The 57189-nt window shown below is 62.9% G+C and carries 53 protein-coding genes and 1 tRNA gene (2 of these 54 running past the window's edge); 36 read left to right on the forward strand and 18 right to left on the reverse strand.

Going from position 1 to position 57189, the window contains the following annotated elements:
* Both lpdA and ACWIKC_RS06940 read left to right on the forward strand, forming a co-directional pair.
* Positions 1 to 1032 carry the 3' portion of a dihydrolipoyl dehydrogenase gene (lpdA, locus tag ACWIKC_RS06935; protein ID WP_454599379.1) on the forward strand. It extends 378 nt beyond the left edge of the window, so only the last 1032 of its 1410 coding nucleotides appear in the window; the start codon falls outside the window, past its left edge; the stop codon is at positions 1030 to 1032.
* 95 nt (positions 1033 to 1127) lie between these two features.
* Positions 1128 to 1301: a hypothetical protein gene (locus ACWIKC_RS06940; protein ID WP_454599380.1), complete on the forward strand. Its 174-nt coding sequence runs from the start codon at positions 1128 to 1130 to the stop codon at positions 1299 to 1301.
* Positions 1302 to 1328: 27 nt separating this feature from the next.
* Here the strand turns inward: ACWIKC_RS06940 and ACWIKC_RS06945 are convergent.
* Positions 1329 to 1416: transfer RNA gene (locus ACWIKC_RS06945), tRNA-Ser, on the reverse strand.
* A gap of 163 nt (positions 1417 to 1579) precedes the next feature.
* Between ACWIKC_RS06945 and ACWIKC_RS06950 the strand changes: the two genes are divergently transcribed.
* The 10 genes from ACWIKC_RS06950 (at position 1580) to mazG (ending at position 10440) form a co-directional block, all read left to right on the forward strand.
* Positions 1580 to 2596 (forward strand): lytic murein transglycosylase, encoded by a 1017-nt coding sequence (locus ACWIKC_RS06950; RefSeq protein ID WP_454599459.1) that lies wholly within the window; start codon positions 1580 to 1582, stop codon positions 2594 to 2596.
* Positions 2580 to 3587, forward strand: coding sequence for a septal ring lytic transglycosylase RlpA family protein (locus ACWIKC_RS06955; protein WP_454599381.1), 1008 nt, complete (start codon positions 2580 to 2582; stop codon positions 3585 to 3587). Before ACWIKC_RS06950 ends, ACWIKC_RS06955 begins: the two co-directional genes overlap by 17 nt.
* A 68-nt stretch (positions 3588 to 3655) precedes the next feature.
* Positions 3656 to 4774 carry a D-alanyl-D-alanine carboxypeptidase family protein gene (locus tag ACWIKC_RS06960; protein WP_454599382.1) on the forward strand — a complete coding sequence of 373 codons (1119 nt, stop codon included), beginning with the start codon at positions 3656 to 3658 and terminating at the stop codon, positions 4772 to 4774.
* Positions 4771 to 5415, forward strand: a complete 645-nt coding sequence (gene tmk / locus ACWIKC_RS06965; RefSeq protein WP_454599383.1) for a dTMP kinase — start codon at positions 4771 to 4773, stop codon at positions 5413 to 5415. The genes ACWIKC_RS06960 and tmk overlap by 4 nt, the downstream gene beginning before the upstream one ends.
* Positions 5412 to 6359, forward strand: coding sequence for a DNA polymerase III subunit delta' (locus ACWIKC_RS06970; RefSeq protein ID WP_454599384.1), 948 nt, complete (start codon positions 5412 to 5414; stop codon positions 6357 to 6359). The genes tmk and ACWIKC_RS06970 overlap by 4 nt, the downstream gene beginning before the upstream one ends.
* Complete coding sequence (gene metG / locus ACWIKC_RS06975; RefSeq protein ID WP_454599385.1) at positions 6352 to 7908, forward strand: methionine--tRNA ligase; 1557 nt, start codon at positions 6352 to 6354, stop codon at positions 7906 to 7908. The genes ACWIKC_RS06970 and metG overlap by 8 nt, the downstream gene beginning before the upstream one ends.
* Complete coding sequence (locus ACWIKC_RS06980) at positions 7908 to 8684, forward strand: TatD family hydrolase (RefSeq protein WP_454599386.1); 777 nt, start codon at positions 7908 to 7910, stop codon at positions 8682 to 8684. Before metG ends, ACWIKC_RS06980 begins: the two co-directional genes overlap by 1 nt.
* Positions 8681 to 9448, forward strand: a complete 768-nt coding sequence (locus tag ACWIKC_RS06985; RefSeq protein WP_454599387.1) for an MBL fold metallo-hydrolase — start codon at positions 8681 to 8683, stop codon at positions 9446 to 9448. Before ACWIKC_RS06980 ends, ACWIKC_RS06985 begins: the two co-directional genes overlap by 4 nt.
* Complete coding sequence (locus ACWIKC_RS06990) at positions 9445 to 9615, forward strand: hypothetical protein (RefSeq protein ID WP_454599388.1); 171 nt, start codon at positions 9445 to 9447, stop codon at positions 9613 to 9615. The genes ACWIKC_RS06985 and ACWIKC_RS06990 overlap by 4 nt, the downstream gene beginning before the upstream one ends.
* Positions 9616 to 9669: 54 nt before the next feature.
* Entirely contained in the window at positions 9670 to 10440 is a 771-nt protein-coding gene (mazG, locus tag ACWIKC_RS06995) for a nucleoside triphosphate pyrophosphohydrolase (RefSeq protein ID WP_454599389.1), read from the forward strand.
* Here the strand turns inward: mazG and hflX are convergent.
* The 7 genes from hflX to dusB form a co-directional block, all read right to left on the reverse strand.
* Complete coding sequence (gene hflX, locus ACWIKC_RS07000) at positions 10437 to 11735, reverse strand: GTPase HflX (RefSeq protein ID WP_454599460.1); 1299 nt, start codon at positions 11733 to 11735, stop codon at positions 10437 to 10439. The two genes, mazG and hflX, sit on opposite strands and share 4 nt — an antisense overlap.
* Positions 11736 to 11752: 17 nt before the next feature.
* Positions 11753 to 12313 carry an RNA chaperone Hfq gene (hfq, locus tag ACWIKC_RS07005; protein ID WP_454599390.1) on the reverse strand — a complete coding sequence of 187 codons (561 nt, stop codon included), beginning with the start codon at positions 12311 to 12313 and terminating at the stop codon, positions 11753 to 11755.
* A 169-nt stretch (positions 12314 to 12482) separates the two neighbouring features.
* On the reverse strand, positions 12483 to 13868 hold the full coding sequence (ntrX, locus tag ACWIKC_RS07010) for a nitrogen assimilation response regulator NtrX (protein ID WP_454599391.1): 1386 nt from the start codon (positions 13866 to 13868) through the stop codon (positions 12483 to 12485).
* Between the two features lie 11 nt (positions 13869 to 13879).
* Positions 13880 to 16123, reverse strand: coding sequence for a sensor histidine kinase (locus tag ACWIKC_RS07015; RefSeq protein WP_454599392.1), 2244 nt, complete (start codon positions 16121 to 16123; stop codon positions 13880 to 13882).
* Positions 16124 to 16184: 61 nt separating this feature from the next.
* Complete coding sequence (locus ACWIKC_RS07020; protein WP_454599393.1) at positions 16185 to 17594, reverse strand: sigma-54-dependent transcriptional regulator; 1410 nt, start codon at positions 17592 to 17594, stop codon at positions 16185 to 16187.
* Entirely contained in the window at positions 17591 to 18664 is a 1074-nt protein-coding gene (locus ACWIKC_RS07025; protein WP_454599394.1) for a two-component system sensor histidine kinase NtrB, read from the reverse strand. Before ACWIKC_RS07025 ends, ACWIKC_RS07020 begins: the two co-directional genes overlap by 4 nt.
* Entirely contained in the window at positions 18661 to 19680 is a 1020-nt protein-coding gene (gene dusB, locus ACWIKC_RS07030; protein WP_454599395.1) for a tRNA dihydrouridine synthase DusB, read from the reverse strand. Before dusB ends, ACWIKC_RS07025 begins: the two co-directional genes overlap by 4 nt.
* Positions 19681 to 19758: 78 nt before the next feature.
* Between dusB and ACWIKC_RS07035 the strand changes: the two genes are divergently transcribed.
* Together ACWIKC_RS07035 and ACWIKC_RS07040 are read left to right on the forward strand one after the other, a co-directional pair.
* Positions 19759 to 20907 carry a bifunctional 2-C-methyl-D-erythritol 4-phosphate cytidylyltransferase/2-C-methyl-D-erythritol 2,4-cyclodiphosphate synthase gene (locus ACWIKC_RS07035; RefSeq protein ID WP_454599396.1) on the forward strand — a complete coding sequence of 383 codons (1149 nt, stop codon included), beginning with the start codon at positions 19759 to 19761 and terminating at the stop codon, positions 20905 to 20907.
* A gap of 37 nt (positions 20908 to 20944) precedes the next feature.
* On the forward strand, positions 20945 to 21445 hold the full coding sequence (locus ACWIKC_RS07040) for a CinA family protein (protein ID WP_454599397.1): 501 nt from the start codon (positions 20945 to 20947) through the stop codon (positions 21443 to 21445).
* Here ACWIKC_RS07040 and ACWIKC_RS07045 read toward each other — a convergent pair.
* On the reverse strand, positions 21442 to 21897 hold the full coding sequence (locus ACWIKC_RS07045) for a type II toxin-antitoxin system RatA family toxin (protein ID WP_454599398.1): 456 nt from the start codon (positions 21895 to 21897) through the stop codon (positions 21442 to 21444). The genes ACWIKC_RS07040 and ACWIKC_RS07045 overlap by 4 nt on opposite strands.
* Positions 21897 to 22850 carry a lipoyl synthase gene (lipA, locus tag ACWIKC_RS07050; RefSeq protein WP_454599399.1) on the reverse strand — a complete coding sequence of 318 codons (954 nt, stop codon included), beginning with the start codon at positions 22848 to 22850 and terminating at the stop codon, positions 21897 to 21899. Before lipA ends, ACWIKC_RS07045 begins: the two co-directional genes overlap by 1 nt.
* Before the next feature lie 62 nt (positions 22851 to 22912).
* Here lipA and ACWIKC_RS07055 point away from each other — a divergent pair, with 62 nt between their 5' ends.
* Positions 22913 to 23551 (forward strand): carbonic anhydrase, encoded by a 639-nt coding sequence (locus ACWIKC_RS07055; RefSeq protein WP_454599400.1) that lies wholly within the window; start codon positions 22913 to 22915, stop codon positions 23549 to 23551.
* Between the two features lie 37 nt (positions 23552 to 23588).
* Positions 23589 to 24299 (forward strand): NYN domain-containing protein, encoded by a 711-nt coding sequence (locus ACWIKC_RS07060; RefSeq protein ID WP_454599401.1) that lies wholly within the window; start codon positions 23589 to 23591, stop codon positions 24297 to 24299.
* Between the two features lie 81 nt (positions 24300 to 24380).
* On the opposite strand, the gene ACWIKC_RS07065 is transcribed toward ACWIKC_RS07060, so the two are convergent.
* A complete protein-coding gene (locus ACWIKC_RS07065) occupies positions 24381 to 25700 on the reverse strand; it encodes a hypothetical protein (RefSeq protein WP_454599402.1) in 1320 nt (439 codons plus the stop codon).
* A gap of 304 nt (positions 25701 to 26004) precedes the next feature.
* Between ACWIKC_RS07065 and gyrA the strand changes: the two genes are divergently transcribed.
* Positions 26005 to 28851: a DNA gyrase subunit A gene (gyrA, locus tag ACWIKC_RS07070; protein WP_454599403.1), complete on the forward strand. Its 2847-nt coding sequence runs from the start codon at positions 26005 to 26007 to the stop codon at positions 28849 to 28851.
* Between the two features lie 82 nt (positions 28852 to 28933).
* Here the strand turns inward: gyrA and ACWIKC_RS07075 are convergent, their stop codons facing one another.
* The gene (locus ACWIKC_RS07075; protein ID WP_454599404.1) at positions 28934 to 29596 is read right to left on the reverse strand and encodes a lysoplasmalogenase family protein; all 663 of its coding nucleotides are present in this window, start codon (positions 29594 to 29596) and stop codon (positions 28934 to 28936) included.
* 65 nt (positions 29597 to 29661) lie between these two features.
* Here ACWIKC_RS07075 and trmFO point away from each other — a divergent pair, with 65 nt between their 5' ends.
* Positions 29662 to 31029 carry a methylenetetrahydrofolate--tRNA-(uracil(54)-C(5))-methyltransferase (FADH(2)-oxidizing) TrmFO gene (gene trmFO / locus ACWIKC_RS07080; RefSeq protein WP_454599405.1) on the forward strand — a complete coding sequence of 456 codons (1368 nt, stop codon included), beginning with the start codon at positions 29662 to 29664 and terminating at the stop codon, positions 31027 to 31029.
* Here trmFO and ACWIKC_RS07085 read toward each other — a convergent pair.
* Positions 31026 to 31490, reverse strand: a complete 465-nt coding sequence (locus tag ACWIKC_RS07085; RefSeq protein WP_454599406.1) for a hypothetical protein — start codon at positions 31488 to 31490, stop codon at positions 31026 to 31028. The two genes, trmFO and ACWIKC_RS07085, sit on opposite strands and share 4 nt — an antisense overlap.
* A gap of 28 nt (positions 31491 to 31518) precedes the next feature.
* A complete protein-coding gene (locus tag ACWIKC_RS07090) occupies positions 31519 to 32178 on the reverse strand; it encodes a hypothetical protein (RefSeq protein WP_454599407.1) in 660 nt (219 codons plus the stop codon).
* 100 nt (positions 32179 to 32278) lie between these two features.
* Between ACWIKC_RS07090 and ACWIKC_RS07095 the strand changes: the two genes are divergently transcribed.
* From ACWIKC_RS07095 to ACWIKC_RS07105, 3 genes are read left to right on the forward strand one after another with little or no spacing between them, the layout of a single operon-like run.
* On the forward strand, positions 32279 to 34084 hold the full coding sequence (locus tag ACWIKC_RS07095; protein WP_454599408.1) for a pilus assembly protein TadG-related protein: 1806 nt from the start codon (positions 32279 to 32281) through the stop codon (positions 34082 to 34084).
* On the forward strand, positions 34081 to 34710 hold the full coding sequence (locus ACWIKC_RS07100) for a TadE/TadG family type IV pilus assembly protein (RefSeq protein ID WP_454599409.1): 630 nt from the start codon (positions 34081 to 34083) through the stop codon (positions 34708 to 34710). The genes ACWIKC_RS07095 and ACWIKC_RS07100 overlap by 4 nt, the downstream gene beginning before the upstream one ends.
* Positions 34707 to 35369: a TadE/TadG family type IV pilus assembly protein gene (locus ACWIKC_RS07105; RefSeq protein ID WP_454599410.1), complete on the forward strand. Its 663-nt coding sequence runs from the start codon at positions 34707 to 34709 to the stop codon at positions 35367 to 35369. Before ACWIKC_RS07100 ends, ACWIKC_RS07105 begins: the two co-directional genes overlap by 4 nt.
* Before the next feature lie 7 nt (positions 35370 to 35376).
* On the opposite strand, the gene ACWIKC_RS07110 is transcribed toward ACWIKC_RS07105, so the two are convergent.
* The 3 genes from ACWIKC_RS07110 to ACWIKC_RS07120 form a co-directional block, all read right to left on the reverse strand.
* Entirely contained in the window at positions 35377 to 36762 is a 1386-nt protein-coding gene (locus ACWIKC_RS07110) for a pyruvate dehydrogenase complex E1 component subunit beta (RefSeq protein ID WP_454599411.1), read from the reverse strand.
* Positions 36763 to 36765: 3 nt separating this feature from the next.
* Positions 36766 to 37857 (reverse strand): pyruvate dehydrogenase (acetyl-transferring) E1 component subunit alpha, encoded by a 1092-nt coding sequence (gene pdhA, locus ACWIKC_RS07115; RefSeq protein ID WP_454599412.1) that lies wholly within the window; start codon positions 37855 to 37857, stop codon positions 36766 to 36768.
* A gap of 150 nt (positions 37858 to 38007) precedes the next feature.
* Positions 38008 to 38334, reverse strand: a complete 327-nt coding sequence (locus ACWIKC_RS07120) for an FtsB family cell division protein (RefSeq protein ID WP_454599413.1) — start codon at positions 38332 to 38334, stop codon at positions 38008 to 38010.
* Between the two features lie 185 nt (positions 38335 to 38519).
* Between ACWIKC_RS07120 and hppD the strand changes: the two genes are divergently transcribed.
* The 11 genes from hppD to ACWIKC_RS07175 all read left to right on the forward strand — a co-directional run bounded on the left by hppD (position 38520) and on the right by ACWIKC_RS07175 (position 49886).
* Positions 38520 to 39632, forward strand: a complete 1113-nt coding sequence (gene hppD / locus ACWIKC_RS07125; protein WP_454599414.1) for a 4-hydroxyphenylpyruvate dioxygenase — start codon at positions 38520 to 38522, stop codon at positions 39630 to 39632.
* A 48-nt stretch (positions 39633 to 39680) separates the two neighbouring features.
* The gene (locus tag ACWIKC_RS07130; protein WP_454599415.1) at positions 39681 to 40253 is read left to right on the forward strand and encodes a VOC family protein; all 573 of its coding nucleotides are present in this window, start codon (positions 39681 to 39683) and stop codon (positions 40251 to 40253) included.
* A 90-nt stretch (positions 40254 to 40343) separates the two neighbouring features.
* Complete coding sequence (locus ACWIKC_RS07135) at positions 40344 to 41213, forward strand: mechanosensitive ion channel family protein (protein WP_454599416.1); 870 nt, start codon at positions 40344 to 40346, stop codon at positions 41211 to 41213.
* Positions 41214 to 41285: 72 nt separating this feature from the next.
* Positions 41286 to 42476: an MFS transporter gene (locus ACWIKC_RS07140; protein WP_454599417.1), complete on the forward strand. Its 1191-nt coding sequence runs from the start codon at positions 41286 to 41288 to the stop codon at positions 42474 to 42476.
* 106 nt (positions 42477 to 42582) lie between these two features.
* Entirely contained in the window at positions 42583 to 42852 is a 270-nt protein-coding gene (locus tag ACWIKC_RS07145; RefSeq protein WP_454599418.1) for a hypothetical protein, read from the forward strand.
* Positions 42853 to 43969: 1117 nt separating this feature from the next.
* The gene (locus ACWIKC_RS07150; protein ID WP_454596827.1) at positions 43970 to 45472 is read left to right on the forward strand and encodes a CoA-acylating methylmalonate-semialdehyde dehydrogenase; all 1503 of its coding nucleotides are present in this window, start codon (positions 43970 to 43972) and stop codon (positions 45470 to 45472) included.
* A 297-nt stretch (positions 45473 to 45769) separates the two neighbouring features.
* Positions 45770 to 46966 carry an alpha-hydroxy acid oxidase gene (locus ACWIKC_RS07155; protein WP_454596828.1) on the forward strand — a complete coding sequence of 399 codons (1197 nt, stop codon included), beginning with the start codon at positions 45770 to 45772 and terminating at the stop codon, positions 46964 to 46966.
* Between the two features lie 313 nt (positions 46967 to 47279).
* A complete protein-coding gene (locus tag ACWIKC_RS07160; RefSeq protein WP_454596829.1) occupies positions 47280 to 47750 on the forward strand; it encodes a MaoC family dehydratase in 471 nt (156 codons plus the stop codon).
* Positions 47750 to 48283, forward strand: coding sequence for a MaoC family dehydratase (locus ACWIKC_RS07165; protein WP_454596830.1), 534 nt, complete (start codon positions 47750 to 47752; stop codon positions 48281 to 48283). The genes ACWIKC_RS07160 and ACWIKC_RS07165 overlap by 1 nt, the downstream gene beginning before the upstream one ends.
* Entirely contained in the window at positions 48280 to 48696 is a 417-nt protein-coding gene (locus ACWIKC_RS07170; protein WP_454596831.1) for a Zn-ribbon domain-containing OB-fold protein, read from the forward strand. Before ACWIKC_RS07165 ends, ACWIKC_RS07170 begins: the two co-directional genes overlap by 4 nt.
* Positions 48696 to 49886, forward strand: coding sequence for a lipid-transfer protein (locus ACWIKC_RS07175; protein WP_454596832.1), 1191 nt, complete (start codon positions 48696 to 48698; stop codon positions 49884 to 49886). The genes ACWIKC_RS07170 and ACWIKC_RS07175 overlap by 1 nt, the downstream gene beginning before the upstream one ends.
* A gap of 45 nt (positions 49887 to 49931) precedes the next feature.
* On the opposite strand, the gene ACWIKC_RS07180 is transcribed toward ACWIKC_RS07175, so the two are convergent.
* Positions 49932 to 51560: a flavin-containing monooxygenase gene (locus ACWIKC_RS07180; protein WP_454596833.1), complete on the reverse strand. Its 1629-nt coding sequence runs from the start codon at positions 51558 to 51560 to the stop codon at positions 49932 to 49934.
* 207 nt (positions 51561 to 51767) lie between these two features.
* Here ACWIKC_RS07180 and ACWIKC_RS07185 point away from each other — a divergent pair, with 207 nt between their 5' ends.
* The 4 genes from ACWIKC_RS07185 to ACWIKC_RS07200 form a co-directional block, all read left to right on the forward strand.
* Positions 51768 to 53474, forward strand: coding sequence for an AMP-binding protein (locus tag ACWIKC_RS07185; protein WP_454596834.1), 1707 nt, complete (start codon positions 51768 to 51770; stop codon positions 53472 to 53474).
* Positions 53471 to 54223 (forward strand): SDR family NAD(P)-dependent oxidoreductase, encoded by a 753-nt coding sequence (locus ACWIKC_RS07190; RefSeq protein WP_454596835.1) that lies wholly within the window; start codon positions 53471 to 53473, stop codon positions 54221 to 54223. Before ACWIKC_RS07185 ends, ACWIKC_RS07190 begins: the two co-directional genes overlap by 4 nt.
* Positions 54224 to 54299: 76 nt before the next feature.
* The gene (locus tag ACWIKC_RS07195) at positions 54300 to 54986 is read left to right on the forward strand and encodes a TetR/AcrR family transcriptional regulator (protein WP_454596836.1); all 687 of its coding nucleotides are present in this window, start codon (positions 54300 to 54302) and stop codon (positions 54984 to 54986) included.
* Positions 54987 to 55128: 142 nt separating this feature from the next.
* Positions 55129 to 57189: the 5' portion of a TonB-dependent receptor gene (locus ACWIKC_RS07200; RefSeq protein WP_454596837.1), read on the forward strand. The gene runs 441 nt beyond the window's last position; 2061 of the gene's 2502 nt are visible here — the first part of the coding sequence; it begins with the start codon at positions 55129 to 55131; its stop codon lies off the right edge, out of view.

Genomic DNA, 57189 nt, shown 5'->3' on the forward strand with positions numbered 1-57189 from the left:
GACAAGGGCGAGCAGAAGCTCGAGGCGAAGCATGTCATCGTCGCCACCGGAGCGCGGGCGCGCGAGCTGCCCTTCGCCAAATCGGACGGCAAACGCGTCTGGACGTATCGCCACGCGATGACGCCCAAGGAAATGCCGGGCAAGCTGCTGGTCATCGGCTCGGGTGCGATCGGGATCGAATTCGCCAGCTTCTATAACGACATGGGCGCCGAAGTAACCGTGGTCGAAATGCTCGACCGCGTTGTCCCGGTCGAGGACGAGGAGGTTTCCGCCTTCCTCGCAAAATCGCTGACTAAACAGGGCATTGCGATCAAGACCGGTGCCGGTGTCGAGGATCTGAAGGTCGCAGCCAAGGGCGTCACCGCGAAGATCAAGGGCAAGGATGGCAAGGTCGAGACCACCGAATTCAGCCATGTGATCGTCGCCGTGGGCATCGTCCCCAACACCGAGGATATCGGCCTCGAAAAGCTTGCCGAGATCGATCGCGGCTTCGTCCAGATCGATCCCTACGGCCGGACCAAGAGCAAGGGGCTGTGGGCGATCGGCGATTGCACACCGGGGCCCTGGCTGGCGCACAAGGCCAGCCACGAAGGCGTCACCGCCGCCGAAGCGATCGCGCAGGAACTCGGCAACGACGAGGTCCACCCCCACGCGCTCGACCGAGCCAACATTCCCGGCTGCACCTATTGCCACCCGCAGATCGCCAGCGTCGGGCTGACCGAGGCCAAGGCCAGGGAAGCGGGGCACGAGGTCCGGGTCGGCAGCTTCCCCTTCATCGGTAATGGCAAGGCGATCGCGCTCGGCGAGGCCGAGGGCTTCGTCAAGACGGTGTTCGACGCCAAGACCGGTGAGCTGCTCGGTGCCCACATGATCGGCGCCGAGGTGACCGAACTGATCCAGGGCTACACCGTCGGCAAGCAGCTCGAGACCACCGAGGCCGAGCTGATGCAGACCATCTTCCCGCATCCGACGCTGTCCGAGATGATGCACGAGAGCGTGCTCGCCGCCTACGACCGCGCGGTGCATATCTGACACGCGCAGCCATCCGGCGCGCCAGACCATCGTCTCGTCGCCCGCCGCCGGACCACCTTGCCTCCTCGATGGTTGAGCTATCGAGGAGACGACATATGGAATATGAAATCGACGACGACCCGCAGGGCGAAAAGGACGAGAACCTCGGCAAGCGCGACGGCGGGATTATCGAGGACCACCGCGCACTCAAGAACCAGTCCAGCGTCAAGGCGGAGGACTATCCGGTCAAGGATCGCCTCGCCCAATCTCTGGTCGGCAAAAAGCGCTGAAGGTCAGGGCTGACGGGCTGGCAAATGTGGCGGACAGGGTGGGATTCGAACCCACGGATGCTTGCGCATCGGCGGTTTTCAAGACCGCTGCATTCGACCACTCTGCCACCTGTCCGCTCGGTGCCAGCCGTTAATAGGCGGGCGCGGGATTGTCACGCCCTGACGCGCGGCAATCTGTCATGCCCCGGAACAAGCCGGAGCGTGGTGGATAGGAGACGCAAGACATATCGCGTTCATTGGCGATGTGCGAGGGAGCGCCCATGATATTCAAACGTCCGATGCTCAAGCGCTTGAGCAAGACCATCGCCATCGCCGCGGCGATCTTCGCCGCCCAGCCTGCCTATGCGCAGGACATGCCCTTCGATTCCTATGTCCAACTGCTCATGGCCAAGGCCCGGGCGCAAGGGGTCAGCGAGGGCACGATCGCGCGGATGACCGCAGGGCTTCAGCCCAATCGACGCGTGATCGAGCTCGACCAGGCGCAGCCCGGCTCACCGACGCGCTCGGGATTCCCGCCGCTGTCCGACTACATCGCCCGCCATGTTGATCAGGCGCGGATCGGCCCCGGACGTCGCGAATATGCCAATGCTCGCAGCACGCTCAGCGCGATCGAAGGCGAGTATGGCGTGCCCGGTGAAATCCTGGTCGCGATCTGGGGCCATGAGACGGCCTATGGCAACGTCCGGGGCGGGTTCGATCTGTCGCAGGCGCTGGCCACGCTGGCATGGGAAGGCCGCCGTCGTGAGCTGTTCGAAAACGAGTTCCTCGCCCTGCTCAAGGTCGCCGATCGCGGCTTTTCGCGTTCCGAGCTCCAGGGTAGCTGGGCGGGTGCCTTCGGCAATCCGCAGTTCCTGCCGAGCGTTTACCTGCGCCTCGCCACCGACGGCGACGGTGACGGGGTCGCCAATATCTTCACCAACCGCGCCGACACACTGGCCTCGATCGCCAACTACTTCCGCGACGCAGGCTGGCGGACCGGCCAGCCCTGGGGCGTGAGCGCATCGGTACCGCGCGGTTTCGATACCGCCTCCGTCAGCACCGAGCTCGTCGCGCCGGTCTGCGCACGGGTGCACGAGCGCCACAGCCAGTTCAAGACGGTCGCCGAATGGCGCGAACTCGGGGTTCAGCCGCTGCGCCCGATGGGAGAAACCACGATGGCCTCGCTGTTCCAGCCCGATGGGCCGGGCACACCGGCCTGGCTGTTAACGTCAAATTATCGGGTTATCCTCGAATATAACTGCTCCAATTACTACGCGATGAGTGTGGGTTTGCTGGCAGATGAGATTTCCCGTTAAGAACCTGACGCGTCTGGGCCCGGTCGCACTGGGCTTTGCGCTCGCATCCTGCATTCCGGGCGCAACCGCGGTCGAGAGCGCGCCGATGGCGTCCGACGCGATGATCGATCGCGGGGTGCAGACAGGTCCGCAGGCCGATTATCCGGTCGTGGTCGGCGAACCCTTCACCATCGACGGCATCACCCACACCCCCGTCGATGTGCTCAATTACGACGAGGTCGGTTATGCGACCTTCGACGAGCCGGGCGCGAGCGGGATCAGCGCCGCACACCGCACGCTGCCGCTGCCCAGCTATGTCGAGGTCACTTCGCTCGAGAGTGGGCAGACGATCCTGGTGCGCGTCGAGCGACGCGGGCCGATGACCAATGCCCGGCTGATCGCACTCTCGCCCGATGCCCGCGCGCAGCTTGGCGTGGGCGAGGGCACACCTGTCCGCGTTCGCCGCGTCAATCCGCCCGAAGAAGACCGCGCCGAACTGCGCGCCGACCGCACCGCAGGCCTGCGCATGGAAACGCCCCCGGGCCTGCTCGAAGTGCTCAAGCGCAAGCTTCCCGCGGTGGGCTCGGCCTCGCTGACCCGCGCGGAAGGCGAGGAGGCTGCTGCGCTTGCCAACGCCGCACCCTCGGCCATCCGCTCGGTCGATCCCAACACCGGTGCGCCCTCGACCCGGGTTCCGCTCGAGGACGAGGTCACGAGCGGCACGGTCCGGGCGACCGGCGGTGCACCGGCAGCCGCTCCTGCACCCGTCGCCACCCCCGACCCGGCGCCAAAACCGTCGGGCGATGGCAATTACGTAGTGCAGGCCGGAGCTTACTCGTCAAAGGCCGCCGCTGAGCGGGTTGCCAGCAGCATCGACGGCTATCTCGAACCCGTCGGCAGGCTGTGGCGGGTGCGAACCGGTCCCTTCACGACCCGTGGACAGGCCTCGACCGCGCTCGCCAAGGTGCGCGGTGCCGGTTATAGCGGCGCTCAGATTGTAACGCTGAGATAGGCCGCCGGGTGCTCCCGGGGGCGGGAGCACATTTGATCCGAACCGTCGCACTTTGCCTGGCAGCCGTCATGCTGGGCGCTGCAAGCCCTGCCCCTCAGCGGGATGGCCCGCGCCCTCCGAGCGCGCAAGACGCGCCGATCGCGCTGCTCGTCGATCTGTCGAGCGGACAGACGCTGTTCGCGCGCGAGAGCGACCGCCGGTTCATGCCGGCCTCGATCACCAAGGTCATGACCGCGTTGCTGGCCTTCGAGATGATCGAGGATCAACGGCTGTTTCCGGAGCAGGTGATGACCGTCCGGCCCGACACCTTTCGGCGCTGGAGCCGGGTTGGCTCGACCATGTATCTGCCCCACGACGCGCGGGTCACGGTCGACGAACTGCTGCACGGCATCACCACGGTTTCCGGCAATGACGCCTCGGTTGTGCTCGCCGAAGGCGCGGCAGGCTCGGTCAGGCAATGGCTCAAGGGCATGAATGCGACCGCCGCGAAATACGGCATGCGCGACAGCCATTTCAACACCCCCAACGGCTGGATGGACGAGGGCCGGACTTTTACCACCGCGCGCGATCTGGTGACGATGGGAAGCGCCATGGTACGCCACCATCCGAGCAAGTATCGCCATTTCTTCGGCGCGACGGGGCTCGAATACAACGGCATCACACAGCGCAACCACGATCCGATAACCGGCAGCGTCGAAGGCGCGGACGGGATCAAGACCGGCTTCACCAATCAGGCCGGATATGGCTTTCTCGGCAGCGCCGAGCGCAACGGGCGTCGGCTGGTCATGGTGGTCGCAGCGAGCCCCAGTGGCCGAGCGCGCAATGCTGCATCACGCGATCTGATCGAATGGGGTTTCGCCAATTTCGACAGCATCCGCCTGTTCGAGAGGAACGAAGCGATTGCCGACGCAAGGGTGCAAGATGGCAGCGCGGGTGCGGTCACCTTGGCGGCGCAGGCTCCCGTCCGGCTGTCGATCCCGCGCGACCGGGAAGCGGATATCGATCTGACCATTCGCTACGAGGGTCCGTTGCGTGCGCCGATCGAGCAGGGCGAGGAAGTGGCCCGGCTGCTGATCAGCGTCGATGGCGAGCAAGTCAATTCGGTCCCGCTGGTCGCGACACAGACGATCGTCGAGGCGAACCTGCTGCGGCGTGTGTTCAACGGGTTGCTGGGGTGGGTCACGTGAGCTGCGGTCGCTTTATCGCGCTCGAGGGAGGAGAGGGGACGGGCAAGTCCACCCAGGCCCGCCTGCTGGCGGCCGCGCTCGAGCTGCGAGGGATCAATGCCCTGCTCACCCGCGAACCGGGGGGGACGCCCGGAGCCGAGGCGATCCGTGCGCTGCTGCTCGATCCGCCGGGCGAGGGTTGGGGGATGCGCGCCGAGGCGCTGCTGTTCGCCGCGGCACGCTCCGATCATGTCGAGCACCTGATCCGTCCGGCGCTGGACGAGGGGCGCTGGGTCGTCTGCGACCGTTTCCTCGAATCCAGCCGCGCCTATCAGGGCAAAGCCGGATTGCTCGGCGATGAGATGGTTCGCTCGCTCCACACGCTTGGCAGCGAAAGCCTGTTGCCCGATCTGACGCTGGTCATTGCAGTTGATGGATCGACTGCTGCCGACCGGCTTGCCGCTCGCGACGGCGCCGTCTCCGATGCGATCGGCGGACGCGAGGCAAGTTATCATTCGAGCGTCAACGCCGCCTTCATCGAATTCGCAGCCGCCGAGCCCGAGCGCTTCGCGATAATCGAGGGCGAGGGTTCGGTGGATGAAGTCCACGCGCGCATTCTCTCCGCGATCGATCCGCTGCTAGAAACCGGATCCAGCGCATGATCGGCCATGACGCGGCATGGTCGGCCTGGCGCGATGCCATGGCGGGCGAGCGGATGCACCATGCCTGGCTGCTCGCGGGCAAGTCCGGTCTGGGCAAGATGCACTTCGCCCTCGCCGCGGCACGCGAACTGGTCGGGGCCGATCCCGGCGTCGCGCACCATCCCGATATCCATGTCCTCACACATCTGCCCAAAGACGACAAAGAGGAGCGCAAGCGCAACGAAGGCAAGCCCTTCGAGATCAAGCGCAACATCACCATCGGGCAAGTCCGCACCATGCAGCAGCGGCTCAACACCCGACCGACGATGGGCGAGCGGCGCGCGATCATCGTCGACCCTGCCGACGATATGGAGCGCAACGCCTCGAACGCCCTGCTCAAGAGCCTGGAGGAGCCGCCGGTGGGTACCTTCTTCCTCTTGGTCAGCCATCGCCCGGCCAAGCTGCTCCCGACCATCCGCTCGCGCTGCCGGACATTGCGCTTCCACGCGCTGACGGATGGCGAGATCGCGGAGCTTGTCGCGCGGCTGGCACCCGAGGCCAACGATGCCACCCGTGCCGCCGCCGTCACCGCCGCAGCCGGTTCCCCAGGGCGTGCGCTGGCTTTCGTCGAACTCGGGCTGGGTCCAGTCGCGCAGATCCTGCATCTGATTGCGGAGCAGGGCGATCCCGAATTCACGCTGCGCGGCGAGCTGGTCGCCGCCATCGGCACCAGGCCCGATCGCGGGCGGCTCGAGGCAGTCCTCGAACTGGCGCGCTCGATCCTCGACGAGGGCCTCGCCGATCTCGACCGCAAGCTTCTCCCCCCGCGGATCGCCGCGCATGCCGAACTGGTCCGCCTGACTGGCGAGATGCCGACCTACAATTACGATCCCGGGCTGCTGGTCATGGAAATCGGCACCTTGCTCGCCGGCGCGGCGCAGTCTAGCGGAGGCGCCCATGGCTGAGCCCTTCTATATCACCACGGCGATCAACTATCCCAACGGTCGCCCGCACATCGGTCACGCCTATGAGGCGATCGCGGCGGATGTCATCGCCCGCTTCCAGCGGCTGCGCGGCCGCGAGGTCCGGTTCCAGACCGGGACCGACGAACACGGACTGAAAATGGCGCGCAAGGCCGCCGAGCAGGACCGTACGCCGCGCGCTTTGGCGGATGAAATGTCCGGATATTTCAGGGCGATGGACGACGCGCTTGATATTTCCTACGACCGCTTCATCCGCACGGTCGAGGACGATCACCACCGCGCCAGCCAGGCGATCTGGCAGGCGATGGAGGCCAAGGGCGATCTCTATCTCGACCGCTACGAGGGTTGGTACTCGATCCGCGACGAAGCCTATTACGATGCCAGCGAACTGAGCGAGACCGAGGGCGGCGAGAAGCTTTCGCCGCAAGGCACACCGGTCGAATGGACCGTCGAGGAGAGCTGGTTCTTCCGATTGTCGAAATATCAGGAGCCGCTGCTCGAACTGCTGAGGACCCCCGGTTTTCTCGAACCCGAGAGCCGCCGCAACGAGATGATTTCCTTCGTCGAGGGTGGATTGCGCGATCTTTCGGTTAGCCGCACCAGCTTCGACTGGGGGGTCAAGGTGCCGGGCAGCGACCAACACGTGATGTATGTCTGGGTCGATGCGCTGACCAATTATCTGACCGGGCTGGGTTATCCCGACGATACCGAAGACTGGCGCCGCTTCTGGCCCGCCAGCCTGCATCTGATCGGCAAGGACATCGTCCGCTTCCACACGGTCTACTGGCCCGCCTTCCTGATGAGTGCCGATCTGCCGCTGCCGCGCAAGGTGTTCGGCCACGGCTTCATCCTCAATCGCGGTCAGAAGGAATCCAAGTCGCTCGGCAATGTCACTGACCCACTGGCGCTGGCGGAAACCTTCGGGGTCGACAATCTGCGCTATTTCCTGATGCGCGAAGTCGCCTTCGGGCAGGACGGCAGCTATTCGGCCGAGGCGATCGTCGCGCGCTGCAACGCGGAGCTGGCCAACAGTTTCGGCAATCTGGTCCAGCGCGCCTTATCAATGGTTCACAAGAACTTGGACGGTGCCTTGCGCGCGTTCGCTCGGGCCGAGGCCGACGAGGCGCTGCTCGCCACGGTGCGGACCTCCTGCCGCGACACCTTGCCCGAGCGCTTCGAGGCGCTCGATTTCAGCCAGGGTATCGAAGCATGGATGCAGGCGGTCTGGGCCTGCAACCAATATGTCGACGAACAGGCGCCCTGGGCGCTCAAGAAGACCGACCCGGAGCGGATGGAGGCGGTGCTGCTGACGCTGGTTATCGCCATTCGCGACCTAGCGCTGGCGATCCAGCCGGTGATCCCGACCCGCGCGGGCGCCGTGCTCGACATGCTCGGCATCCCCGAACACGGTCGCAGTTATGCCGATCTCGACGACGCGGGCTGGTATGATGCGCTGGTCGCCGCCGGTCACAGCATTGCCAAGCCCGAACCGATCTTCCCGCGCCTCGAACCCGCAACCGAGGCCGCGTGATGCTGGTCGATAGCCACTGCCATCTGGAATATAAGGGCCTGGTCGAGGATCAGGCCGCGGCGCTCGATCGCGCGCGCGCCGCGGGTGTGAAGACCTTCCTCAACATCTCGACCAAGCGATCCGAATGGGATCAGGTCGTGGGCACCGCCCAGCGCGAGCCCGATGTCTACGCCAGCGTCGGCATCCACCCGCATCACGCCGACGACCATCAGGATCTGAGCCACGCCGCGCTGCGCGAAGCCACCGACAATCCACGGGTGATCGGCATCGGCGAGACCGGGCTCGACTATTATTACGAACATTCGGATCGCGCCGCGCAGCAGCGTCTGTTCCGACTGCATATCGCGGTGGCGCGCGAGGTGCATTTGCCGGTCATCATCCACACCCGCGATGCCGAGGACGACACGCTCGCCATCCTCGAGGAGGAGTTGGGGAAGGGCGCCTTTCCGGCGCTGATCCACTGTTTCACCGCCTCGGCCGAATTCGGCGAGAAGGTGCTGGCGCTGGGGCTGTCGATCTCGATCTCGGGAATCGTCACCTTCAAGAACGCGCGCGACCTGCAAGCAGTCGCGAAGACCGTTCCGGCCGACCGGCTGCTGGTCGAAACCGATAGTCCTTTCCTTGCGCCCGTGCCGCATCGCGGGAAGCCGTGCGAGCCGGGTTTCGTCCGCGACACCGCGATCTTCCTCGCCGATCTGCGTGGCGAGAGCCTCGAACAGCTCGCCCAGACCACCACGCGCAATTTCCATGCGCTGTTCACCAAGGCGGCAGCGTGAAATTGCTGATGCTCGGCTCGGGCACCTCGACCGGGGTGCCGCGCATCGGCAACGACTGGGGCGAATGCGACCCCGCCGAGCCGCGCAACCGCCGGACCCGCGTCTCGATCCTGGTCGAGAACGACGCCGGCCAACGCATCCTGATCGACACATCGACCGACCTGCGCCAGCAATTGCTCGCGAACGACATCGAGCGGGTCGATGCGGTGCTGTGGACGCATGATCATGCCGATCACTGCCACGGGATCGATGACCTGCGGGTCATGCGCTACGGGCGCAGCAATGCGCTGCCAGGCTATGCCGACCCCAAAACGGCGAAGAACCTTCGCAGGCGGTTCGACTATGTCTTCGAGGGCCAGCATGGCTACCCGACGCTGATCGAACTGTCCGACCTGCGCGATCAGCGGCTGGTCGCCGGCTTCTCGCTCGAATGGGTCGAAATGCCGCATGGGCCGACCCACAGCACGGGGTTCCGGCTCGAGGCCGATGGCGTGTCGCTGGTCTATGCCACCGATTACAGCGAGATCACGCCGCAGATGCTGTCCTGTTTCGCGGGTGTCGATCTGCTGGTGAGCGATTGCCTGCGCCGCGCTCCGCACCCCACGCACGCCAGCCTCGGCCTGGCGCTGGAGTTGGCATCGAAGACGAAGGCGAAGAAGACCGTACTGACGCATCTCGACAAAAGCATGGATTATCGCGCGCTGTCGGAAGAAGTGCCCAAGCGCGTGATCGTCGGTTACGACGGGCTGGAGCTGGCGGCATGAACGAATTCGACATCGTCTCGATCATCTCGCTGGTCGGATTTCTGGTGCTCGCGGTCAGCGCCTTGTCGGCGCATCGGCTATCGTGGAAGAAGGGCATCGTGATGGCACTGTCCTGGGCCGCGATCTTCGCAATCGTCGCGCTGTTCATCAGCATGATCGAGGGATGAGCACCCTCCTCATACCCGCTTCTAATTTAACATAATATATATTATCATTCTAATATGTCCGACACTTCCGCCCAACTCACCCGCCTCCTTGCCGTCATGGCCCGCCTCCGCGACCCCGAAAATGGCTGCGAATGGGATCTGGCGCAGGATTTCACTTCAATCGCGCCCTATACGATCGAGGAAGCCTACGAGGTCGCCGATGCGATCGAGCGCGCGGATATGACCGACCTGCGCGGCGAACTCGGCGATCTGTTGCTCCAGGTCGTGTTCCATGCCCGCATCGCGGAGGAAGCCGGACATTTCGCCTTTGCCGATGTCGCGCGAGCGATCGCCGACAAGATGGAGGCGCGCCACCCCCATATCTTCGGTGACGAGATCGGAACCATGGGCGAGACGCGCTGGGAAAACCTCAAACAGACCGAACGCGAGGCTGCCGGTGCGACCAGCGCCATGGATGGCGTCGCCAAGGCGCTGCCCGGTTTGCTCCGCGCGCAAAAACTCCAGAAACGTGCCGCGCGCGTCGGGTTCGACTGGCCGGACGCCGATGGCCCGAGAGCCAAGGTTTTCGAGGAAATCGAGGAGCTTGGATCGGCTTCTTTGGAGACCCGTCAGGAAGAGGCCGGCGATCTGCTGTTTGCCGCAGTCAATCTGGTGCGCGCCTATGGTATCGAGGCCGAAGAGGCACTGCGCGCGGCCAATGCGAAGTTCGAGCGGCGCTTCCGGGCGATGGAAGCCCGCGCCGAGGGCGCCTTCCCCGACCTGTCGCTCGATCAGCAGGAAGAGCTGTGGCAGGCGGTCAAACGCGACGAGAAGAACGCCAGCTAAAGCGAGGAAAACCTTCCGAATTCCTTCGGCGTAAGCCGCACCGACAACAGCCTGACGGGTCCATCGTCGAATTCGGCGCTCTTTTCCTCGATAACCTGGCCATGCTGATGCAGCCAGGCACTCCGCATACCGTCGCCCGCGGTCAGCTCGATTTCGTAAGTGCGCGAGTCCAGTGTCAGGAGCGCGTCGATCCGGTGGAGCAGGTCCTCGACCCCTTCCCCGGTCAGCGCCGAGATCGGAATGCTCTTGTCATCATGCGAGGCGATTTCGGCAAGTTCTGCGCGCCGCTCGTCCGGCAAGGCATCGAACTTGTTCCACGCCTCCACGATCGGAATCTCGCTCACCCCGCTCTCCGCGTCGATCACCTCGAGATCCGTGAGGATTTGTAGCACCTGCTGCTTCTGCGCGGCGGCGTCGGGATTGGCCATGTCGCGGACGTGGACGATCACGTCGGCGCCGGTCACCTCTTCGAGCGTCGCACGGAAGGCGGCGACCAGCTGCGTGGGGAGATCGGAAATAAAGCCCACCGTGTCCGACAGGATCGCCTTTTCGACGCCGGGCAGTTCGATCGCCCGCATTGTCGGGTCCAGCGTCGCGAAGAGGAGGTCCTCCGCCATGACGTCGGAACCGGTCAAGCCGTTGAACAGCGTCGATTTTCCCGCATTGGTATAGCCCACCAGCGCGATCACCGGCCAGGGCGCCCTGCCCCGCCGCGCGCGATGCAGCGCCCGGGTTTTTCGGACCTGTTCCAGTTCCTTGCGCAATTGCGCCATACGCTGGCGGATCAGCCTGCGGTCGGCCTCGATCTGAGTTTCGCCGGGGCCGCCGAGGAAGCCGAAACCGCCGCGCTGGCGCTCGAGGTGCGTCCAGCTGCGGACCAGACGGCTTTGCTGATAATCGAGATGCGCCAGTTCGACCTGCAGCCGCCCTTCGGCGGTAGCAGCGCGTTCGCCGAAAATTTCGAGGATCAGCCCGGTGCGATCGATGACCTTGCGCGCCAGCTTGTCTTCGAGATTGCGCTGCTGGATCGGGCTGAGCGTACCGTCGACGACCACCAGTTCGGCCTCTTCCTGCTCGCACTGGATGCGGATGTTGTCGACCTGTCCCGAACCGAACAGCAGATTGGGCTTCACCTGCCGTACGGGCAGCACGAAACCCTCGGCGATCACGATCCCGATCGCCAGCGCCAGCCCTTTCGCTTCCTCGAGCCGTGACTCGGCATCGAGTTCGTAGGACTGGCCGCGAATATCGGGACAGATGACGAGAGCCCGCGCACCGCGCGAGACTTCACCCAGCAGGTCGTCGTCGAAGCTCAGTTTTCTTCACCTTCCCAGTCGTCCGACAGATCGACCGCGGTGGCGGGCTGGATCGTCGAGACGGCGTGTTTGTAAGCGAGCTGCACATAGCCCTCGCGTTCGAGCAGCATACAGAACAGGTCGTAGGCCGCGATCCGGCCCTGCAGCATCACGCCATTGACGAGGAACATCGTTACCTGCGCCTCGGCCTCGCTCACCCGGCTGAGGAACACATCCTGCAGCAGGCGCTGCTTTGCGCCCGAGCCCTGTTTGGCGAACTGATCCGCATCGAGCGGCGAGCCCGGCATGATCGTGGAAATGGCGTGCTTGTAGACCAGCTGCGCCTGTCCATCGCGGCGCAGCAGGATCGAGAAATTGTCGAACCAGGTGATGATACCCTGCAGCTTCACGCCTTTGACCAGGAACATGGTCACCGGCATCTTGTTCTTGCGCAGCAGGTTGAGGAAGCCATCCTGAAGGTTCTGTGGCTTGCCGCCGGGCGCTTTATTGGGGGCGGGCTTTTCCGCCGAGGGCGGCTTCTCCGCGCTCGGGCGCGGGGATAGAGTCTTTTCGGACATGAATCTGCCTCCTGTTGTTGGCGGCCGCTCTGCGCAGTCCGCAATCTGGGCGTCCATCCGGTTCGATTGCGAATGTGCGCCCGTCAATTATGCGCGAATGTGGGTCGTGCCGCCCAAAAGACAAATGCTTTTATCGCCGCCGCGTTCCGCGACTAGCCGGCGATCGGGGTCAGGACGAGCCTTCCCCGCCCTTGCGGTCGGTCATTCCCAGCATCTTGAGCTTCCTGTGGAGCGCCGATCGCTCCATCCCGATGAAGTTCGCCGTCTTGGAGATATTGCCCGAGAACCGGCGTATCTGGACGGCGAGATATTCGCGCTCGAAATTCTCGCGCGCCTCGCGCAAGGGCGCGCCCATCATCGCCGCCATCGCTTGCCCGCCGCCGATCTTGCCCTCGGTGACCTCGCCCGACAGCATGGCCGGCTCGACCCTTTCGAGCTCGTCGCGCGGCGTGAGGATGATGGTGCGCTCGACCACGTTGCGCAGCTGGCGGACGTTGCCCGGCCAGTCATAGGCCTGCAGAGCCGCCATCGCCTCCTCGGTCACCTGCGGCGGGGAGAGGCCCTGTTCGGCGGCGTAGCGGGCAAAGAAATGGTCGGCTAGCACGGGAATATCGTCACGCCGTTCGGACAACGAGGGCACCTCCACCGGGACTACGTTGAGGCGGTAGAACAGGTCTTCGCGGAAGCGCTTTTCTTCCATTTCGCGCTGGAGATCGCGCGCGGTCGAGGAAACAACGCGCACATCCACGCCGATCTGGCGCGAGCCACCGACCCGAACGAAGCTCTGCTCGGTCAGGACACGCAGGATGCGTGCCTGGGTCGAGAGCGGCATATCGGCCACCTCGTCGAGATAGAGCGTTCCGCCATCGGCCATTTCGAGCAACCCGGCGCGGACCAGCTTGCCGTCCTGCTCCTCGCCGAACAATTCATGCTCGAAGCGCTCGGGCGTGATCCGCGCCGAATTGACCGTGACGAAGGCGTGATCGGCGCGCGGGCTCCAGCTGTGGAGGAGGCGCGCGGCGACCTCCTTGCCGGCGCCTGCCGGGCCATAGATCAGGACCCGGCTGCCGGTGCCCGCCACCCGTTTCAGCGTCGCACGCACCTGCGTGATGGCAACCGAATTGCCGGTGAACTCGTCCTCGGTCCCGAGATGGCTCTTCAACCGCGTGTTCTCGCGCCGCAATCGCTCGGTTTCGGTGGCCCGTTCGACCAGGAGAAGCAGGCGTTCCGCCTCGAAGGGCTTCTCGATGAAATCCAGTGCCCCGCGGCTGACTGCGGCAACTGCGGTGTCGATATTGCCGTGCCCGGAGAAGATGATCACCGGCAGTTGGGGCTCGCGGATCTTGATCTCGTCGAGCACCTCGAGCCCGTCCATCGGGCTGCCGTGCAGCCAGACGTCGAGCAAAACCACGCTGGGCCGTTTCTCGTCGATCGCGGCGAGCGCGGAGACGCTGTCGCCAGCGGTGCGACATTCATAGCCTTCGTCGCTCAACACGCCGGCGACAAGATCGCGGATGTCGCGCTCGTCGTCCACGATCAGTATGTCCAGAGCCATGTTAAGCTACCTCATTCATGCGATTGTGCGGTGTTCGAACGCGGCGTGTTTGCCGCTGGTCGCTCGGTCGGATCGCGCGCGAAGCGCATCCTCACGCAGGTGCCCCCACCCTCGCGGGCCGAGAAACCCATCTCGCCCCCATGCTCCTCGACGATCTTGTTGACGATGGCCAGCCCCAGCCCGGTGCCTTTGTCACGCGTAGTGACATAGGGTTCGAGAATACGTTCTCGATCCTTGGGGAGCCCGACGCCGTTATCTTCGACGGTCACTGTCAGCGCGGTTTCATCCGCCTCGACGAGTACCACGATCTTGCCGCGATAATCGAGGGGCGCCTGGGTGGCCTGCGCTTCGACCGCTTCGCCAGCGTTCTTGAGCACATTGATCAGCGCCTGGCCGAATTGATGGCGATCGCACTGGATGGTGATCGGCCCGTCGGTATCGCCCGCCAGACTGTAGTCGACCTCGGGATGCCCGACCTCCTGCAGGAAGAGCGACTGCCGTATGAGATCGAGCGCGTCCTCGGGGCGGAAGACCGGCTTGGGTAGCCGGGCGAAGGAAGAGAACTCGTCGACCATTTTCCGCAAATCGCCGACTTGCCGGACGATGGTGTTGGTCAGGTCGTCGAACAGCTCCCCATCCTGCAGGATCTGCTTGCGATAGCGCCGCTTCAGACGCTCTGTAGCCAGCTGGATCGGGGTGAGCGGGTTCTTGATCTCATGCGCGATCCGCCGCGCGACATCCGACCAGGCGGCCTGCCGCTGATCGAGGAGTTGGCGGGTGATGTCCTCGAAAGTGATCACATGGCCGTCGCGCTCGGGGCCGATCTTGACCGCCAGCGTCAACAGATCGGAACCCTTGGAATAGCTGACGATGCCCTTCTCGAGGCCCGCCTCGACCATCACCGCAATCTGCGGCGCGAGATCGTAGATATTGCGTGCCCCGCCGTCGCTGTCGCGATTTGCGTCGCCCAGCAGAGCCTGCGCCGGGCCGTTCATAAGCAGGATGCGCCCTTCGCGGTCGATCGACATCACGCCGGCGCTGACCGATTCGAGCACTGCCTCGATGAAGCTGCGGCGTTCCTCGATCTGGCGGTTCGCGGTAACCAGCGCGTCGGTCTGGCGTTCGAGCTGCGCGGTCATGCGGTTGAAGGCGCGGTTGAGCAGACCGATCTCGTCGCCGCCGGTCCGACCTTCGACGCGCAGCGCGAAATTGCCCCCACCGACCTCGCGCGCAGCGGCGACAAGATCGGTGAGCGGCTCGACCTGGCGGTCGGCAAATCGCAAGGCAAACCATACCGCCAGGCCGACCAGGCCGAGGCTGACAAAGAACAGCGCCAGATTGAAGCGCAATTGCAAGGCACGGGCGCGCTGGGTGAGGTCGTCATAGGCCTGCGTGATCGAGCGCGCGCTCTCCCAGCTCTTGAAGCTGTCGCCTTCGGAATTGCGCGCGTTGTAGAGATAAATGCCTGCGTCGCGATCGATCGGCGCCAGCGCCTCGATCCGCTCTTCCGATCCCTGGACGACCACCGGCTCGCCCGCCTCGAGCGGCTCGGCGCTGCTTTCGGCGAAAGCCACCGGATCGCTGTCCTCGCTCAAGCCATACACCACTGCGGTGCGCATGCTCCCGTCGGGCATGGCCTGGAGGATGGCGCTTTCGTTCACATCCCGCGGCTGCGCCTGATACTCGTAGACCAGCGCGAAATTGGGATCGGTTACAGCCACGCGTCCCAGAATGCTGCGCATGTCCATCGCCATCGAGACCGTCTCTTGCGACAGATCGAGCTGGTTTTCCTCGTAATAGTTCTGCGCCAGGCTGTTGGTGTTCTCCATCAGCCCGCGCGAGCTGTCGGAGAACCAGAAATCCACGCCCGACTGAAACAGGAAGGCAGCAAAGCCCGCCACCAGCAAAGTCGGCACTGCGGCGATCAGTGAGAAAAAGAACACCAGCCGGACATGCAGTCGCGCCGTGCTGCCCGCTGCGCGCCGCAATGCCAGACGCCTGCCCAGCAGCACGAGCAGTGCCATAGCCGGCACCAATGTCCCGATCAGCAGGCCCGCAACCTGTTGCGAAGGCAGCAATTGGCCATCGGGCGGTGCGTTGGTGAAGGCGAGGTAGCCGCTCACGATCATCACCACCACCGCCAACGCCGAAGCGATCTCGAGCCAGGCGAACAGGTTCGAGCGGCGCGATGTCACCACAAAGCGGCGCAACCAACGCGGGGTCTGTCGGAGAGGTGAGTGCGCCTGGGTGGCCATCGTTGCCGGGTTACAACGACACTGTGGCCATTATGCAAGCTATTAATCGGTAGTCCGCGCGTCAGCGGCGACGGGCGTAGCGATCGGGCTCGATTCCCAGCTCGCCGATCTTCTTGCGCAAGGTGTTGCGGTTGATCCCCAACAGCTGCGCGGCACGGACCTGATTGCCCTCGGTTTCGCGCAGCGCGTATTCAAGCAGCGGCTTCTCGAATTCGGCGAGCGCGGCGTGATAGAGCGTTCCCGACGGCACCGACCGCCCCGCCAGCCATGCCGTCAGTGCGCTCGTGAAACCACCATCCGGACCGGAATCGTTCTCCGTGCGGACATCGGGCAGGTTCTCGTCGACGATCGCGCGATCGATGGTCTCGTTGCGCGCGATTAGCGCCAGCCGAAACACGACATTGCGCAATTCGCGGACATTGCCCGGCCATTCGCGTTCGGCCAGCGCCGCAACGGCATCCTCGGCAATCGACCGGCGCGGCAGGCCCTCGCGCTCGGCCAGCACCAGGAAATGGCGCGCCAGTGCGGCGATGTCCTCGCGCCGCTCGCGCAACGGCGGCATGTGAATCGGAACCACGTTGAGGCGATAATACAGATCCTCGCGAAAGCTGCCCTCGGCAATCATCGGTGCAAGATCACGATTGGTGGCGGCAATGATCCGCACATCGACCGCAATGTCGTGCCGACCGCCGACCCGGCGGATACGCCCCGACTGCAATGCGCGCAGCAAGCGCGTCTGCGCCTGCGCGGGCATGTCGCCGATTTCGTCGAGGAACAGCGTCCCGCCATTGGCCTGCTCGAACTTGCCGATCGCCTGGTTCACTGCGCCGGTGAACGCGCCCTTTTCATGCCCGAACAGCTCGCTTTCGATCAGATCGTGCGGAATGGCCGCCGCATTGACCGCCACGAAAGGCCCCGTCTTGCGCGCGCCGAGTTCGTGAACCGCTTCGGCAACCAGTTCCTTGCCGGTGCCCGACTCGCCGGTAACCAGCACGGTGAGATCGTTGCGCAGCACCCTGCTGATCATCCGGTAGACGCCCTGCATGGCCTGGCTGCGACCGATGAACGGCATGTCCTCGGCCGGATCGGACTGCGGGCCCTCCGAGGGCCGCCGCGCCGCGGCCTGATCGACCGCTTTGGTCAGTTCGTCGAGGTCGAAGGGCTTGGGAAAATATTCGAAAGCCTGGCTGTCGCTCGCCCGCACCGCGGTATCGAGCGTGTTCTGCGCGCTCAGGACGATGATCGGCATGTCGGGCGCTGCGGCATGGACCGCGGCGATGCTGGCCAGCCCGTCGCCATCCTCCAGCATGACGTCGGTCAGCATGACGTCGAAACTGCGCTCCGCCAGCAATGCGTCGCGCCGATCGATCCTGCTGCACAGGGTGACGTCATAGCCCTCTTCGCCGAGCGCCTCCGCGATGACGGCGGCGATGGCGGTGTCGTCCTCGACGATCAACACGCTCCGGTTCACTCGCCCTCCCCCTTTTGTGCCATCGGCAGGTTGATGCGAAACTGCGTCAGGCCCGCACGCTCGTCTCGTTCATGGGCGATCCGTCCGCCCATGTCGCGGACCAGCTTGCGCACCAGCGCGAGGCCCAGCCCCTGCCCGTGCGGCTTGCTCGAGACGAAGGGCTCGAAGACATGATCGCGCAAGGATGGATCGATTCCGGGGCCGTTGTCGATCACACTGACCTCGATCGGCAGGCGGGTGGCCTTCCCCAGCCGGATCGCGTTGAAGACCATGCCACCGGTAAACCGCGTCCGCACCACGACCCTCGGATCCGCGACCCGTTCGCTCGCATCGCAGGCGTTGGCGATCAGATTAATGAGGATTTGCTCCAGTGCAGTGCGATCGGCGAGCACCAGCGGCAGCGAGGGATCGAATTCCTCGACCGTCTCGACCGCGCTGCCGCGCGAAATCCGCACCGTGGCCACCGCATTGCGGATGGCCTCGTGCAGATTGCAGGGCGCGGACACGGTCGTCGCGGCGCTGCCGAGCTGCTGCATCCGGTCGACCAGCTGCGCGATCCGGTCCACTTCTGTCGCAATCAGCTGCGTCAGCGCCTTGTCCTTCTCCGACGCGCGGCGGGTGAGCAATTGGCTCGCTCCGCGAATGGCCGCGAGCGGGTTCTTGATTTCATGTGCCAGCACCGTTGGGGCGCGCAATTCGATCCGCTCGGCATCGCGGTCCTCGTCTTCCTGGCCCGCGTCCGAAAGCGTCACGATCCTCCAGCCCGGATCGCCGGCAACGGGCGAGCAGGTGAGATTGGCTCTTCGCTCGCGCCGGCCGACTTCGATCCCGAGGCCGCGCGCGATCATCTGGCCGTCCGAATCGCGCAAGGCATCGGCCACGCGGCGATCGCCGATGGCGACGATGTCGAAAAAGGAGCGGCCGACCAATCGGACCGCGCTGCTCCCAAGCATTTCTTCCGCGGCCGGATTGGCCTGACGGATGGTGCCCGCAGGATCGAGCAGGATGACGGCGAAGACGATCGAAGCGAGTTGCGTGCGCGCATCGGGCGCCTCGATCGTGTCCTTCACGCGGCGCGCCGCTGCAGGAAGGGTTCGTAGAAGCGCTCGATTTCCGCAAGCACTTCAATGGGGTCGTCGATAAAGTTGGCGCGATTGCGGAACTCCGCGGAGCCATGCATGCCCTTGGTGTACCAGCCCAGGTGCTTGCGCGCGAATTTTACGCCTACTTCCTCGCCATAATGGTCGAGCATTGCGCGGTAATGTTCGACCAGCACCGAATATTGCTCGTCGAACCCCGGGGACGCCAGCACTTCGCCGCTGCGCCACCAGTGCATCACCTGCGCCAGCAGCCAGGGCCGGCCATAGGCGCCGCGTCCGATCATCACCCCGTCCGCCCCGGACTGTTCGAGAGCCATGGCAGTGTCGGCAATGGTGCAGATGTCGCCATTGACGATGACCGGGATCGACACCGCTTCCTTCACCTTGCGGACGAAGGACCAGTCGGCGCTGCCCTTGTACATCTGGTTGCGCGTGCGGCCGTGGACAGTGATCATCTTGACCCCGACACCCTCGGCGATCCGCGCAAGTTCGGGCGCGTTGAGACTGTCGTGATCCCAGCCCATCCGCATCTTGACCGTGACGGGCACATCGACCGCCTTGACGGTCGCTTCCATCAGCCGGGTCGCCAGCGGCACCTCGCGCATCAACGCCGAGCCCGCCAGACCGTTGACCACCTTGCGCACCGGGCAGCCGAAATTGATGTCGATGATTTCCGCACCGCGGTCGGCGTTGAGCCGCGCGGCCTCGCCCATCGATTCCGGATCGCAGCCGACCAGCTGCATCGAGACCGGCTCCTCGATCGGGTCCCAGGCCGCTTTCTGGATGCTCTGCCGGGTCTCGCGGATCGCCGCCTGACTGGCGATCATCTCGGTGACGTTGAGCCCCGAGCCGTAGCGGCGCACCAGCTTGCGGAACGGCAGATCGGTGACGCCGGTCATCGGTGCCAGCACGACCGGCGTGTCGATGGTCACGGAGCCGATCTGGATCGGCTTCGGCGGGACCGGAGGGAGAGGATGCGCGCTCATGATGGGGATATCTGCCTAATTCTTGGGCAGACATAGTGCATTGCAGCAAAAACGGCAAGCCGCTAGCCGTAGCCGGCCATGCCTGACCCCGCCCCCCTTCCCCCCTTTGCTGCCGTCGTCGTGGCGGCCGGCAAGGGATTGCGCGCAGGCCAGGCGGTGCCCAAGCAGTTCGCACAATGGCGCGGCAAACCGGTTGTGCGCCATTCGGTCGAGGCGCTGCTCGACGCCGGCGCGACGAGCGTCGTGGTCGCCATTCCCGAGGGTGGCGACGAAACCGCGCGGGTCGCGCTTGCCGGACTGGACGGGGTCGAGTTGGTCACCGGCGGGGAAACGCGGCAGGCCTCGGTTGCCAATGCACTTGAGCAATTGCCTGCAACCACTTGCGATAAAATATTAATTCATGATGCCGCGCGCCCAATTCTGCCTCGCGCTGTCATCGCGCGCCTGCTTGCGGCGCTCACCGACCATCCGGGCGCCATCCCCGTGCTGCCGGTGGTAGACAGCCTCGCGCTCGACGCGGGCGGCTTGATGGCAGGCGCAGCGGATCGCGAAAGCCTCCGCCGGGTCCAGACTCCGCAGGCCTTCCGGTTCGCCGAAATCCTTGCCGCCCATCGCCGGTGGAGCGCGGACCATTCCGCCGGGGACGATGCGCAGGTGTTGCGCGCCGCAGGCGGCGAGGTCGCGCTGGTGGCGGGCGACGAAAAGCTGGCCAAGCTCACCTATGCGGAGGATTTCATGACCGACCTGCCCGCCATCCGCACCGGGATGGGTTTCGACGTCCACCGCCTCGCCGCCGGAGAGGAACTCTGGCTCGGCGGGATCCGGATAGAACACGACAAGGGGCTTGCCGGCCACAGCGACGCCGATGTCGGCCTGCACGCGCTCGTCGACGCCATTCTGGGCGCGATCGGCGCCGGGGATATCGGCAGCCATTTCCCGCCCAGCGACCCGCAATGGAAGGGTGCGAGCAGCGACCGGTTCCTCGTCCATGCCGTCAATCTGGCCCGAGAGGCTGGGTATGGGATCGGCAATGTCGACCTTACGCTGGTCTGCGAAGCGCCCAAGATCGGCCCGCACCGTGCCGCCATGCAGGCGCGGATCGCCGACCTGCTCGGCGTTGACATCACCCGTGTATCGGTGAAGGCCACCACCACCGAAAGGTTGGGGTTTGCCGGTCGCGGAGAGGGCATAGCCGCGCAGGCCGTCGCAACCCTGATCCGCGAATGACGAGGCTTCTCTGCATGCAAACTAGATCGAACAAGAAGTGACCGAGGGCTTGCTCCCCGAGCCCATCGTCCGGCTGGCCCGGCGCGTGGTCGAGGAGAACTCTGCTGCGGGGCGCAAGGTGGTGGTGGCGGAGAGCTGCACCGGAGGGCTGGTTGCTGCGGCCTTGACCGAAATCCCGGGATCCTCGGTCGTACTCGACCGCGGTTTCGTAACCTATTCCAACGAGGCCAAGATGGAGATGCTCGGTGTGCCGAGCGATATCATCGAGACTTTCGGCGCGGTCTCGGTCGCCTGCGTCTGGGCCATGGCGAAGGGGGCGCTCGAGCGCAGCACCGCCGATGTCGCAGTGGCGATCAGCGGCGTCGCAGGCCCCGGCGGCGGCTCGCCGCACAAGCCGGTCGGCACGGTCGTCTTTGCCCGGGTCACCCGGGACTCGCAGAAAGATCCCGAAGGCGAACTCAGGCTGTTCGAAGGTCCGGACCGCGCGGCAATCCGCCAGGAAGCGACGATCTGTGCGCTGGAATTCCTGCTGCCCTAGGCATTGCCCGGTGCCGCCTCACGTCCGTAGAGGTCGTCGGCGCGGCGCTCGAACGCCTCGACCATCTTGCGAAAGGCGCGGTCGAAATACTGCCCCGCGATCGCCTCGAACACCGCGTTGCGAAAGGTGAAATCCACCGCGAAGTCGATCTCGCAGCCACCGTCCTCGGTCGGCCGAAAGGTCCAGCTGTTGTCGAGATCGCGCAAGGGTCCGTCGAGATAATGGACTTCGAGCCGGTCGGGACGCGACTTGTCCACCCGCGAGGTGAACTTCTCGCGGATCGCTTTGAAGCCGACCAGCATGTCCGCGACCATCTCGGTCTCGCTGTCGGACCGCACCCTTGTCGCCACGACCCATGGCAGGAATTCGTCATAGCGCGCGACATCTGCGACCAGATCGAACATCTGCTCGCAACTGTAGGGAAGCCGGCGGGTTTCGCGACTGCCGGGCATCAGGCGCCTGTCCTGGCGCGCTCCTTGGCCAGCCTGGCTTCGCGCGACGCCTTCATTTCCGCAAAATCGTCGCCGGCGTGATAGCTCGACCGGGTCAGCGGGCTCGAGGCGACCTGCAGGAAGCCCTTGGCGCGAGCGATCGAACCATAGGCCGTGAACGCCTTGGGAGTGACGAACTCCTCGACCGTGGCGTGCTTGGGCGTGGGCTGGAGATACTGGCCCATGGTCATGAAATCGACATCGGCGGTGCGCATGTCGTCCATCACCTGATGGACCTCGAGCCGCTGTTCACCCAGCCCCAGCATGATGCCCGATTTGGTGAAGATCAGCGGGTCGTGGCTCTTCACCTCTTCCAGCAGCCGCAGCGAAGCGTAATAGCGCGCGCCGGGGCGGATGGTCGGATAGAGCCGTGGAACGGTCTCGAGATTGTGATTGTAGACGTCGGGCCCGGCCTCGCAGATCGCCTCGACCGCCGCGCGCATCTTGCCGCGAAAATCTGGGGTCAGGATCTCGATTGTGGTGTTGGGCGTGGTGCGCCGCAGCGCCTGGATCACCTTGACGAAATGACCCGCGCCGCCATCGGGCAAATCGTCGCGATCGACGCTGGTGATGACGATATGCTCGAGCCCCATCGTCGCCGCGGCAGTCGCGACGTTCTCTGGCTCGAGCGGATCGACGATCCGCGGCATCCCGGTCTTGACGTTGCAGAAGGCGCAGGCGCGGGTGCAGACATCGCCCAGGATCATCATCGTGGCGTGTTTCTTCTCCCAGCATTCGCCGATGTTGGGACAGGCGGCTTCCTCGCACACCGTGGTGAGATCGAGCCCGCGCATCAGCTTGCGCGTTTCGTGATAGCCCTTGCCGGTCGGGGCTTTCACCCTGATCCAGTCGGGCTTGCGTTGGCGGGCCGGGCGTTCGCCCTCGGGCTTGGGTGCGGTGGAAAGATCGTTCATGCTGCCGCCCATCTAGGCATCGCGCTTGCCATAGGCAATGCCGCGCGGCAGGAGGTTTGCCCATGAAGAGCTATGACGAATTGATCGCAGGGTACCAGCGCTTCCGCACCGGCACCTGGCAGACGCAACACGCACGCTGGGAACAACTGCGCGAAGGCCAGTCGCCCAGGGTGATGGTGATCGCCTGTTCTGACAGCCGGGTCGATCCGGCGCAGATCTTCGATGTCGACCCGGGCGAAATTTTCGTGGTCCGTAACGTCGCGGCGATGGTTCCCCCCTTCGAAACCAGCCCCGGCCAGCACGGGGTTTCCGCCGCGCTCGAATTCGCGGTCCAGTTTCTCGAAGTCCAGCATATCGTGGTGATGGGGCATGGGCTGTGCGGCGGGTGCCAGGCGGCGCTGACGCAGAGCATGCATGGCAATGCGCTCGGCAAGGGCGGCTTCGTGGCGCAATGGATCGCCATGCTCGACGAAGTCCGCGAGCCGATTGCGCGCGAACTGGGAACCACCGGGCGCAAGGCCGAGCGCGCGATGGAACTGGCTGCAGTAAAAAAGAGCATCGAGAACCTGCGCACCTTCCCCTGCGTTCAGGAGAAGGAGGCCGACGGCTCGCTGGCGGTGCACGGCGCCTTCTTCGCCATCTCGGACGGCGTGTTGCATCTGCTCGATGAAACCCGCGGCGAATTTTCCCCGGCAGACTGACTTGCGCGGCGCGCAAGTGCGCGGCATGGGCGTCGCCATGTCTACCGCCGACCAACTCAACATCGCCCTGCTGATCGATGCCGACAATGCGAGTCCCTCGGGGATCGACCCCGTGCTCACCGTGCTCGCCGAGCTCGGCCAGGTGAACATCCGCCGCGCCTATGGCAATTGGCGCAAGACCAGCCTCAAGGGCTGGATCGACCGGATGCCCCGCTACGGGATCGAACCGCAGCAGCAGTTCGATATCACCAAGGGCAAGAACGCCACCGACATGAAGATGACGATCGATGCGATGGATCTGCTCTATCGCGGCCGGGTCCACGGCTTCGGGATCATGTCGAGCGACAGCGATTTCATGCCGCTGGCGATGCGGATCCGGCAGGACGGCCACCCGGTCTATGGCTTCGGCGGCGCCAAGACTCCCGAGGCCTTCCGCGAGGCCTGCAGCCGCTTCATCGACGTAAACGCGCTGATCAAGGCAGAGAAGCAGGAAGAGCGCAAACCAACCCCAAACGAGCAGATCGACGACGAGATGCTCCACCTGCTGGTCGATGCCTACAACGCCAGCCGGCGCGACGCCAAGGGCTATGCCAAACTGTCCGAAGTGGGCCAGCGCGCAGGCAATCGCTCGAGCTTCGACACCCGCAATTACGGCTTTGCGCGGCTGATCGATCTTATCGAATCGATCCCGAATTTTTCGGTCGAACGGCGCGACTCGGGGCAGGCCTACGTCAAGCGCCTGCGCTGAAGGCCCGCACAGGCAGGCGCACGAAAAAGGGCGCGAGACCAAGTCCCGCGCCCTCGCTCATTTCATTGCTCTGCCGGAGCTTCAGCCGCCGGCGTTCTGCTGGGTGGTGTAGACCGCCCACAGATTGGCGATCGGCTTGCGCGCACCCTGCACCTTCTTGAAGGTCGCTTCGGCCTCGGCGTGCTTGCCCTGATCGAGCTGGGCGATGCCCATCCGCGTCAGCACCAGCGGTGTGTTGACCCCCGGCATGGTCAGCGCCTTGGTGTAGAACTCCTCGGCTTCTGCGGCCCGATCGTAGCTCAGGAAGGTATCGCCCGCCGCCATGACGGTGAGCAGATTGGCATTCCCAGCGCGCGCATCGGCTGCCAGGTCGGGCAGGTCGTTCTTGTCGGCCTGGATCCGGCGTTCCGCCTCGGCGCGCGATTCGGTCACATAGGGATCGCTGCGTTCCAGCATGCCGGCAGCATAGCCGTGGTCGATCACCGCGAGGACTTCTCCCGGGAATTTGCGCGGGTCGGCGGCCTCGATATATTCGGTGTACATGCTGCCATCGCGGAAGGTGTCGGTCCGGCGCGAGAGGCGCAGGATGTCGAGGATTTCCGGATATTCGAAGCGGGTGCTGTTGAGCGCGACCGCGATCGCGTCGCCCCAGCTCGTCTTGCTGGGATGCTCGGTGGCATAGAGCAGCGAATATTCCTGCGTCTGCTCGGCCATGTCGTTGTTGTAGGCGGTGACGAAAGCATGCTTGACCCAGGCTTCGGGCACGGTCTGACCGGCCGCCTTGCGCGCGGCGATCTGTTCGTCGAGATAAGCGAAGCCCTTCGCATAATCTTCCCCATCGAAATAGAGATCGGCGATCATGCGGTGCATGTCCTCGGCGCCGAGCGTCCGGGTCGAGCCATCGGTAAGCTGCGCGTCGAGAGTGTAGTTTGCCGCAATGGCACCTTCGAGCGCCTTGCGCGCGGCGGCGGTGTTGCCGAGGCGATTATTGAGCTGATAGGCCGACCAGTGAAACTGGCCGATGCGCTCGGGCGCAACCTTGCCGCTTGCGAGCATCAGTTCGAGACCCTGCACCATCAGCTGGTCGTTCTCCGTACTCACACCAATGCTGTAGACGATGCTGCCTGCGGCCTGGCGATCGTCGGCGGTCTCGACCGCTGCGACAATTGCGGGAGCGGCTGCTGCGGCAGCGGCATAGTCGGGCGTTTCGCCGGTGATGTTCTCGTTGACCGGCGTGTAGGCAGCAATGAAGCCCTTGGAATAATCGGCCTTGGCCGGCTTTTCCTGCTTCTGCGCATGCGCCGGCGTTTCGAGCACGGTGCCGGTGAAGACGGTGCCGGCGGCAAGCGCGAAGGCCAGCGCCAGAGTAGAGCTTCGCTTGGTGGAGGAACGGAATTTCATAAGGTTAACTCCCAAGAATTAAGACAGGATGCCAACTGCACCCTGGTTCGGATCACCATCGGCGGCCACATGCCCCGACTGCTATCCGATTGCAAACCGTGGTACGGTAGCCGGGCTGAATAGCGATTGAATACCTTCTCCTTTCGCCATTCAGAAGCGGAACGGACCCGCGTTTCCAGCCACATGTGGAAAAAGCGCGCGAGACAGGGAGCCGGTTCCCGCAATTGGTGGCTTTTACAGGGTAACCCGCCTAGGCTTCCGAGCAGCTATACGCCCTTTCAACTACCGAAAAGCAGTACCCCTTTTGAGCGACGATACCGACATTCTCGAACCCGCTCCCGCAAGCGGCGGATACACCCGCATCGACATCGTCGACGAGATGAAGGCGAGCTATCTCGATTACGCGATGAGCGTGATCGTTGCGCGCGCGCTTCCCGATGTGCGCGACGGGTTGAAGCCGGTCCACCGCCGCATCCTCTTCGCCAGCCAGGAAGGCGGCTTCGTCGCCGGACGTCCCTATCGCAAGAGCGCCAAGATCGTCGGCGACGTGATGGGCAATTATCACCCGCACGGCGATTCCGCGATCTACGAAGCGCTGGCCCGGATGACGCAGGACTGGTCGCTGCGCGTCCCGCTGATCGACGGTCAGGGCAATTTCGGCTCGATGGATCCCGATCCGCCCGCCTCGATGCGCTACACCGAAGCGCGGCTGGCGCGCGTCGCCAACATGCTGCTCGACGATCTCGACAAGGACACGGTCGATTTCGCGGACAATTACGACGGCTCGCGCCGCGAACCCACCGTCCTGCCCGCGCGCTTCCCCAATCTGCTCGTCAACGGCGCGGGCGGGATCGCGGTCGGCATGGCGACCAATATCCCGCCGCACAATCTGGGCGAGGTCATCGACGGCTGTTTTGCCTTCATCGACAATCCGGCGATCACCTCGGAAGAGCTGTTCGAGATCATCCCCGGGCCCGATTTCCCCACCGCGCCGCTGATCCTGGGCCATGCGGGTGCCAAGGCGGCCTACACCACCGGACGCGGCTCGATCCTGATGCGCGCCCGCCACGAGATCGAGGCGACCCGCGGCGCCAAGAGCGAGGGCCGCCAGTCGATCGTCCTGACCTCGATCCCCTTCCAGGTGGGCAAGTCCGGCCTGGTCGAGAAGATCGCCGACGCCGCCAAGGAAAAGCGGATCGAAGGCATTTCCGACATCCGCGACGAAAGCTCGCGCGAGGGCATGCGCGTGGTCGTCGATCTCAAGCGCGATGCCTCGCCCGAGGTCGTGCTCAACCAGATCTGGCGCTATACCCCGGCGCAGTCGAGCTTCCCCGCCAATATGCTCGCCATTCGCGGCGGCCGGCCCGAGACGCTGGCGCTGCGCGACATCATCAAGGCCTTCATCACCTTCCGCGAAGAGGTCATCACCAGGCGGACCAAGTTCGAGCTCAACAAGGCGCGCGACCGCGCGCATATGTTGCTCGGGCTGGTGGTCGCGGTGTCCAATCTCGACGAGGTGGTCGCGATCATCCGCGGCGCTTCCACTCCCGCCGAAGCGCGCGCCAAGCTGCTGGTGCGCGAATGGCCGATCGGCAATATCGCGCAATATATCCGTCTGATCGAGGCGATCGAGCCCGATGCCGAGCAGGCGGGCGGGACCTATCGCCTGTCCGAACGGCAGGTGAAGGCGATCCTCGACCTGCGGCTCCACCGCCTGACCGCGCTCGGCCGTGACGAGATCGGCGGCGAGTTGAAGGTGCTGGCCGATGCGATCGAGGAATATCTCTCGATCCTCGCCGACCGGGTCAAACTCTACGGCGTGCTGCGCGACGAGCTGCAGGAGGTCCGCGATCTCTACGCCACCCCGCGCGTCACCGAGATCGCTCCGGCCTGGGACGGACTGGAAGACGAGGATCTCATCGAGCGCGACGAAATGGTCGTGACCGTCACCCACGACGGATACATCAAACGCACCCCGCTCTCGACCTTCCGCGCGCAGGCCCGCGGTGGCAAGGGCCGCGCCGGAATGGCGACCAAGGACGAGGATGCGGTCGTCGAACTGTTCGTCACTTCGACCCACAACCCCGTGCTTTTCTTCACCAATACCGGCCGGGTCTATCGCCTCAAGGTCTGGAAGCTGCCCGAGGGTGGGCCGCAGACCAAGGGCCGCCCGATGGTCAATCTCCTGCCGCTCGGCGACGAGGAGCGCGTTACCAACGTGCTCCCGCTTCCCGAGGACGAGACCGAGTGGAGCGCGCTCAACATCGTCTTCGCCACCGAGCAGGGCATGGTGCGGCGCAATTCCATGGATGCCTTCACCAATATCCCGTCGAACGGCAAATACGCGATGGGCTTCGTCGAAGACAGCGGCGACCGGCTGATCGGCGTCAAGCTGCTGTCCGAAGGCCAGGAAGTCTTTCTTGCATCCGACGCCGGCAAGGCGATCCGTTTCGCCGCCTCCGACGCACGCGAAACCAAGAGCCGCACCGGGATCGGCGTACGCGGCATGGCGCTGCGCAAGGACGCCAAGGTCGTCTCGATGGCAGTGCTCGAGGGGCATCGTTATCTTCCCGAGCAGCGCGAAGCCTATCTGCGCGCCGCCCACTGGAAGAACAACGAGACCGAACCCACCCTGCCCGCGGACGAGACCGAGGACATGGCGGAGAACGAGGAATTCATCCTCACGCTCACCGCCAATGGCTATGGCAAGATCTCTTCGGCCTATGAATACCGCACCATCGGGCGCGGCGGTCAGGGGCTCACCAATATCGGCGAGCCCTCGAGCAATCCCGAGCGCAACGGTCCGGTGGTCGCCAGCTTCCCGGTGAGCCACGGCTCGCAATTGATGCTGGTGACCGATCAGGCCAAGCTGATCCGGCTGCCGATCGATTTCCGCCATCTGGTCCCGGGAGGCTACGACGACCACAAGGGCATCGCGGTCTATGGTCGCACATCCTCGGGCATCCGCATCTTCGACGTCGCCAAGGGCGAGCATATCGTCGGCGCAGCGTTGATCGACGAGACCGAGGAGCCGGAGAACGAGGCCGAGGAAGCGATCGCGGAAGAGATCGCCGATCGCGAGGCGCAGGTGACCGAGCCGCACACGACTGCGCATTCGGACAAGAACATCGAGGGCGAGCCGGGCGGCTGATATCTCGAATGTCGAATGCGACATTCGCCCTCGATGACGTGTCGGTCGAATCCGGAGTGAAACCGCTCCGGGTCGGCCTCACTTACCTTGCCGGCTTTGCCAGCCGCGGCGTCTGCACCACCCCCGTCACGATCAGGAATTGCGCTGCATAATACAGCGGCCAGACCAGCCAGCCGGCGATCGCCGGGTCAAGCCCGCCGCCCTCGCGACCCAGGATTACCAGGTCCGAAACGATGAACAGCACCGCCCCCAGCCCCACCCGATAGCGTGGAAAGCGGCTTAGCCAGGCGGTCGCTGCCATCAATCCGAGGATGGCGGCATAGCCGGTCGCAATCGGCCAATCGGGCGACTGGCGGGTGATCAGCCAGGCAAGCAGCGGCGCAAACACCGCCAGCGCCAGCGCCGCGGCGTTCTGGCTGCCAGCGCGATTGCTCCGCAAATTGCGCAGATAAAGCGCGATTGCCACCAGATGCGCCAGCGCGAAAGCCGCACCGCCCGCGATCAGATCGATCTCGATCGCAACATCGCCGATGGCGCCCAGCCCCATCACCGTGGCGATCAGCGCCCCGTCCAGACCCTTGCTCCGCTGCGCAGCATAGACCGCGAGAAAGGCGACTGCGGCGCCCTTCCACACCATCAGCCAGGCACCGCCGATAGCGCTGTCAGCCGCGAAGAAATAGCTGATCCCGGCGAGCAGGCTGAGCAGCAGATAGGGACGGTGTTCGCTCAGGGCGCGTCTTGGCATTCGACATATCCTCCCACCGACAGGCCTTGAACGATACCGCCCTGCGGTTCTAGGGCAATGCGGCAATGACCCACGACATCCAAATCATCGGCGGCGGCCTCGCCGGAAGCGAAGCGGCCTGGCAATTGGCGCAGCGCGGCTATCGCGTGCGCCTTTCCGAAATGCGCGGCAGCGGCGACACCACGCCCGCGCACCACACCGACGGGCTCGCCGAACTGGTGTGCTCCAATTCCTTCCGCTCCGACGATGACGAGAAGAACGCGGTCGGGCTGCTCCACCACGAGATGCGCCGGCTCGACAGCCTGATCATGCGCGCGGGCGAGACGGCGCGCGTTCCCGCAGGCTCGGCGATGGCGGTCGATCGCGACGCGTTTTCCGGCGAGGTCGAACGCACGCTGGCAGCGCATCCCAACGTCACCGTGGCGCGCGAGCGGATCGACCAGCTCCCCTCCGAAGGCCCGACCATCGTCGCGACCGGCCCGCTGACCGCGCAGTCGCTGGCGCAGAGCATCGTCGCGGCCACCGGGCAGGACCGGCTGGCGTTCTTCGATGCCATCGCGCCGATCGTCCATCGCGAGAGCATCGACATGGACATCTGCTGGATCCAGTCGCGCTGGAACAAGCGCAACTCCGCCTCCAACGAGGAAGGCGACTACATCAACTGCCCGATGACCAAGGACGAGTACCTCGCTTTCCACCAGGGGCTGATGGATGGCGAGAAGACCGAATTCCGCGAATGGGAAAAGGACACACCCTATTTCGAGGGCTGCATGCCGATCGAGGTGATGGCCTCGCGCGGGGTCGAAACGCTGCGCTACGGCCCGATGAAGCCCGTCGGGCTCGACGATCCGCGCACCGCCTGCCCCGAATTCCCCCAAGGCCGCTGGCCCTATGCCGTGGTCCAGCTGCGTCAGGACAACAAGCTGGGCACGTTGTGGAATATGGTCGGCTTCCAGACCAAGCTGAAATACGGCGCACAGATCGAGCTGTTCCGGACCATTCCCGGCCTCCAGAATGCCGAATTCGCGCGGCTGGGCGGCCTGCATCGCAACACCTTCCTCAATTCGCCGCTGGTGCTCGACCGACAATTGCGGTTGAGAAACGCGCCGCATATCCGTTTCGCCGGGCAGGTTACCGGTTGCGAGGGTTATGTCGAAAGCGCGGCGGTCGGGCTTATGGCAGGACTGATGGCGGCGAGCGAGATGGCCGGACGGGAATGGCAGGGGCCGCCACCCACTTCGGCCTTCGGCGCGCTGTTGTCGCATATCACCGGCGATGCCGATGCCGAGACCTACCAGCCGATGAACGTCAATTTCGGGCTCTTCCCGCCGCTGCACGAGGTGAAGAAGAAACAGCGCAAGGAAGCCTACACCTCGCGCGCCAAAGCCGATTTCGGGGCCTGGATGGAGGAAGCCGCGCTCGAGCCCGCCTAGCAGCGGCAGGCGGGGCTCTTGCGCGGCGCGGGCCGTGTAGTCGCGAATTCGGTGGGGGTCAGCGAGTCGTTGCCATCGGCATCCGCGCCATCGAAGCGGTCGACCGTGGCGACCGCCCATTCCTCGAAAGTCAGCAGATTGTTGCCATCGACATCGAGCTTGCGAAAGGCATCGGTGCGGCTGGACAGCATTTCGTTGCGGGTAATCTTCAGGTCGCGGTTGCGATCGTAGCGGAAAAAACGGCGCTGCTCGCGGGTTAGCTCGGTGGCTTGCGGCGGATCGGGACCCAGCAGGTCGCCCACCACCGCCTGCGGCAATTCCAGTTCATTGGCGAATTCGGCGGTCTCGAGCGGGAGCGGCGGCGGCGCGCCGCGTTCGACTTCCGCCCTCCCCTGCCACCAGAACAGGCCCACTCCGGTCAGAACGAGTGCCAGGATCGCTCCCAATGCGATGCGGTTCATCGGCGCCACCTCCGACGCGCAAAATACCCTAAAGCCCCCAGATGCCAAGCCGTGTTGCGAGCAGCGCACTGCCGCGATCGCCGAACAGCGGCCCCTCCCCGCGGCGCAGCACGCGGTGCCCCAGCCCCCCAAGAATGGCCAGCGGGCGCAAAGGGCCAGGCAAACGGCTCGGTTGGGTCTGGAGTCGGGATGCGACGTCCTGCAGCCTTTCGCGCTCGACCGGGTCTGACAGCCGGGCGAAACAGTCGCCGAACGCGTAGCGACGCCCCGCGTCATCCGCCGCTTCCGCACTTCCCGCCTGTCCTGCAAGGCGAGCGGAAGCGGCGAAGGCAGCGCCCTTCCCCTCCGCAAACCGCTGAAAGGCGTTCTCACTCAGCGGCGCATCGCCGAGCAATTCCTCCCAGCCATCGACCAGCGCCACCAAGGCCGCTTCTTCGTCCTGCCAATTCACACCGATGGCATCGAGCACCGGATCGCCCTTCGGTCGCAGGTCGCGCGCTTCTCCCAGCCGGTCGCGCCACCACGCCAGCCGCAATTGCGCCAGCATCGGTTCGCGTGCGACCGCGACGATCCGGCCGAGCCGCTCATCGAGTGTGAACAGTGGGACCAGCACGGCCCGCGTCCGCCCTCTCGACCATGCCAGAGCAACGCGATTGGCGAGCGACAGTTCACCCGTTTCGGTGTTCATGCATCCCCCGTTTGAAGGGCAAGTTTTCGTTAACCATGCCTATCCACCCTTTCTTGGGCCTGATCACCCTATGCGTAGCCCAAATTAGGGGACAATCGTCATGCGCGGATTCCGCGACAGCTCAGAGGAACCGGCCAAGACCGCGGCTCGCAAGGGCTTTCTGGCACGCCTCCGTGCCGATCAATCGGGCAATACGGTAGCCATAGCCGCCGCTGCACTGGTGCCGTTGATCGGCCTTGTGGGCGGCGGTGTCGACATGAGCCGCATGTACATCGTCAAGACCCGCTTGCAACACGCCTGCGACGCCGGTGCGCTGGCGGGCCGCAAGGCGATGGGTGCCGGCGTCTGGAATTACGCCAGTTACGCCGCCCGCGACGCCGCCGAGGGTTTCTTCGACGCCAACATCCAGGCGGATCCCTATGGCGCGACAGGTCTGACACGCAGTTTTACCGAAGATGCGGGCAAGGTGATGGGCACGGCATCGGCCACGGTGCCGATGACGCTGATGCGGATTTTCGGCAATGAAAGCCAGACGCTCACCGTCAGCTGCGATGCCGAGATGCGCTTGCCCAACACCGATGTGATGTTCGTCCTCGACGTTACCGGGTCGATGGGTGAGACGCCGTCGGGCGATTCCCAGACGAAAATCCAGTCGCTGCGAGTAGCAGTGAAATGCTTCTACGAGATCGTCGCCCGCCTCGACAGCGATGCGAACTGCACCACCGGTGCGCCCAGCGGCGGAACCGGCGATCAGGTCCAGATCCGTTTCGGCTTCGTGCCCTACGCGACGAATGTGAACGTCGGGCGGCTATTGCCCACCAATTTTATGGCCAATAGCTGGCAGTATCAAACGCGCAGGCGGGTTGGATATGAATGGGGGAACTGGTCAGCCTACAGCTACACCAATTCCAGTTACTACGGAAGTTGCTCCGGCGCGCCGGCCAATAAAGCGGAGACCCAGTACAAAGTTGAGAAAATCAACTATTACGGCAACTACTATTGTATGTACTCGTCTCGGGGACGCATGCCCGCTTGGGAATACGACCAGCTTCCGGTCGATGTCGGGCTTCTGAAGAACGGCACGGCATGGCGCAACAGCTTCGAGTGGCCGATTGCGAATGACGGCGGCAACAAAACGATCCCGTGGGACGGCTGCATCGAAGAGCGTCAAACGGTTCGGACGACCAACTTCGCGCCGATCCCCGCTGGCGCGAAAGACCTCGACATCGATCTCGTACCGACCGCTGATACGACAACCCAGTGGGGGCCGGCGCTCCCCGGCTTGATCCATACCCGTAAAGGCAACTTCGGGGATTGGGATCGTGCTCGAGTAGGCAGCACCACGGACGATTACACCAACGCTTCCAGCTACTTCTGCCCTACCCCCGCCCGAAAACTGCAAAGCTGGACTGACGCGAGCGGTTTCGATTCCTATGTCAACAGCCTGACGCCGTCGGGCAACACCTTCCACGACATCGGCCTGCTCTGGGGCGCGCGCTTGCTGTCGCCTACAGGTCTGTTCAGCGCGGAGAACGAATATGCCTCCGAAGGCGGCGAGATCGAGCGGCATTTGATCTTCATGACAGACGGCGACACCGTAACCTCGTCGCGGAACTACACGGCATACGGCATACCGTGGTTCGATCGTCGCCAGACCACTTCCACTTCGAGCACAGCACTCGATGAGCAGGTCGATCTCCGTTTCGCAGCGCTTTGCACCGCGGTGAAGAACAAGAACATCACCCTGTGGGTCATCTCGTTCGGCTCGGTTTCGGGCGATACCGTGACGCGGCTGCGCAACTGCGCAACCTCGGGCCGCTACTTCCACGCGACGAATGCGGCGACGATACAGCAGACCTTCCGCTCGATCGCGGACGAAATATCCCAGCTCAGGCTCACCCGGTGACGCTCGACCGTGCCCTGCGGCGTTCGCGCCCGCGCGACCTTGGACGCGATCAGCGCGGTGCCACGCTCGTCGAATTCGCGATCGTGGCGCCGGTCCTGTGCGTCATGCTCCTGGGAGCGTTCGACATGGCTCATACGCTCTACACGCGCTCGGTCCTGGAGGGGACGCTGCAGAAGGCCGCGCGCGATGCCTCGCTCGAGCTCGGTACCGATGCCGATGTGCGCGCCGTGATCGACCAGAAGGTCCGCGATCAGGTGACGCCCCTCGTCGGCGATGCGGATATCGTCTTCTCACGCCGCTTCTACCGGACGTTCAGCGATGCCGCTGCGGCGCGCGCGGAAAACTGGACCGACAGCGACGCCAATGGAACCTGCGACAATGGCGAACCCTATGACGATGAAAACTACAACGACGTCTGGGACGCAGACGGCGGCAACGATGGCCAGGGCGGTGCGAAGGATGCCACGCTCTACACCGTGAGAGTGAGCTATCCGCGCTTTTTCCCGATCAACGGCCTCATCGGCGGTTCAAACACGACGCGGTTGAGCGCATCGACGGTGCTGCGCAACCAGCCCTATGGCGATCAGGGCAGCTACGAGGCGCCCCAGGTGCGCAATTGCACATGATCCGGAGCATCCGCCCCTCCCTGCCGCGAAGCTTGCGCGCCGACACCGGCGGTCTCGCTTTGATCGAGTTCGCGTTTGCCGCGCCGGTCCTGCTCATGCTGAGCCTGACCGGAGCAGAACTCACCCATTACATCACCACCAAGATGCGAATGAGCCAGCTCGCGCTGCATCTGGCGGACAATGCCGCGCGGATCGGGTCGGGCAGCCAGCTCTCGGCCAAGCGCATCAGCGAGGCCGATATCAACGATCTCTTCGTCGGCGCGGGACTGCAGAGCGGCGAACTCGACCTCTATGAGAATGGCCGCGTGATCATCTCGAGCCTCGAACCGATGGCAAACCCCAATGACGACGGGACCTATCGCATCCGCTGGCAGCGCTGCAGTGGCGCGAAGACGGCGCATGTATCGACTTTCGGCGAGGCCGGCGACACGGACCTGGACGGCATGGGGCTTGCGGGTCGGCTGGCGATCGCGCCTGAAAATGGCGTCACCATGTTCGTCGAGGTCTATTACGAATACCAGCCGCTGCTCGGCGATCATCTCGCCCCCAGCACTGCGATGACCGAGATCGGCTCGATGATGGTTCGCGACCGGCGCGACACGGCCGGCGGCAACAACGGGGTCTACCCCGTTTCCGGCGTTACCCCGTCGAGCTGCTGAGCCTCACTCACTCCACGTAACAAACCTTCTTCACAGCCGCGACGATGCGCGCTGCGTCGATCAGCGCGAGCTTTTCAAGATTGGCGGCATAGGGCAGCGGCACATCCTCGTTGCACACCCGCAGCACGGGCGCGTCGAGATGGTCGAAGCCATCTTCCATGCATAGCGCGATTACCTCGGACGAGATCGAGCAGGTCGGCCAGCCCTCTTCGGCGATCACCAGGCGGTTGGTCTTGGCGAGACTTTCGAGGATGGTATCGCGATCGAGCGGGCGCAGGGTGCGCAGGTCGATCACCTCGGCCTCGATCCCTTCTTCAGCGAGCTTCTCGGCCGCCTCGAGCGAATACCCGACCCCGATCGAATAGCTGACAATGGTCACGTCCGAACCTTCGCGCACGATCCGCGCCTTGCCGATCGGCAGGACATGGTCGTCGAGTTCGGGCAGTTCGAAGGTCTTGCCGTAGACCAGCTCGTTCTCGAGGAACACCACCGGGTCCTCGCAGCGGATCGCGGCCTTGAGCAATCCCTTGGCGTCAGCGCTATCGTAGGGCGCAATAACGATCAGCCCGGGGACGCTGGCGTACCATGGTCCGTAGTTCTGGCTGTGCTGCGCGCCGACGCGGCTGGCGGCGCCATTGGGGCCGCGGAACACCACCGGGCAGCGCATCTGGCCGCCCGACATGTAATTGGTCTTGGCCGCCGAATTCACGATGTGGTCGATCGCCTGCATGGCGAAGTTGAAGGTCATGAATTCGACGATCGGGCGCAGGCCGCCCATGGCTGCGCCGGTGCCGATACCGGCAAAGCCGTATTCGGTGATCGGTGTGTCGATCACACGCTTGGGACCGAATTCGTCGAGCAACCCCTGCGTGACCTTATAGGCCCCCTGATATTGAGCGACTTCCTCGCCCATGACGAACACGCGCTCGTCGCGGCGCATCTCCTCGGCCATGGCATCGCGCAAGGCTTCGCGGACCGAGACCGTGGCCATGTTGGTACCATGCGGGATGTCGGGATCGGATTTGGGCTTGGACTTCGGCTTCTCGGGAGTGATCGAGCCGTCCTCGTCCTTGCGGCCGACATCCTTGCCTTCGCCCGCGACATCGACCTTCGCGTCATCCGCAGGCGCCTCGATGTCGGAGGCGTCCTCGCCCTCGCCCGCCAGCATGGCGATCACCGTGCCCACAGCGACATTCTCGGTGCCCTCGGCGACGAGGATCTTGCCCAACGTGCCTTCGTCGATGGCCTCGAATTCCATCGTCGCCTTGTCGGTCTCGATCTCGGCGATGATATCGCCGGGCTCGATGGAGTCACCTTCCTGCTTGAGCCATTTGGCCAGCGTGCCCTCCTCCATGGTAGGCGAGAGGGCGGGCATCTTGAGTTCGATAGCCATGGCTCAGTACTCCCCCACCAGCACATCGGTGTAGAGTTCCGCCGGCTCGGGCTCGGGCGAGTTCTCGGCGAAATCCGCAGCTTCGGAAACGGTGTTGCGGATGGCCTTGTCGATCGCTTTCAAGTCATCTTCGGTCTTGCCGTTCTCGAGCAGAATCTTCTTCATGGCCTCGATCGGATCCTTGGTGTCGCGGAAATCCTGCACCTCTTCGCGGGTCCGGTATTTGGCTGGATCGGACATGGAATGCCCGCGATAGCGATAGGTGTTGCATTCGATCAGGACTGGGCCCTTGCCCTCGCGGACGTGCTTGAAGGCGACTTCCGCAGCGGCGCGCACTTCGAGCACATCCATCCCGTTGACGAACATGCCCGGGATCCGGAACGCGGTGCCGCGGCGATAGAAATCGGTCTCGGCGCTGGAGCGGCCGACGGCGGTGCCCATGGCATATTGGTTGTTCTCGACCACGAAAACGATCGGCAGCTTCCACAGCGAGGCCATGTTCATGGTTTCGTAAACCTGGCCCTGATTGGCCGCGCCATCGCCGAAATAGGCGAGGCACAGCCCGCCATCGTCATTATACTGATGCGCAAGCGCGAGCCCGCCGCCCAGCGCCACCTGCGCGCCGACGATGCCGTGCCCGCCGTAGAATTTGTGCTCGGTGCTGAACATGTGCATCGAGCCGCCCTTGCCCTTGGAGATGCCCGCCTGGCGCCCGGTGAGTTCGGCCATGATGACCTTGGGATCGATCCCGTAGGCGAGCATGTGGCCATGATCGCGATAGCCGGTGATCACGCTGTCCTTGTCGTTGTCGAGCGCAGATTGCAGCCCGATCGCGACGGCTTCCTGGCCGATGTATAGGTGGCAGAAGCCGCCGATCAGCCCGAGACCATAAAGCTGGCCGGCGCGCTCCTCGAAGCGGCGGATAAGCAGCATCTGCTCGTAGAAGGCGAGCATCTGCTCCGGGCTGGCTTCGTAGCGCTTCTGCTTCTCGTGCTCGTCCTGCAGGCTGTGGAGCGCGAATTCGTCGGGCGACTCGCTCCGCTTCTTCGGGTCGCTTTTCGCGGTTTTCGTCGCGCTGGCGGGGGTCTTGGCCAAGTCCGGTGTCCCTTCGGTATCGTAATCCCGTCGATCGCCCCAGAGCTCTGCTCGATCCCGGGGGACGGGTCGGGTGGCCTATAGGCGCAAGGCGATGGCGCGCGCAACGGGGCGCGTCCCGATGCGAGCGAAACCGTAGCGTCAGGGGGGTTAGCGCGGCTTCTCATCTTCGAGACGGATCACCACCTCGTCGGGATGGACGACGTTGAGCTGACTGCGGAGCAATTCGCCGACCATGTCGGGATCGGCGCTGTCGGGATCGAGCAGCGCGACGCGATTGCGCAGCGCATCGCGTTCCTTGGTCAGCGCGGCAAGATGCTCCTGCCGCTGGTCGAGCAGCCGCAGGTTCTCGCTCCAGGAAAGCAGGCCGGATGGACCGGCGATGGCCAGACCGCCCATCACCAGCAGCACGCCGAGCGCGAGCGACTGGACGCCGCGCTCCCTCCGGATGCCGAATTTTCCACCTGTTCGCTTCATAAATCACCAGAATCACACTTGGCCGGGGCGCGCAAGCGCAAAAGGGTTAACGGCGTTCAGGTGCGAGCGATGCAGCGATCGCCGCTAGCGGAACCAGGGTCTTCTCCCAGCCGTAGCAACCTTGACACCGCGACTGTCGCGATGTAGTTACCAATGCAACTAATAACGCAATCAGAGGACCGCCCATGCCCGACCTTTTCGAAAACCCCATTGGTCTCGACGGCTTCGAATTCGTCGAGTTCTGCGCACCAGAAAAGGGCCAGCTCGAGCCGGTGTTCGAGGCGATGGGTTTTGCCCGCGTCGCGTCGCATCGCTCCAAGGATGTCGATCTCTGGCGCCAGGGTTCGATCAATCTGATCGCCAATTACGAGCCGCGCTCCGCCGCCTGGTATTTCGCGCGCGAGCATGGCGCCTCGGCCTGCGGGATGGGCTTCCGGGTCAAGAACGCGGCCAAGGCCTATGCCGAACTGCTCGAACGCGGTGCCGAACCGGTCACCGTCGAGACCGGCCCGATGGAACTGCGCATCCCCGCGATCCGCGGCATCGGCGGCGCAATCGTATATCTGATCGACCGCTACGAGGACGAGAGCGGCCAGGGTCTTTCGATCTACGACATCGACTTCGAGTATGTGGAAGGCGTCGATCGCCACCCCGAGGGCGCGGGCTTCAACATCATCGATCACCTGACGCACAACGTCTACAATGGGCGGATGGCCTATTGGGCCGACTATTACGAGACGCTGTTCAACTTCCGCGAGATCCGCTTCTTCGACATCAAGGGCGAATATACGGGCCTCACCTCCAAGGCGCTGACCGCGCCCGATGGCAAGATCCGCATACCGCTCAACGAGGAAGCTGACGGCGGCAAGGGCCAGATCGAGGAATTCCTCAAGGAATTCAACGGCGAAGGCATCCAGCATATCGCGCTGATCTGTGACGATCTCGTGGCCGCATGGGACAAGCTCAAGGAGTACGGCGTCCCCTTCATGACCGCGCCGCCCGAGACCTATTACGAAATGCTCGCCGAGCGGTTGCCCAACCATGGTGAGGATGCAGAAGCGCTCAAGATGCGCGGCATCCTGCTCGATGGAACGACCGAAGGCGGCACCCCGCGGCTGCTGCTGCAGATCTTCGCCGAGGCGCAGGTCGGGCCGGTGTTTTTCGAATTCATCCAGCGCAAGGGCGACGACGGCTTCGGCGAGGGCAATTTCAAGGCGCTGTTCGAAAGCATGGAACGCGACCAGATCAAGCGCGGCTCGCTCAAGCTCGAGGATCGCGAAGCGGAACCGGCGGAATAGCCCGCTGCAAGCATCGCTTCCCGACCCCAATCTAGAACGGAACTGGCCATGACCGAACAAACCTCCCACCCCATCCGCCTCGGCGGCGTCCATCACGCGGCCTATCGCTGCAAGGATGCCAAGGAGACGGTAGAATGGTACGAAAAGGTGCTCGGCATGGATTATGTCAGCGCCTTCTCCGAGGACCACGTCCCCTCGACCGGCGAATACGACCCCTACATGCACGTCTTCCTCGACGCGGGTAACGACAACATCCTCGCCTTTTTCGAACTGCCCAAGCAGAAGGACATGGGCCGCGACGAGAACACCCCTGCATGGGTCCAGCACTTGGCCTTCCGGGTGCACAGCGAGGACGAACTGCTCGCAGCCAAGGCGCATGTCGAGAGCCTCGGCATCGACGTGCTCGGCCCCACGCATCACGGCATTTTCAAATCGATCTATTTCTTCGATCCCAACGGCCACCGCGTCGAGCTGGCGACCGATATCGGCACCGACGAGCAATATGCCGAATTGAAGCGCGTCGCCATGCCGATGCTCGAGGAATGGAGCGAAACCAAGACCGCGCCGCAGCATGCGGCCTGGCTCCACGAGATCGCGCGCAAGGAACACGCCGAGCGCTGATCGAACACGGGGTCTTGCGGCTCCTTAAATTTCGCGCGTTCGGAACCTCCTTCCGGGCCTCACGTTGGCGCCGAAAGGGAGGCTTTCATTTTGAATTACATCGCAACGCTGCGCGATCAGGTGCAGGATATGGCGACCGGCTTCGTCGCCGCCCTCCCCTATCTCGCGATCGCGCTGATCGTTCTGTTTGTCACCTGGATCGTGGCGCGATTTGCCGCAAAGATCGCCGACCTGCTGATCGGCCGGACCGAAATCCGGCCCAGCCTCAAGGCGCTTATCGACACGCTGGTCAAGCTGGGTATCTGGCTGATCGGGATCATGGTCGCCGCGATCGTGGTGATGCCCGACTTGACCCCCGGCAGCCTGTTCGCCGGGCTCGGCATCGGCGCGGTGGCGATTGGCTTCGCCTTCCAGGATATCTTCGAGAACTTCCTCGCCGGCGTGCTGATCATGCTGCGCGAGAAGATGCGGATCGGCGACGTCATCGAATGTGAGGGCATCACCGGCAAGGTCGAGAAGATCACCCTGCGCGAAACCCATGTCCGCCGCCTTTCGGGCGAGCTGACCATCGTCCCCAATTCGATGATCTTCAAGAACCCGGTCGAGATCCTGACCGACGAGTTCAAGCGCCGTCACGAGGTCGTGGTCGGCGTCTCCTACGACACCAATCTCGACCACGCCGCCGATGTCATCCGCCGCTCGGTCGAAGGCGTCGAGGGGGTGGAGATCGATCAGGGGCTCGACATCTTCGCGCAGGAATTCAACTCCAGCTCGGTCGATTTCCTGGTGCGCTGGTGGGCCGGTTCCACCCCGCGCGCCGGCTGGGAGAGCAAGGACAAGGTCGTGCGCGCGATCAAGGCCGGGCTCGATGCCGCCGAGATCGAAATTCCCTTCCCCTATGTCACGCATACCTTCAAGGAGCGGGTCCCGCTGGCACCGAGCACCGGCAGCGAAAGCTGACGGGCGCAGGGCTCTGCGCCTCTTGGAAGGGAAGTCGATGACCGTGCTGCTTGATCCTGCGGGCCGACGCGCTTGAGCAATCCCGAATATCTGACCCGGCGGCAGGAGCTGCTGCTCGCGCTCGCCGCCGCGGTGGTGACCGCCAACGCCTATTACATCCACCCCATCATCGGCGAAGTCGCCGATGGGTTCGGGGTCAGCACGGCGACCATCGGACTGGTCCCGGCGCTCAACCAGCTGGCACTGGCGGTGGGCATCTTCCTGCTGCTCCCGCTGGGCGACCGCTTTTCCAACCGGCGGCTCACGGTGCTGTTCACCGTTGGCCAGTGCATCGGTCTGGGAATGATGACGCTGGCGCAGGACTTCGTGCTGTTCACCGCCGGGTCGACGCTGCTCGGCTTCTTCACGATCGCGCCCTATCTCCTCCCCGCCTACGCCTCCAAGCGGGTAGCGCCCGAGCGGCTCGGCCATGTCACCGCGACGCTCACCGCCGGGGTGATCTTCGGGATCCTGGTTGCGCGCGTGGGCGCCGGGGTCATCGCGGAATATTTCAGCTGGCGCGCGGTCTACTGGATCGCCAGCGGCGCGATGATCGCCATCGCCATCGCCCTGCCCCGGATCATGCCAAAGCTCGAGGCCACCCGCGACAAGCCCACGGGCAATTACTTCGGGCTGGTGATGTCGGTGTTCCCTCTGCTGCGCTCGCACCGCGAGATCCTGCTCTCGGGCCTGATCCAGGGGATCGGCTTTGCACAGTTTATCGCGCTGTGGCTGGGGCTCGCGCTGCACCTCACCTCGCCCGAGATGGGCTATGGCACCGATGTCGTGGGCTATTTGGCCGGCTTCGCCGCGATCAGCATCCTCTCGACCCCGCGTCTGGGTACACTGGCCGACAGGTTCGGCCCCCGGCGCGCGCGGTTCTATTTCTCGCTGGTCCAGACCGCCGGGATCGCGCTGCTGATCCCCTTCGGCAACAACCTGTGGCTGCTCATGATCCCGATCTTCTTCGGCAATCTGGTCGGCCCGGCGATCGATGTCACCAGCCGGATGACCTTCCTCTCGCTCGCCCCCGGCCTGCGCACGCGGCTGACCACGATTTACATCGTGATGATGTTCATGGGCGGCGCGATCGGCAGCATCGCCGGGACCGCGATCTACGATTTCTACGGCTGGAACGGAACGGCGCTCTACGTCTTCGGCTCCTGCCTCGCGATCGTGGCGATCTCGCTGCTTTCGTGGCAGATGTACGGGCGAAGTGAGTAGGCGGAAACCAGCACCGGCCTTGGCTGGGGCATGCGCTCTGTGATGAAAAGTCAATGCTGAGGAGCTTTGCCCGACCTGCTCCGTTGTAAGGCGCAGAGGAGTTCCCATGCGCTCATTGCTGATATCTGCTGCCTTCACATTCCCCTTGCTGCTGCTCACCGCTTGCGGCTCCAGCGACGCCGAGGACGAGCCGCAGCAGCAGGCTTCGGCCCCGGTTGCGGCAGAAGACGACAACGATGCCGCGCTCCCAATGTTGGCTATCGCTGCTTCGGCGCTCTGGAGCGGACAGACAGCAAAGTCACAATGGCAGCCGTTCACAGTCGCACACGGCTTGGTGAAGAAAGGCAGCTTACAGGGCATCCACATGAGGTGCTGAACGTCGGCTCTGTCGGTGGTAGCCACGTCGCCGCACTGCAGCCTGTAAGGCAGTTTTACGTGCTGGCCACTCGAAACCTGCCAGTCTCTTCACGGCCCAATTTCTGCCGGTCAGCAAAGCGCCCCAAACCCGGTCATTAGGCGGGCTAATCGCCTTGCCTGAAAGCTGACCATCCGGGCAAGCGGCGCCGTGTCTGCTGTTGGTCCCGATCGGCCAGCTCACGAACGTTCCTTCTCCTTGGCCAATCACGACCAAGGAGAAGGATGATGACTTACTCTCAGTTTGATCCCGCAATGAAGGGCAGGACGGCCTAGAACGCTGGCAAGACGGTCGGTACCAAACGTCCGCTCACTCAGAAGCGGATCGTCACCTGCCAGTCCCGCCAAACGCCTTCTGCGTGCCCGCGAATTTCCCTGTCTTCATGCCATGACTTCTTGCCAGCCAAGAGAATCTAGGTCGAGAAATTCTAACCGAGAATGGTCCAAAATTCTGGTCGCAGATTAGTAGCGATGTACGCACTAACACGAACTTATGAGAGCTTTTATTCGTCAGGAGCGCAGCATGGCTCGCTCTCGTCCTCGCGGTCGGTGGCGACCGTTGTTCGCCAGGCAACGTGGCGCGAAGATCCAAAGCAAGCTTCAACATATACGTGGAAAGGAGGAGTGGAGAGCCATCGCACGGCGCTTTGGGCAAGCGCATACATAATGTAAAACGGAACGGAGTTTACGAACGCCAAAGCTCGAAGGTCTCATAAGTAACACATTACACAAAATATTACCACCAAGAGCATTATATTTATAATATATCTCGTGACCAATTTAGGTTTATGTTTAAGGCCGTTAGCAGAATGAAGGCAGCGGCCAGATTGATACGTAGCAATCCACGTTTATTGCGATAACTAGGAAGGGGTCATGGTCACTCGCCGCCTTACGCTTGCATCGTGCTCACAGCCCGAGCCAGCGCTCGCTACGCCAAATTTCTACGACACCGTTGACATATAGGCGAGAAAGGGTAGCTTCCCTCTCGGGAACTTGTCTGCCTCCGCGGCAGGCTTCGGGCTCCCTGTCATAGAAGGCAAGGCGCATACGTTCGCGCGAGAGTGGAGCTGATAAATACGTTGCGCAGAATCGATCACGTCATCGCCGGTGGCAACGGCGCCCTTACCGGCACGGGCCGCACTCACCAGATCTGGAACCCCTCGACCGGCGAAGTCCAGGCCGAGGTCGCATTGGGCGATGCCGCGCTGCTCGAGCGCGCGATCGCCGCCGCGAAAAAGGTTCAGCCCGGCTGGGCCGCGACCAATCCGCAGCGCCGCGCGCGGGTGATGTTCGCCTACAAACAGCTGATCGAAGACAATATGCAGGAGCTGGCCGAATTGCTCGCGTCCGAGCACGGCAAGGTGGTCGACGACGCCAAGGGCGACGTTCAGCGCGGACTCGAAGTGATCGAATACGCCTGCGGCATCCCCCAGGTGCTCAAGGGCGAATACACCCATGGTGCCGGTCCCGGGATCGACGTCTATTCGATGCGCCAGCCGATCGGCATCGGCGCTGGCATCACCCCGTTCAATTTCCCCGCGATGATCCCGATGTGGATGTTCGGCATGGCGATCGCGGCGGGCAACGCCTTCATCCTCAAGCCATCCGAGCGCAACCCCAGCGTGCCGGTGCGGCTCGCCGAACTGTTCCTCGAGGCCGGCGCGCCCGAGGGGCTGCTGCAGGTCGTCCATGGCGACAAGGAGATGGTCGACGCCATTCTCGACCATCCCGATATCGCGGGTGTCAGCTTCGTCGGCAGTTCCGACATTGCGCAATACGTCTCCAAGCGCGGCGCCGCTGCGGGCAAGCGCGTCCAGGCGATGGGCGGCGCCAAGAACCATGGCGTGGTCATGCCCGACGCCGATCTCGACATGGTGGTCAACGACCTGGTCGGCGCCGCCTTCGGCTCGGCGGGCGAACGCTGCATGGCGCTCCCCGTGGTGGTCCCGGTCGGCGAGGACACCGCCAACGCGCTGCGCGAAAAGCTCATCCCCGCGATCAACGCGCTGCGGATCGGCGTTTCGAACGACCCCGACGCGCATTACGGCCCGGTTGTCACGCCCGAGCACAAGGCGCGCATCGAGGGCTGGATCGATACCGCCGAGAAGGAAGGCGCGGAAGTCGTCATCGATGGCCGCGGCTACACGCTGCAGGGCCACGAGAAAGGTTTCTTCGTCGGCCCGACGCTGCTCGACCGCGTCACCCCCAAGATGGAAAGTTATCAGGAAGAGATCTTCGGCCCGGTGCTGCAGATCGTCCGCGCCAAGGATTTCGAGGAAGCGGTCCGGCTCCCCAGCGAGCACCAATATGGCAATGGCGTCGCGATCTTCACCCGCAACGGCCACGCGGCGCGCGAATTCGCGCATCGGGTGAATGTCGGCATGGTCGGGATCAACGTGCCGATCCCGGTGCCGGTCGCCTATCACAGCTTCGGCGGCTGGAAGCGCTCGGGCTTCGGCGATATCGATCAGTATGGCACCGAGGGCCTGCGGTTCTGGACCAAGTCCAAGAAGGTCACCCAGCGCTGGCCCGATGGTGGCGGCGACGGCTCGAACGCCTTCGTCATCCCGACCATGGGCTGAGCGCAATCTCTCTCTTAGCAATCACACTCGGATGCGGGGGAGGCAGGTTCTTCATGGATGCCTACCTTCGTCGCTTCCAAGGCTGAGTTGTAGCTGCGGCGCCGCCCCTTGTCTGAGCAAATACACCAGCTGGTAAGGAGTGCTCGGGGCGAGCGTTGCGGTGCTACCCCAATGAAACCAGCTCGTCCGTTTCACTATTTCAAATTTGCGCCGTAGTTGATCCGGTTAATAGTGTGGCTGTATAGGAAAAGGGACGAAGGAGTGTCTCATGTACTGCGAATTCGTGCACGCTAAAACATGGATAATTTAAAGATGCAGCGCAAATACCCGGTCCCGCACTCGATCCGATCGCTTGAAGATTGCCACAATGTGGAAGATTTTCGCGAGCTTGCTTGGCGCAAATTGCCGTTCCCGGTCTTTCATTACATCGATGGGGCCGCCGATGACGAACTGACAAAAGCGCGTAATACCGCAGCATTTGCTGACGTGGACCTCGTTCCCAATGTGCTCGCCGGAGTCGAAGAGATCGACACCTCCATCGAGATTATGGGGCGCAAAACCGCACTCCCTCTCATCCTCAGTCCCACTGCTCTCCAGCGCTTGTTTCATTGGCAGGGCGAACGCGCCGTCGCAAAGGTAGCCGAACGGCATAATCTTTGGTTCGGCATCTCCAGCCTCTCGAGCGTCAGCATTGAGGAAATCGGGGCCGATTACGCTGGGCCCAAGATGCTGCAATATTACTTCCACCGTGATCGCGGACTCAATTCTGCGCTGCTCGAACGTGCGCGAGATGCGAAATTCGACGCAGTGGCGCTGACGGTGGACACGATCGTTTCGGGCAATCGCGAGCGGTGCAAGCGGAGTCGCTTCAAGACTCCCCCAGAATTCACCCCCGCAAGCTTTGCCTCCTACGCCACCCGGCCACGGTGGGGATTGAACTTTCTGTTTCGCGAACGTTTTAGCTTACCCAACCTTGAGACCCATGTTGCTGAAGGTAGCCGCAGCGCGATCTCAATCCAGGATTATTTCGACACCATGCTGGATCCCAACATGGACTGGAAAGAAGTCGAACGGCTACGTAATGACTGGGGCGGCACCTTTTGCCTCAAGGGTGTCATGTCTGCCGCCGATGCCCGCCGCGCAGCAGATATCGGCTGCGATGCCATCATGGTCTCCAATCACGGGGGCCGCCAGCTTGACGGCAGCCGCGCACCCTTCGATCAGCTTGGGGAAATCGTCGAAGCTGTTGGAGACCGCATCGAGGTAATTTGCGATGGTGGGGTGCGCAGGGGCACACATATTTTAAAGGCTTTGGCGATGGGCGCGAACGCTGCAAGTGGAGGCCGGCTATACCTCTATGCCCTCGCCGCCGCCGGCGAAACGGGAGTGGAGCGAGCTGTGTCCATTCTGCAGACCGAGATCGAACGAGGAATGCGGCTGATGGGCGTTAAGAGCGTCGAAGAACTGAATCGTTCGATGCTTCGTACGCGGTAACGTGATCGTTCCGCCTTGCTGAAATAACCCATGTGAGCAACCCGGCTTTCTCACTGCCGCCATAAGGGTCGAGCACTGCAGAGAAGCGGCGTATGGCTTCTATACGGACACTACAGACGCCCGTCCGCTCGCCTTTCGAAACGGCATCGTTCAACATCCATGTTGACGAGGGTCTCCGCTCGTATGTCTCGGCTGCAGCATAGAGCCTGAACAAGGGACAGGTCCCTGTGTTTTTTCCACGTTTGTGTTGATTCTGACAAATGCACGTCCTACGCTAGTCGCAAGTTGCGCTCACTTCCGAGGAACCATCGAAATGGAAACCAGCCGATCTTACCCGCCGGGTACTAGGCCCGACGACCGGGTCACTGCAGACACACCAGTGGGCTACGAGCTGCAGAACTTGAAGAAAAAGGCGGCAGTGCAGCTCATGGGTTCCAGGCTTTGGGGTCGCTTCAACCCCAATCACTGGGATCCCGTGTACGCGGCGAAGACTGGTTTGGAAGCGCCCATTCAAACCGGAGAGATGTCGTCTGCCTATCTTGCCGAAATGTGCGTCAATCATTTCGGCGAGCACTTCTTCACCGGCGCCAGAATCAGCTGCAAATATGTCGCGGCCACTCTCGCCAATGAAGTGATCTCCACACACGGTATCATCACCGCAAAACAGGAAAATGCTGACGGCGTTCGCTTCACAGTCGACCTTTGGGCCCAGAACGAAGTAGGTGAGAAAAAGACGGTCGGCGCGCTCGATGTTACCGTCCCGCGCGAGCAAGGAGCCGAATAATGGCAGAGCAGGTAACCACCGACGCCCTCAAGCCGATGAGCGACATTCAAATTGCGCAGACCCGAACCTTTATCGACGGATTGGAACAGGGCTCGACGCCTTATTGGGACGCAGTCGAAATTGGTGACGAGTTGGCCCGCGAACTTACGCTTACGCCGGAACTGGTGGTGCTCTATGCCGACGGGGTGGAGGACTTCAATCCCTGGTACGAGGGGTGGACCATGAATGGCTGGCGCGCGGAGGGCAGTTCGCCTTTCGGGAGTGCCATTGTGCCGCCGCTCCTCGTCTCTCATTTCGTGCTCGCCGTGCAGTTCGATCACACAAAGCCCTTCTCCATCGGGTCTATACACACATTCCATGAATCAGAGATCATCGCTCCCATCCCGGTCGGGACCACGGTCGAAATCCGCACGCGAGCAATCGATAAATATGAAAAGAGGGGACGTCGATACGTGCGCCACGAAGTCGAGGTGACAAATGTCGCCGATCAAACGCTCTACTTTCGCGAACTGAGGGACATCATGTCGCTATGACCGACAGACCTGTGATCGAAGGGCTCTTCGTCAACGACGGTGACGAAATTGCTCTTCTTGGCTCCCACTGCACCGGGTGCGGCAGCGTCTACTTTCCCGAAGCGGTGGGATGTTCCGATCCCGATTGCACGGATGGCGAACTGCGGCGATGTGAGCTGCCGCGCACAGGCTCGCTTTACAGCTACAGCTGGCAGAATTATCAGCCGCCGCCGCTGTTCGGCGTCGACCAGTGGGAGCCCTATGCGATTGGCACGGTGGAATTGCAGCCGGGCCTTCGGGTGCTCGCCCGCCTGGATATTCTCCGCGACGAGCTGCGCATCGGTTTGCCGGTCGAACTCGGCCGCGACGTTATGGCTCGCGATCTCGACGGCACCATTAGCGGCTACGTTTTTCGTCAGGAAGGGGCGCACTGATGCGGCAGGTCTACGTTCTGGGCGCCGGCGCGCATCCCTGGGGTAAGTTCCCCGACATCGATCAGGTCAGCCTCGCCCGCTCAGCAATTGCTGAAGCTTTAAATGATGCCGGTTTAACCTGGCGGGATGTGGAGGGGCTGGTCGCGGCCAGCTCCCGTTTCGAGGGCGGTATGGGCTGGGGTCTTCATGGCAACGAGATTCTCCAGAACACTTCAGAAGCGGGCGTCGCCTGCATCAATGTTGGCGGCGCTTGTGCCGCCGGCGGCATTGCTTTCACGACAGCCCACGCCCTCGTCGCGAGCGGTCAATATGACTGCGTGATCGCAGCCGGAGCCGAGCGTATGCCAAAAGGTTTCATTGCTCGTCCTCCCGGCGGAATGGACGCGGTCAATGATGATGATTACGTCCGCTGGAAAGCGCTTGGCGCCACCAATCCCGCCTATTGGGCGATGGAGGCGCGCCGCCGTCAGCACGACCACGGAACTTCGGCCGAGACCTTCGCCAAGGCATCGGTCCTGATGCACGCGAATGCTACCGGTAACAAGCGGGCCCGGTACCGCAAATCGTGCACAGTCGAGGAAGTGCTCGCATCACCAGAAGTTGCCGACCCGCTGCACCTCCTGGAGATCTGTGCGGTGAGCGATGGGGCGGCCGCTGTTGTTCTGGGTTCGGAGCAGTTCGCCCGGAGACTGGGAGAGCGTGCCCTGCGGGTGGCGGGATGTGCCGCCGCTACTGGTTCGTTCGGCGATCCCGCCGTACGCATTCCCGCGGTTTCAGCTAGCCCGCGCGCCGGGACTTCGCACACAAGTGAAGTCGTCAATGCGGCCGAGCGCGCGATGAGAATGGCCGACCTTGAGCATAAGGACATCGACCTTCTCGAGATCGCCGACAACTCCGTATGGCAGGTGCTGCATTGGCCCGAGATGCTTGGCTTCGTAGGAGCTGGCGAAGCAGACCATATGCTCCAAACCGGCGAGTTCGGCATCGACGGCAAGCTGCCGATCAATCCAAGCGGGGGCTTTCTTTCCTTTGGCGAGGCCACGACTGCGCAGGCGCTACTTCAGATCTGCGAATTGGCGTGGCAGTTGCGCGGAGAGGCTGACGGGCATCAGGTAGAGAACGCCCGGATCGCCATGTCCGCCGTGCTCGGTCTCGGTGCCAACGGAGCATCGGTAATTCTGCAGAAGTAGATTAACGGTTCTTGTCTCGGCTGCTGGGAGCGCAGGCACTTCGCTTTACGCTTCCAGCGCGGGCTCCTTGCGCAGGGTGAAGCCGCTATAGCCTTCATTGGCGACATTCTCAAGAATACGGCGATAATACCGCACTCCCCCGGAATAGGGCATGAAAACGCGCGGCTTTCCGGGCATTTCCGCTCCGATGTAATAGGAAGGCGTCATGAGATAAAGCGTCTCTGCGGCCCGTTCATTGACGTGCTCCACCCAATCTTGTTCCGCTTGCGCATCGGCTTCAATTTCTTGGACATCGTCCTTCCTAGCTTTCTCCAGGAAACTCGCCAGCCAATCGAGTTGCTCCTCGGTCGACAGCAGCACGTTGCTCAGTAATGAAGGGCTTCCCGGACCGCCAATGATGAACATGTTGGGGAAGGCATTTACGCCGATGCCAAGATGGGTAACCGGACCGGCCTCCCACTTCTTGGCGAGCGTCAAGCCATTTCGTCCGGCGATATTTGGCGCAAGAAGCGAGCCGGTGAAGGCATCAAAGCCGGTCGCATAGATTACAAAGTCGAACGGCAGATCCGCTGCGCTTGTGCGGATCCCTGTGGGCGTAAACTCCTCGATTGGCGTTTCTTTCAGATCGACCAAGGCAACGTTGTCCCGGTTGAAGGCCTCGTAAAAGCCGTCATCGACGGAGGGACGCCTTGTGCCGAAAGGGAAACCCTCCGGCGTCAGTTTCTCGCGCAGTCTAGAATCTGTGACCCTGCCGGCGATCTTCTTGCGGATAAAATCTGATGCGGTCTTATTCGAGTCAAGATCGAGAAGAATGTCCTTGTAAGTCAGCGCGAAACCGAAGCCGAGCCGGTTCCAGGCCTTCTCATACTCACGCTCACGCTCTCCCTCGCTGACCTCCAGGGCCGATGCGCCGTTCGGTATAAAACCGAGCCCACTGGGAGAGCGGCGGGCGTTTTCGCGGCGTTGGCGATAATTTGCCTTCACCGCTGCGTCCTCCTCATCGCTGACTGGAGCATTGGCGGCGGGAATCGAGTAGTTCGCTGTTCGCTGGAAGACAGTCAGATGATCAGCCTGGCGGGCCACAACCGGGGTCATTTGCACCCCGGAAGATCCGGTTCCGATGATCGCCACGCGCTTGCCCGCCAGATCCACACCCTCGCGCGGCCAATTGGCGCTGTAGATGACTTTGCCAGCAAATGTCTCTTGGCCGGGATAGGTGGTGTCCTTGGGGCGGGAAAGCTGACCGACGGCGAGGATGAGATAGGTCGCACGGTAGCATTTTCCTACATCGCTGGTGACCACCCACTCGCCTGCATCCTCGTCATAGCGCGCATTGTCCATACGAGTAGACAGATCGATATGCTGCCGCAGATCGAACCGGTCAGCCACGTGGTTGATGTAGCGAAGGATCTCAGGTTGGGTCGCGTACCGCTCTGACCAGCGCCAATCCTGCTCGAGTTCAGGCGAGAAGCGGTAGGAGTAGTCAAAGCTTTCCACGTCGCACCGCGCGCCGGGATAGCGGTTGAAATTCCAGACGCCGCCGATCTGATCCGATGCCTCGATCACACGTGTCTTGAAGCCCAGCTTTCGCAGAGTCCACAAGGCGCGAAGGCCGGCGAATCCCGCTCCGACTACTATGGCATCGAGTCGGATGTTTTCTTCGATGTTGGTCATCCCCCTTCTTCTCCACAAAGCGCCAACGTTGTCAACATAGCTGTTGACTAGGTGATGCGCTCGTCTCTCGTGACCGCTTCAGAACCACTTCTACAGCCACGAAGATCTGCAAGAAGTGGCGGTTTCCACATGTGTATTGACTGCCGGTTCGATGCCACGCATCTTTGCCCTGATTTTCAAGCAATCCGAATAGCAAGTGGAGAGGGCATGGCGAAGCACCGGGCGGAACCGATCGAGGAGCGGCAGCGAGCTTTGGCAGAACGCTTTCGCGACTGGATGCCGAGAGCCTTGCATGAAGTGCTCGACGAGGCTGCTCGGGAATTTCCTGCCCGCCCGCTTGTTTTAACCGATGAACAAAATTTGTCTTACAGCGACGTCGCCGCGGTGTCGCGAAGGATCGCTGCCGGCTTGCTCGAGATGAATATTCGAGAAGGCGACAAAGTCGCGCTCGTGCTGGCAAACTATCCGGAATACGTCGCGCTCAAATACGCGATATCCAGGATTGGAGCCATCGCGGTTCCGGTCAACATCATGCTCAAGGCAGATGAGCTGAAGTATGTGCTCGGCCAATCAGACAGTGTGCTGCTGGTGACGATGGATAGCTTTCGCGGTGTTGATCACCTAGCAATACTCGATGCAATTAGCCCAGCGTGGGAGGAGAAGGCCGGAGGCGACGCCTTACCGCTCCTGCGCCAGATCATCGTTTTCGAGACTGGGGAAGGATCGCGCCGGCCGGGCTCGCTAACTTTCTCTGATCTCTCCGGCGAAGCTGACGCGGCTATGCCTCAAGTCTCGCCTGATGCGGTTTGCGACATTCTGTTCACCTCCGGAACAACCGGTCCGCCCAAAGGCGTACAGCTCACCCACGATATGCTCATGCGCTGCGCCTTTGGCAGTGCCTACGCCCGCGCGTTCGAAGACGGTAGGCGCATCATCTTTGCGCTCCCGCTCTTCCACGTCTTTGGCTATGTCGAAGGCATGCTATCTGTCCCCTTCGTGGGGGGAGCAATGGTCCCCCGGCTCCGCTTCGATGCGCAAGACACTCTGAGCGCGGTCGAGCGCTATCAAGTCAATGACGCCCTCCTTATTCCAGCCATGTCGCTCGCGCTGATTGAGGCCGCGCAAAGCGGGGACCACGATCTTACCTCCCTCCATGCCGCCCTCGCCTCAGGGGGCAAAGCTCCGCCGCATCTTTGGGATCAACTGCGCATAATTCTCGGGATAACTGAGATTACCACCGGCTATGGCATGACTGAAACAACGGCTTCGACCACGGTGACCCGCCCGCAGGATCCTGAGGAGAAGCTTTTGACTACAAACGGCCGGCTGCGCGAAGTCGGCCCAGCGGCAGATCCTGCTCTTGAAGGCATTCTCGTCGACTACCGAGTAGTCGATACCGTCACAGGTGTGACCCTGCCGCCAGGTCAAATGGGCGAATTGCAGGCGTGGGGGCTCGGGGTGACGCGGGGCTATTACAACAAACCTCTCGAGACTGCCGAAGCTTTTACATCGGATGGCTGGTTGCACACAGGCGATCTGGGAGTCATCGACACTGACAAATACATCACGCTCCTTGGCCGCACAAAGGAATCGTATCGATGCGGCGGCGAGCAGGTTTTGCCGAGCGAGATCGAGGATGTCCTGACGCAGCTTGCCGGCGTGGAGCAGGCCATTGTCGCACCTTTACCCGATCAGCGCATGGGCGAAGTCGGCGTCGCCTTCATCATCCGATCGCCAGGATCGAAGATCGAAGAAGAGGCTGTGATTGGCCATGCGCGCGAGAAGCTAGCCCGGTTCAAGGTCCCCCGCCATGTCTTCTTTGTGGAGGGTAGTGAAATTCCCCTAACCGCGTCCGGCCGGCCACAAAAATTCGAGCTGACTAAAATCGCTAGGAAACGATTGGAGACAACATGACCCGACCAGTAGCAATCGTCACCGGCGGCGGCCGGGGTATCGGCGCAGCAATTGCGGCGCGATTGGCAGAAGATGGTTATGACGTGGCTGTGCTCGACCTTTCAGAAGAAGCTTGCCAGGAAAGCTGTGCAGCTGTTGAGGCGCACGGCGCTCGCGCCTTGGCAATAGCCGCCGACGTCTCCGATGAGGATGCAGTCGAGCGCGCGGTTCGCCAGGTAAGCGAAACCCTCGCTCCTCCCTTCGTGCTGGTCAACAATGCCGGCATTCTCCGCGATCGCACCGTAACCAAGATGAGCCTCGAGGACTGGAATGCAGTAATCAATGTCAATTTGAAATCAGTGTTCCTGACCAGCCGGACGTGCTTTCCTTATATGATGAAGGGCGGTGGTGGAAGAATTGTAAATTTGTCTAGTACCGCTGCGCTCGGAACGTTCGGCGAAGCAAATTATTCAGCGGCGAAAGCTGGTGTGATTGGCCTCACCAAAACACTAGCGCTAGAAGGGGGAAGGCACGCAATTACTGCAAATGTCGTTGCTCCAGGCTTCGTCGTCACGGAGATGACCCGCGCAGTGGCGGACCGAAATGGTCTCGAGTTTGAGAGCTTGGTCGAACAGATGAAGCGGGAAACCTGCGTCGGCAGGGTCGGCAAGCCGGAGGATGTCGCGCAGGCGGTATCTTTCTTTGCGGATCGCCGATCATCCTATACCACCGGGCAATTGTTGTTCGTCGCCGGTGCGCCGCGGGGCTGACATCACCCTCGCTTAATTGACCTGCCCGCTGCGGTTCACGCGGCTTGCCCAAAACATCCAGAAAGACAAAATCGTAATGACTAAGCAGCCCTCGGTGCTCGGCCGACGCAGATCGGCGGCCAACAAGGTGTCCCGCGCACCTTATCAAGCGCGGCGCCAAGAGATCCGTGACGCCGCGATCGAAGTGTTCAATCGGCAAGGATTCGCCAACGCGAGTCTGAGCAAGGTGGCGCAAGAGCTCGAGATCGATCGGGCCACCCTCTATTACTATTTCTCTTCCAAGGAGGACCTTTTCGACGAGATCGTTGGCGCCGTTCTCGAGCGCAATCATGATCTCGCACAGGAGATCGCTGGAAGCGCGATCAGCCCCCGCCGCAAGCTGCGCGAACTCATCACTGCCATGATGCTATCCTATGATGAAAATTACCCGCTCTTGTATATCTACATTCGAGAGGACCTGCGACAAGTGAGCGATTCACGCAGCGTATGGTCGAGCAGAATGCGAGAGTTGAACCGCGGCATCGAGCGAGCTTTCATCGACATCATCGAGGAAGGGCAGAAGGATGGGACATTCCGCGAGGTCGGGTCTGCCGATGTCGTCGCCAGGGGTGTGCTGGGCATGGTAAATTGGACGCATCGCTGGCATCGCCCCGGCAAGGGTCAGAGCGCTCGAGAAATTGGTCAGACCTTCTCAGAGATGGCGCTCGCAGGCCTCGAGTCGCCCTATTCCACCCCCACCCCTTCTTCGGAGACCATCTCCTAAACAACCTCTTAAGCCGGCATCGCTCTTCGTCTGCGAAAAAATTTCAACGCCCTTGTTGACAACATTTCCACATTGATGTTGATTGGGGAACTCCGATCACAGGCAGGCAATGCCGGGCGGGCAACGGTTTGGGAGAGAAAGCATGATGAAGATCGCGCAGAAAGCTAACCATAGTCGCAAAGCTGTCCTGCTGCTCTCAGCCAGCATAACTGGCTGGTGCAGCCCAGCCTCTGCCCAAGTGGCGCCATCGGGTCCAGTACAGCCGCCGATCCCGACCACCGTTGAAGCCGAGGATCAGAATGTAATCATTGTTACTGCCCGCGGGCGGGAAGAATCCCTGAACGATGTTCCAGTGGTGGTATCGGTGGTGACGGATGAGGAGATTGCCCGGTCGAACGCGACGGATCTCGTCAAGATCGCCGAACTTACCCCTACGGTCATTGTCGGCGCGTACAAGTCAAACGGGGGCGGTTCCCTCGCCATTCGCGGAATCAGTTCCCCCGCCAATCAGGCCGGCTTTGAGCAGGCGGTGTCTGTCGCCATCGACGGCGTTCAGACTAGCGACGGGCGCATTGCGCAGCTCGGCTTCTTCGACGTTGACCAGGTCGAGATCCTGAAGGGTCCTCAAGCTCTATTCTTCGGGAAGAACAGCCCCGCCGGCGTGATTTCCGTACGCACCAAGGATCCGACCTCCTCGCTCGAAGTCAGCGGACGTGCGGGTTATGAGTTCGTAGGCGATGAGATCGTGACTGATCTGGCAGTATCCGGGCCCATCACCGACTCTATCGGCGGACGCATCGCATTTCGTTACCGCAACCTGGATGGCTGGCTCCGGAATACGGCTCAACCGATTGCCAATCCCTTCTACAATCCCGCTACGGGCGCCCCGGCCGGCGCGGCGCAATTGCCCGGAGCGCTTGACCCGCGTCCGGGCGAAGAAGAATTCTTGGGCCGGATCACGCTGCAGGGGGAATTCGGTGATCGGCTCACCGTCCGGCTCAAGGCATTTGGTGCAACAGGCAACGACGCCGGGCCAGGCGTTGCGACCCAGAACATCGGCCCGTGCACGGGCCCCAATCCGCGCGTCATTGGTATCCCCGATCCGTTCGCTGAGTGCGTTGTCGACAACCGAACAACCAGTGGCGATCTGCCCGTTGCTATTTCCAGTACCCTGGCCGGTGATCGCGAAGACGGGCAAGCATACGGCCGGTTGCGCGCTTTTGTTACGTCGGCGGAATTGGCGTATTCGCTCTCTGAGACTCTGACCATCACATCGACCACCGGCTACAATTGGATCAAATACGAGTTCCTCTCCGGTCTGGACCAGACGACCTATTCGCAACTCGCCTTTTTCAACGAGCAGCGTAACCGCGCCTTCAGCCAGGAATTGCGCCTCATTTCCGACTTCGGCGGACCGTTCGATTTCATGATCGGCGGCTTTTTTCAGGATACGTCGCTGTTCGATACAAACGACGTGAAAGTCCGCGACACCTTCTATCAGGCATCGAGCGGTCGTTTCGCGCTTTATGAAGATTTAAACCAGCAGGAGGGCCAGACGCTCTCGGCCTTCGCTCAAGGCATATACGAAATCACACCCACGCTTGAGCTCGCCGGGGGGGCGCGCTTCACGCATGAAGAAAAGGATTATTCCAAACAGAACCTTTACGGCATCTTCGGATTCAACACGCTTTCCACCAATTATCCCGGATCTGACGAGCTCGGCGTACTGAAGGGCAGCTTCGAGGACGATAATATTTCCCCCGAAGCTTCACTAACTTGGCGGCCAAGCCCGGAACGGACGTTCTTCATCGCTTACAAGACCGGCTTCAAGTCCGGCGGATTCGGCCTCACCAATCCGTTCCAGACGACGACGGTCATCGGCGATGTCGACTACGACTCTGAGAAGGCCTCTGGTTTCGAGATCGGCGCCAAAGGAACGCTCCTTGATCGTCGGCTGTCGTTCTCGGCCGCGGCCTTCGCTTACACGTTCGAGGACTTGCAGGTGAACACCTACGATCCCGCACGGATCGCCTATACCATCAATAATGCCGGCGAGGTTGAGCAGAGAGGCGCCGAGCTAAGCGGCCGTTATGAAGCAAGCAACATCCTCTCACTGCACGCTGCAATTGCTTATACGCACAATCGCTTCAAGAACTTCGTTGGGCAGTGCTACGCTTACACCTTCCCGGTTGGAGCGGCACGC

Source organism: Qipengyuania sp. SM2507 (genome assembly GCF_053714505.1).

Bases quoted from the DNA above. Each gene is read 5' to 3' on its own strand.
- ACWIKC_RS06940 (WP_454599380.1), top strand. From the start codon at position 1,128: ATGGAATATGAAATCGACGACGACCCGCAGGGCGAAAAGGACGAGAAC.
- ACWIKC_RS06950 (WP_454599459.1), top strand. From the start codon at position 1,580: ATGCTCAAGCGCTTGAGCAAGACCATCGCCATCGCCGCGGCGATCTTC.
- ACWIKC_RS06955 (WP_454599381.1), top strand. From the start codon at position 2,580: ATGAGATTTCCCGTTAAGAACCTGACGCGTCTGGGCCCGGTCGCACTG.
- ACWIKC_RS06960 (WP_454599382.1), top strand. From the start codon at position 3,656: ATGCTGGGCGCTGCAAGCCCTGCCCCTCAGCGGGATGGCCCGCGCCCT.
- ACWIKC_RS06970 (WP_454599384.1), top strand. From the start codon at position 5,412: ATGATCGGCCATGACGCGGCATGGTCGGCCTGGCGCGATGCCATGGCG.
- metG (WP_454599385.1), top strand. From the start codon at position 6,352: ATGGCTGAGCCCTTCTATATCACCACGGCGATCAACTATCCCAACGGT.
- ACWIKC_RS06980 (WP_454599386.1), top strand. From the start codon at position 7,908: ATGCTGGTCGATAGCCACTGCCATCTGGAATATAAGGGCCTGGTCGAG.
- ACWIKC_RS06990 (WP_454599388.1), top strand. From the start codon at position 9,445: ATGAACGAATTCGACATCGTCTCGATCATCTCGCTGGTCGGATTTCTG.
- mazG (WP_454599389.1), top strand. From the start codon at position 9,670: ATGTCCGACACTTCCGCCCAACTCACCCGCCTCCTTGCCGTCATGGCC.
- hfq (WP_454599390.1), bottom strand. From the start codon at position 12,313: ATGTCCGAAAAGACTCTATCCCCGCGCCCGAGCGCGGAGAAGCCGCCC.
- ntrX (WP_454599391.1), bottom strand. From the start codon at position 13,868: ATGGCTCTGGACATACTGATCGTGGACGACGAGCGCGACATCCGCGAT.
- ACWIKC_RS07015 (WP_454599392.1), bottom strand. From the start codon at position 16,123: ATGGCCACCCAGGCGCACTCACCTCTCCGACAGACCCCGCGTTGGTTG.
- dusB (WP_454599395.1), bottom strand. From the start codon at position 19,680: ATGAGCGCGCATCCTCTCCCTCCGGTCCCGCCGAAGCCGATCCAGATC.
- ACWIKC_RS07035 (WP_454599396.1), top strand. From the start codon at position 19,759: ATGCCTGACCCCGCCCCCCTTCCCCCCTTTGCTGCCGTCGTCGTGGCG.
- ACWIKC_RS07045 (WP_454599398.1), bottom strand. From the start codon at position 21,897: ATGCCCGGCAGTCGCGAAACCCGCCGGCTTCCCTACAGTTGCGAGCAG.
- lipA (WP_454599399.1), bottom strand. From the start codon at position 22,850: ATGAACGATCTTTCCACCGCACCCAAGCCCGAGGGCGAACGCCCGGCC.
- ACWIKC_RS07055 (WP_454599400.1), top strand. From the start codon at position 22,913: ATGAAGAGCTATGACGAATTGATCGCAGGGTACCAGCGCTTCCGCACC.
- ACWIKC_RS07060 (WP_454599401.1), top strand. From the start codon at position 23,589: ATGTCTACCGCCGACCAACTCAACATCGCCCTGCTGATCGATGCCGAC.
- ACWIKC_RS07065 (WP_454599402.1), bottom strand. From the start codon at position 25,700: ATGAAATTCCGTTCCTCCACCAAGCGAAGCTCTACTCTGGCGCTGGCC.
- ACWIKC_RS07075 (WP_454599404.1), bottom strand. From the start codon at position 29,596: ATGCCAAGACGCGCCCTGAGCGAACACCGTCCCTATCTGCTGCTCAGC.
- trmFO (WP_454599405.1), top strand. From the start codon at position 29,662: ATGACCCACGACATCCAAATCATCGGCGGCGGCCTCGCCGGAAGCGAA.
- ACWIKC_RS07085 (WP_454599406.1), bottom strand. From the start codon at position 31,490: ATGAACCGCATCGCATTGGGAGCGATCCTGGCACTCGTTCTGACCGGA.
- ACWIKC_RS07090 (WP_454599407.1), bottom strand. From the start codon at position 32,178: ATGAACACCGAAACGGGTGAACTGTCGCTCGCCAATCGCGTTGCTCTG.
- ACWIKC_RS07095 (WP_454599408.1), top strand. From the start codon at position 32,279: ATGCGCGGATTCCGCGACAGCTCAGAGGAACCGGCCAAGACCGCGGCT.
- ACWIKC_RS07105 (WP_454599410.1), top strand. From the start codon at position 34,707: ATGATCCGGAGCATCCGCCCCTCCCTGCCGCGAAGCTTGCGCGCCGAC.
- ACWIKC_RS07110 (WP_454599411.1), bottom strand. From the start codon at position 36,762: ATGGCTATCGAACTCAAGATGCCCGCCCTCTCGCCTACCATGGAGGAG.
- ACWIKC_RS07120 (WP_454599413.1), bottom strand. From the start codon at position 38,334: ATGAAGCGAACAGGTGGAAAATTCGGCATCCGGAGGGAGCGCGGCGTC.
- hppD (WP_454599414.1), top strand. From the start codon at position 38,520: ATGCCCGACCTTTTCGAAAACCCCATTGGTCTCGACGGCTTCGAATTC.
- ACWIKC_RS07130 (WP_454599415.1), top strand. From the start codon at position 39,681: ATGACCGAACAAACCTCCCACCCCATCCGCCTCGGCGGCGTCCATCAC.
- ACWIKC_RS07145 (WP_454599418.1), top strand. From the start codon at position 42,583: ATGCGCTCATTGCTGATATCTGCTGCCTTCACATTCCCCTTGCTGCTG.
- ACWIKC_RS07155 (WP_454596828.1), top strand. From the start codon at position 45,770: ATGGATAATTTAAAGATGCAGCGCAAATACCCGGTCCCGCACTCGATC.
- ACWIKC_RS07160 (WP_454596829.1), top strand. From the start codon at position 47,280: ATGGAAACCAGCCGATCTTACCCGCCGGGTACTAGGCCCGACGACCGG.
- ACWIKC_RS07165 (WP_454596830.1), top strand. From the start codon at position 47,750: ATGGCAGAGCAGGTAACCACCGACGCCCTCAAGCCGATGAGCGACATT.
- ACWIKC_RS07170 (WP_454596831.1), top strand. From the start codon at position 48,280: ATGACCGACAGACCTGTGATCGAAGGGCTCTTCGTCAACGACGGTGAC.
- ACWIKC_RS07175 (WP_454596832.1), top strand. From the start codon at position 48,696: ATGCGGCAGGTCTACGTTCTGGGCGCCGGCGCGCATCCCTGGGGTAAG.
- ACWIKC_RS07180 (WP_454596833.1), bottom strand. From the start codon at position 51,560: ATGACCAACATCGAAGAAAACATCCGACTCGATGCCATAGTAGTCGGA.
- ACWIKC_RS07185 (WP_454596834.1), top strand. From the start codon at position 51,768: ATGGCGAAGCACCGGGCGGAACCGATCGAGGAGCGGCAGCGAGCTTTG.
- ACWIKC_RS07190 (WP_454596835.1), top strand. From the start codon at position 53,471: ATGACCCGACCAGTAGCAATCGTCACCGGCGGCGGCCGGGGTATCGGC.
- ACWIKC_RS07195 (WP_454596836.1), top strand. From the start codon at position 54,300: ATGACTAAGCAGCCCTCGGTGCTCGGCCGACGCAGATCGGCGGCCAAC.